Source organism: Novosphingobium sp. HR1a, assembly GCF_015594425.1.
In the GTDB taxonomy this organism is placed as follows: domain Bacteria; phylum Pseudomonadota; class Alphaproteobacteria; order Sphingomonadales; family Sphingomonadaceae; genus Novosphingobium; species Novosphingobium resinovorum_A.
This window is the reverse complement of the sequence record NZ_JABXWS010000046.1, coordinates 1-54,964: the sequence shown is the minus strand read 5'-3', so window position 1 is coordinate 54,964 and position 54,964 is coordinate 1. Positions and strand designations below refer to the sequence as shown.

The window sequence follows — 54,964 nt, the reverse complement described above, 5'->3', positions numbered from 1 at the left end:
CGCGGACATCGTCGTCTCGGCGTAACCTTGTTCGAGGAACATGCCCGAGGCGACCTGCACGATCTCCGCGCGTTTGCGGGCCTTGTTCGCCTCGCGCTTTGAAATTCCGGTCTTTTCCATCATGGTGTACTCTCTAGTACAGTTTTTTATTGACAGAAACAAGCCGGCAAACGATTTGGACCGTACCGATGAGTACAAAATTCTCCCCCCGAGTCGCGACGGCCGCGCTGCTGATCGCCTCCAGTTCGCTCGCCGGGTGCGGTGCGCCCGACCTTGGGCCACGTCCCGAGCTGCGCCCGCCGTCGACCCTCGACAGCGCCGCCTCGATCCAGGGCACCGCTGCCGAATGGCCGCAGGAGCGCTGGTGGACCGCTTACGGCGATCCCCAGCTCGACGGTCTGGTGGATGAGGCGATCAAGGGTTCGCCCGACGTCGCCACCGCGCTGGCCCGCATCCGCCAGGCGCAGGGCGCGCTAGAATCCTCGCGTGCCGCGCTGCTGCCCAGCATCGGCGGGCAGGGCTCGGCCTCGGTCGAGAAGCAGAGCTACAACAACGGCACTCCGGTCGCCGCGCTGCCCAAGGGCTGGAAGGACTATGGCATGCTTGCCCTGTCCGCCAACCTCAACCTAGACATCTGGGGCAAGAACCGCGCACTGCTTGCGGCCGCGACTTCGGCTGCCGAGGCCGCCGTCGCCGACGAGCGGCAGGCCGAACTGGTGCTCGCCTCGGAAGTCGTGTCGTCCTACTTCGACCTCGGCCGCCTGCTCGAACGCCAGAAGGTGCTCGACGAGACGCTGGCCGCGCGCGAAGGTTCGGCCAAGCTGGTCGGCCAGCGCGTGACGCAGGGCCTCGACAACCAGAGCCCGCTGCGCCAGTCCAACGCCGAAGCCGCCCGCGCGCGCATCGACGTCGCCGCCAACCGCGAGCAGATCGAGAAGCGCCGCCACGCGCTCGCCGCGCTGCTCGGCGCCGGTCCCGATCGCACCCTGACGCTCACCCCCCCGTCCATCGCGACCATCGCCGCGACGCCGGTGCCGGCCGATGCGGGCATCGCGCTCGCCGGTCGTCGCCCCGACATCGTCATGTCGCGCAAGCTGGTGCAAGCGGCCGACAAGGGCGTCGAGTATGCGAAGAAGTCGTTCCTTCCCGACATCTCGCTGAGCGGCCTCATCGGCCTCAGCTCGCTGGGCATCTCGCACTTGTTCGACGGCGGTTCGGACTATGGCAGCGCGGGTGCGGCGGTGAGCCTGCCGATCTTCCAGGGCGGCGCGCTTTCGGGTCGCTATCGCCTGGCACGCGGCGGCTACGACACGATGGTCGCCAGCTACAACAAGTCGGTGATCGGTGCGCTGCAGGAAGTCGCCGACGCGCTTTCCACCCGCACTTCGGCCGGTGAGCAGGAGCGCCACGCGCTCGAAGCCCGGACCGAGGCGAACGCCGCCTACGGCCTCGCGCTCCAGCGCTACAAGGGCGGTTTGAGCACCTATATCGACGTGCTCAGCGCCGAAACCACCGCGCTCGACACCCGCCTCGGCGCGGTCGACGCCCACTTCGCCACGCTCGCCAGCGAAGTCGCGCTCAAGCGCGCCCTGGGCGGCGGATATGCAGACGATTCAGCCAAGAAGGCCACCCCCGATGAGTGACGAAACCCCCAACGACGCCGGTTCGAACACCGTCGTGGACAAGAGCAAGCGCAAGAACCTCCTGCTCGGCCTTGGCGGCGCGGTGGTCGTGATCGGCGGCCTGTGGTTCCTCTACGCGGAGTTCATCGGCAGCCGCACGGTCTCGACCGACAATGCCTATGTCGCCGGTGAGAACGCGCAGGTCACCCCGCTGACTTCGGGCCGCGTGGTCGAGGTGCTCGTCACCGACACGCAGCCGGTGCGCAAGGGCCAGCTGCTGTTCCGCATCGAGGACTCCGACCAGAAGATCGCGGTCCAGCAGGCCGAAGCCAACCTTGCGATGATGCAGCGCCGTTACGGCCAGTCGATCGCCAACAACGCCGCGCTGGGCGCCGCCGCCGGGGCGAGCGACGCGCAGATCAACACCGCGCGCGCCGGGCTCGCCTCCGCGCAGGCGACGCTGACCAAGACCCAGGAAGACTACAAGCGCCGTGCGGCCCTTTCGGGCACCGGCGCGGTGTCCAACGAGGAACTGACGACCGCGCGCCAGGCGCTGGACTCGGCCAAGGCATCCTACCAGCAGGCCCAGGCGGCCGTCGCGCAGGCGCAGGAAAACGCCCGCAGCGCCCGCCGCCAGGAAGAGGCCGCCGTCGCGCTCACCAAGGGCACGACCCTGCAGACCGCGCCGGAGATCCTGCAGGCGCAAGCCCAACTGGAGCAGGCGAAGCTCGACCTCGAACGCACCATCGTGCGCGCGCCGATCGACGGCGTCGTGTCCCGGCGCAGCATCCAGGTCGGCCAGCGCATCCAGAGCGGGCAGGCGGCGATGACCGTCGTGCCGGTGGGTGAACTCTACGTCGACGCGAACTTCAAGGAAGACCAGCTCGGCAAGGTCCGCTCGGGCCAGAAGGCTACGCTGACTTCCGACTTCTACGGCGGCAAGGTGGAATACCACGGCAAGGTCGTCGGCTTCTCGGGCGGCACCGGCGCGGCGTTCTCGCTGATCCCGGCGCAGAACGCGACCGGCAACTGGATCAAGGTGGTGCAGCGCCTGCCGGTGCGCATCCAGCTCGATCCCAAGGAGCTGAAGGAGCACCCGCTGCGCATCGGCCTGTCGATGGAAGCCGAGATCGACCTGACGGACAACGACTGATGGCCGGCGGCGCTCCGGCTGCAGCGGCGCAGGAAGGCGGACCACCGCTGACCGGCGCCAAGCTGATCCTGGCGGGCTTCGTGCTCGCCATGGCCAACTTCATCGTCGTGCTCGACACCACGATCGCCAACGTTTCGGTGCCGCACATCGCGGGCGGCCTTGCCGTCTCGGTGTCGAGCGGCACCTGGGTCATCACGTCCTACGCGGTCGCCGAGGCGATCTGCGTGCCGTTGACGGGCTGGCTCGCCAACCGCTTCGGCGCCTTGCGGGTGTTCATGTTCTCGCTGATCGGCTTCGGGATATTCTCGACGCTGTGCGGGCTTTCGGGGACGCTCTCGGCACTGGTCATCTTCCGTCTCGGGCAGGGCTTCTGCGGCGGGCCGCTGATGCCGCTGACGCAGACGCTGATGCTGAAGATCTTCCCCAAGGAGATGCAGCCCAAGGCGATGGCGATGTGGGCGATGACGGTCGTGACCGCGCCGATCGCCGGTCCGATCCTGGGCGGCTACATCTCCGACAACTGGTCGTGGGAGTGGATCTTCTTCATCAACGTGCCGATCGTGGCGCTGATCTTCTTCGGCGTGGCGGTGCTGCTGCGTGGACAGGAAACGCCGACCCAGAAGCTGCCGATCGACAAGATCGGGCTGGCGCTGATGGTGATCTTCATCGGCGCGTTCCAGATGATGCTCGACCTCGGGCGCGACGAGGACTGGTTCTCGTCCACCAAGATCGTCGCGCTGGCGTGCATCGCGGGCGTGTTCTTCATCGCCTTCCTGATATGGGAGCTGACCGAGGAACACCCGATCGTGAACCTCAGCGTGTTCCGCTATCGAGGGTTCTCTGCGTCCACGGCCTCGCTGACGATCGCTTTCGGTACGTACTTCGCCTCGATCGTGGTCATCCCGCAGTGGCTTCAGACCTCGATGGGTTATACCGCCACGGAGGCGGGGCGGGCGATGGCCTTCTCGGGCGTATTGGCGGTGGTCGCATCGCCCTTCGTGCCGGCGCTGATGAAGCGGTTCGACCCGCGCCTGCTGGTGTTTATCGGCGTCTCGTGGATCGGTGTCTGCGCGCTGATGCGCATGACATGGTCTACCGACATCACGTTCTGGACGATTGCCATCCCGCAGCTGCTGCAGGGTGTCGGCGTCTCGCTGATGATCGTGCCGCTCACCACCATCAGCCTCAGTTCGGTGCAGCCGCACGAGACCGCCTCGGCCGCCGGTATCGCCAACTTCGGGCGAACCCTGGCAGGCGCGGTGGCGACGGCGATCATCACCACTGTGTGGAGCGACATGTCGCGTTCGCGCAGCGCCGACCTGTCGGGCGTGCTCAACGGGGCGGACGCGACCTCGCAGGCGCTCCAGCAGCAGGGCTTCAGTGCCGAGCAGGCGCGCGTGGCGATCGCGCAGATGGTGGAGAATCAGGGCACCGCGGTGGCCACGGGCGAGCTGTTCGTGATCAGCGCCATCGCCCTGTTCCTTGCCGCGATGACCATCTGGCTGGCTCCGCGCCCGCCCAAGAACGTGAAGCCCGCCGCAGGGCACTGAGTTACCAGACAGCCGGTGTCGCCGCCCCCGAAACAGGCGGCACCGGCGCGTCGGCCGGACCGAAAGCACAGACAGCCCCCCAGTCCCCCCGCTTTCCATCCGGCCGACGCACCCTCCGGGCGCAGGGCGCTCTTGCCGAACCGGGTCGGCGATCCCATTGCAAGGCAATGGAAAACGACGCCCGCCGAGAGGCTCCCGCCACTGCCCGCAACCGTGACCCGATCCTGTCGGTCCTGCGCGACGTGCTGCCGGTATCCGGCCACGTGCTGGAGATCGCCAGCGGCACCGGCGAGCATGCCATCCACTTCGCCGCCGCCTTGCCCGACCTCGTCTGGCAGCCGACCGATCCCGATGCCAACGCGCGCGCCTCGATCGCGGCATGGGGGGAGCAGGCAGAGCTGGCGAACTTGCGCGCGCCGCTGGAACTGGACGCGGCCTCGCATGAATGGCCGATCACGGAAGCACAGGCGGTCGTCTGCATCAACATGATCCACATCAGCCCCTGGACCGCGACCGAGGGCCTCATGGCCGGCGCCGCGCGGGTGCTGGAGTCGGGCTATCCGCTGGTGCTCTACGGCCCCTATCGGCGAGAGGGGCTGACGCTCGAGCCCAGCAACGCGGCCTTCGACGAGGACCTCAAGCGGCGCAACCCGGAATGGGGCCTGCGCAGCGTGGAAACCGTGCGCGCCTGTGCGCTGGACAATGGCCTGGCGTTCGACAGTCTTGTCGAGATGCCTGCCAACAACCTGATGCTGGTCTTCAGGAAGCGCTGAAGCTGCGCCGGGTCAGGCGCGGCAGGACCAGCGCCTGCCCCACCGCGCGGCCGCCGAACAACACCGCGAAAGCCGCCCAGAGCCCATGGTTGCCGAGCGGCTGGAGCGCCCACAGCAGGGCGAGGTAGGCCGCCATCGCCGCCGCCATCGTCCCCAGCATCGCCCGGGTCCAACCGGCGCCGACGAACACCCCGTCGAACACGAAGGACGACACGCCCAGCACCGGCAATAGTGCCAGCCAAGGCGCATATTGTGCGGTCGCGGCAACTACGGCAGGGTCGGTGCTGAACGCCGCCGCGAGCCGGGCGCCCGCCAGCGCGTAAAGCGCCGCGACGGCAAGCCCGGTCACGCCGCCCCATACCAGAGCGGAGCGCACGGCGGCGGTGAAACGCGCTCGCGACTGTGCGCCGAGCGCCTCGCCGCAGAGCACTTGCGCGCCGCTCTCGAACCCGTCGAGCAGGAGTGTCGCCAGCATGAAGATCTGGAACAGCACGCCGTTGGCAGCCAGCGTGACTGGCCCGGCGCGCGCACCGACGCGGGCGAACAGCAGGATCGAGCCGGTCAGCAGCAGGGTGCGCACGAACAGGTCGCGGTTGAGCGCGAAGAGCCGCGCGAGTTCGCTCTGTGCCCACGTCCCCTTGCGGCCGAGGGCCGCCAGCGCATCGCGCGCCGCGCCCTCGCGCACGACGATCGCGGCCAGCAGGATGAACTTGAGGGCTTCGGAACTCACCGTCGCCGTCGCTACCCCGGCCACGCCCCAGCGCACGACGAGCACCAGCAGCAGGTCGAGGGCGATGTGGACGAGGTTCGCGATGATCTCGACCACCAGGGCATGGCGAACCTTGCGTCGTCCGATCAGCCAGCCCACCAGCACGCAGTTCGCCAGCCACACCGGCCCCGCCCAGTAGCGCACCGCGACGTAGGTGCGGGCCGCCTCGCGCACCGGCCCCTCGGCGCCCAGCACGTCGAGGCCCAGCGGGATCGCGAGCGGCATGGCCATGAGCAGCACCGCGCCGATGCCGAGCGCCACCGCCATCGCGCGTGCCAGCGTCTCGCCCGCGTCGCCATCACCGCGTCCGCTACTTTGCGCGGTCAGCGCGACGGTGCTGGTGCGCAGGAAATTGAAGACGTTGAGCAGGCCCAGCATGAACTTGGCCCCCAGTTCGACTGCGCCTTGCGCGGGGGCGTCGCCGAGCCGTCCTATCGCCCACATGTCGGCAAGGCCGAACAGAGCGGTGGCCACGTTGGTCAGCATTGCGGGCAGGGCGATGGCCCAGAGCTGGCGGGCGGGAGAGGGCGGGGAGACGGTCACGGAACCGGGGTCTAGCCAAGCGCACCCGCAGGGGCAAACGAACCGGAGAATCGCCGCTGCGATCAGGACATATTGTCCCACCTTCGCGAATCACTCCAGGCGCAGGATCGGCGGTTTTCCTAAGGGCACGCCATGTTGCAGTGCGATACCCGGCTGAAGGTGCAAGGAAAGCGCACGCAATGAGGGCTTGCCAAACCCGCGTAAATCAGGGAGATTGTTGAAAGTTGGTGGATCAGGCAGCTTCTGCTGCATCTGCGAAGAAATCGGCGCGCCGGAGTGATTTCTCATCCCCGGCGCGCTCTCTCCCAACACCGGTAAGGTTACATGAACCTTTCACCGACCACATTGCACAAGAATCCGGCTTTGGCAAAGCGGGAAATGCATTTCATGCTGCGCAGCATGCAATTTTTCCTTCGCCCATTTCCCGCGCGTTTCTGCGGTGTTGCATGTCCTGCGCTGTCATCCCGGCGATGATTGCGGGGTGCCTGTTGCGCATCGTCTCCTGCGATGATCCGATGGGGATCGAAGGAGAGAGGCATGACCCGAATGGGCACCGACACCGGCAAATTCGAGCAGAATGCCGGCCCGGCCATCTATCTTGATTCGCTCGAGTCGCAGGCGAGGCGGGTCGAAACTCCGTGCGGCGACGGGACGATGGCATGGCGAATCTGGGGCGAAGGGGCGCCGCTTGTCCTTGCACATGGCGCGCAAGGGTCCTGGACGCACTGGGTCCGCAACATAGAGCGACTGTCTCACCACCGGCGGCTGATCGTGCCCGACCTGCCGGGCCACGGGGATTCGGCCATGCCCGCGAGCAACGACCATGCAGGCATCTCGGCCGCGCTTGCCCGGGGATTGTCTGCGATCCTCGGCGCGGAAAAGATGCCTGCCGATTTGTGCGGCTTCTCGTTCGGCGGCGTCGCGCTGGCGCATCTGGCGGCGCTGCATCCGGGCACGGCGCGCAGGCTGGTGATCGTCGGCTGCGGCGGGCTGGGAACGCCGATGGGTCACCCGCGCCTCGGCCGGATCAGCGGTCTGGTTGGGGAGGAGCGCCGCGCCGCTCTCAAGGCCAATCTGCTCGGGCTTATGCTCCATCACCCCGAGAGCGCCGACGACCTTGCGATTCACATGCTGCTGCCGACTGCCAAGGCTGCGCGGCTTCATGCACCGCCGCTGGTGCTTCCCGACAGATTGGTCAAAGTGCTTCCGGAGGTCCGCGTCGCTGTAGACGCGATCTGGGGCGCGTTCGACCTGCCGCATCCCGACCCGGCCACGCAGGAGGCGGCGCTGCGTACCGTCCAGCCCGACGCCGAGTTCCGCGTCGTCGAGGACGCCGGGCACTGGGCGATGTACGAGCGCCCCCAAGCGTTCGAGGCGGCCTTGCTGGATATTCTCGCAAGGCCGCCTCGCAAGGTGGGCTGACGGGCTACCAGACCAGCGGCAGGTGCTCCGGCCCGATGACGCCGCCGGGGCGGTACTCGATCCGCGTGCCCGGCTTCACCGAGAACGCCGGGATGCGCTTCAGCCACTCTTGCAGCGCGATCTTCACTTCCAGCCGGGCGAGGTGTGCGCCCATGCAACTGTGGACGCCCACGGTGAAGGCCAGGATCGTCTTGCGCGGGCGGTCGAAGTCCACCTCCTTGGGGTTCGGGAACACTTCGGGGTCGAAGTTGCAGGCGGGCAGGACAAAGGTGACGCGGTCCCCCTTTTTCATCTGGACGCCGCGCATCTCGTAGTCCTTGTCGAGGACCCGACCCGAGAACGTCACCGACCAGCGGCGCAGCAGTTCCTCGACGATCTTGTCGATGTCCTGCGGGCGGCTGTGGATTTCAGCGAGCTTGTCCGGATTCTCGGCAAGGTAGAGCCAGATATTGTTCAGCGTCGCGAACACGGTGTCGAGCCCGGCGATGAACAGGAAGCAGACGAAGCCGAAGATCTCCTTGTCCGACAGCGGCACGCCGTCCGGCGCGGAGTGTGCGATGCGGCTGACGACGCCGTCGTCGGGGTTCGCCCTCTTCTCCTCGATCGCCTGGCGCAGATAGGCGGTGATCTTGCCCATCGTCTCGCCCATCACCGCGCGGTCGTTCGAATGGAGGAGTTTCATCGCCCAGTCCACGAACTCGTCGCGCATGTCCTGTGGCAGGCCCATGATGTCGAGGAACACCGTGACCGGCAGCGGGCGGCCGTAGTCCTCGGTGAACTCGCAAATCCCTCCGGCCGCGACCTTGGCCTCGATCTCGTCGATCAACCCGTTGGCGCGCTGGCGGATCTGCTCCTCCAGCTTGAGCACGCCCTGGGGGCTGAACACCGGATCGACGATGTTACGGTACTTGCGGTGATGCGGCGGGTCGATCTCGATCGGGATGAAGTAGAAATAGTCGTCCGGATCGCGCGGGAAGGGCGTGGCGCCCTCGTTCGAGAAGATGTCCGGGTGGCGCAGGCCGAACAGCGCGTCCTCATGCTTGATGAGGTGCCACATGTTCCCCATCGGGCTGACGTCGTAGTAGATCGGCGGCTGCTTTTCATGCAGCGCGGCCATGAAGTCGTGCGGGTTCGCAAGGAAGTCCGGCCCGACGGTGAGGCCCGACTGGCGGATCAGTTCGGGCGGAACGTGGGCGGGCACCTGGTCCATCCCGACATTGCGCGGGAAGCTGGGGGGCACGGGATTGGCGGCGTCGATAGGCATGGCGTCCTCTCCCTTCAGAACTGCGTTTCGGGCAGATGGATGATCAGCCCGTCCAGCGCGGAGGTGATCTCGATCTGGCATGAGAGGCGGCTGGTCGGTCGCAGTTCGGTGGCTACCGCTTCGAGCAGTTCGGCCTCGGTGTCGGACGAGGGACCGCCCACCGTGTCGACCCAGTCCTCGTCCACGTAGCAATGGCAGGTCGCGCAGGAGAGGCCGCCGCCGCATTCGCCGACGATGCCCTCGATGCCGTTGTACAGCGCCCCGCGCATGACGTTTTCGCCCAGCGGTACGTCAACGCGCGTCTGGTGCCCGTCGTGATCGACGTAAGTGATCTGCGGCATGGTTTCCTCTCTCGTTGTCCTGTGAGAACATTGTTCTCATTCTTGTACGCGCTTGAGGGCGGCCAAGTCAATCGCATCGACGCAGGGCTGGACCGGGGCCCCCCGCGGGCGTAGCGCTTCAAGGATGACGACCGCCTATCCGCCGCTGTTCACCGCGCCCGAAGCACCCGAAGGCGACCGCGCGTTGCTGCTCATCCGTGCCGCCTACGACCTGCTCGACGAATCGGGGCTGGAGGGCCTGACGATCCGCGCGGTGCTGGCGCGGGCAGGGTTGGCGCGGCGGGCGTTCTATGAACGGTTCCAGGGCAAGGACGACCTCGTGCTGGCGGTGTTCGACAGCTCGCTGCGGACGGCGGCACTGCAGTTCCGGGACATTACTGCGCGCTGCGAGGGGCCGGTGGAGGCGCTGCGGGCGATCGTGACGGGAATCGTGGTCGGCCAGCTCGGACAGGACCGGTTGGGCGCGAACCGGCGCGGGGCGGCGCTCAGCCGCGAGCACTTGCGGCTCGCCCAGACACGGCAGGGGGAATTGAACTCGGCGCTGGAGCCGCTGCTCGACCTGATCGCCGGGCATGTCGCGGACGGCATCGCCGTCGGGGCCTTCCGGCGGGCCGATCCGCAACTGCAGGCACGGCTTGTCTACAACCTCGTATCGACCACCGTGCATACGGTGCTGCTGGCGGAGGAGGAAGGTATTCCCGACCGCACCGGGCGCGAGGAACTGGCGGGCGAATTGTGGGAGTTCTGCCGCCGGGCCTTGGCGGCGTGAAGTTCACCCAACCTTCGTCATTGCGAGCGTAGCGAAGCAATCCAGAGCGGTGTGAAACTGCCCCGGATTGCTTCGCTGCGCTCGCAATGACGAAATGTGGGAGACGAAGGGAGGCGGGATTACCTTAATTGGTCATCGCCGGCATCGCCTTGCCGAACAGATAGCCCTGTCCCTGCGTGCAGCCTTCATCGCGCAGGTATTCCCGCTCCATGTCGCTTTCGATACCCTCGGCCGTCACGATCAGGCCAAGACTACGGCCGAGGCCGATCACGGCGCGGATGACGGCGCGTGAATTGGCTTCATGGTGCAGGTTCAGGATGAACGACTTGTCGATCTTGATCTTGGTGAAGGGGTAGTTGAGCAGGTAGCTCAGCGAGGAATAGCCGGTCCCGAAATCGTCGAGCGAGATGCCGATGCCGAAGGCGCGCAAGTTGCGGATGATCGCGGAAGGGCGCGGGCCTTTCTCCATCAGCACCGCCTCGGTGATCTCCAGTTCCAGACGCTCGGCGGCGAGGCCGGATGTGGAGAGCGCGTTGATCACCGTGCTCAGCAGGTTGCCGTTGCGGAACTGCAGCGGCGAGACGTTGACCGCGACCTTGACGTGGTCCGGCCACTGCATCGCCGCGCTGCAGGCGCTGCCGAGCACGAAGCGGCCGATCTGGTCGATCAGGCCGATCTCCTCGGCGAGCGGCACGAAGACGTCGGGCGGCACCGCGCCGCGCTCGGGATGGTTCCAGCGCAGCAGCGCTTCGTAGCACTCGATCTGCCCGCTCTGGAGATCGACGATCGGCTGGTAGTGGACCGCCAGCCCCCCCTCGCGCACGGCGGCGCGCAAGTCGATCTCGAGGCGGTTCTTCTCCTGCGCGGCGGCGTCCATCCCGGCTTCGAAGCTGCGGCATGTGCCGCGCCGCTCGCCCTTGGCGGCGTAGAGCGCAAGGTCGGCGTAGCGCAGCAACGTCTCGGGATCGCGGGTATCGTAAGGTGCGGAGGCGAAGCCGATTGTTGCACCGATGTGGATCATGTGGCCCTGCACGAAGAAGGGCTCGGACAAGGTTGTGATGATCGACTTGGCGACCAGTTCCGCCTGCGTCAGACTCGAGCGGCGGAAGATCAGCGCGAACTCGTCGCCGCCGATGCGGCACAGCAGGGCTTCGGGCGGGATCAGTTCGCGCATGCGGCGCGCGGCCTCGGTCAGCACGATGTCGCCGAAGTGGTGGCCGTAGGTGTCGTTGACCGGCTTGAAATGATCGAGATCGACCATCGCCAGCGTCACCGTTTCTTGCGCGCCTGCGTCAGTCAGCAGGTCGTTGAGGTACGTGCGGCAATGGGCGCGGTTGGCGAGGCCGGTCAGTTCGTCGTGGCGGGCCATGTGCGCCATGCGCTGCTCGATGCGGCGTCGTTCGGTGACGTCGAAGATCGAGACGATGGTGCCGGAAAATCCTTCGAGGTCGGAGACGCGCGTGGCGATCACGGTCTCGATCGCGGTGCCGTCGCGCCGCAGCATCTTCCAGCTGTCGCCGGTGTCGGCGCGGTCGGTGACCAGCAGCTGCGCTGCGTGGGCGCGCGAAGTCGCGGGAAACAGGTCTCCGGCGGGCAGGTCCGCCATTTCTTGTGGGGTATAACCGAACAGGGCGCAGGCGGCCTCGTTGGCGGTGCGGATGCAGCCGCTTTCGGGGTCGTAGACGAACATCGCCAGCGGGTTGCGTTCGAACAGCAGGCGGAAGGCATCTTCCTTCTGCTTGAGGTCGGTGATGTCGACGCGCACGCCGATCGAGCCGCCGCTTTCGAGACGGCGTTCCTCGATCATGATGCAGCGGCCGTTCGACAGCCACTGCTCGTGGCGGTGCGAAGGCTGGCGCAGCAGTGCGAGGCGGCTGGCGAGCCATTCCTCCTCGCGCCCGGCTGCTTCGGGGTAGTCGCCCCGCGCGATGCCGATGCGCAGCGCGTCGCCCAGCTTGGCGCCGGGCACCAGCAGGTCGGCCGACTTCTCGTAGATCTGGGCGTACTGCTCGTTCCAGAGGATGTAGCGATCCTCCTCGTCAAGGAAGACGATGCCTTGCGGAATTGCCTCGATCACCTCGCGCAGCCGCGTCTCGGCGAGCGAGGCCGCCTGAAGCGCGGTGTCGAGCGAAGGCAGGTCTCCGCGCTCCGCGATGGCGAGCGCGAGTTCCTCGCCGGTTACGTCCTGTTTAAGCCCCAAATACAACGCAGATCCCCATCTGGTTTGGAGCAGGCTATGAGGCAGGTGGTTAATTTTCTGCCCTATGGCGACAAAGGTATGACGAAGCGGGGCGCGCAATTTCAAGGGTCTGGAGCATGAACTTTTGGTAACCGCGGGGCGCCGATCGCCCGGAATTCGGGCAGTCGGCTAACGCTGGAAGCGAACTTTCGCACTTCGTTGCATCCTTGATTCCGGTGACGTCGCAAGGCGCAGGTTAGGCCGATATGATTGACGCAAGCTGACCGGGCGCGTTCGCAGTTGCGCGAAGACGGCCGTTCATGTCCCCCCTCTTCGCTCCAATGCAAATGGCCCGCCGCACACGGGTGCGACGGGCCAAGCTTTCCTCCCCAGGAAAACTCTTGAGCTGCCTCAGCGGCGGATCGCGCTGCCGAGACGGTGATAGAGGTTGGAGTACTTGGACGAGATCGGATCGTCCTCGTGTGCCTTGAGATAGAAGACGACGGCTTCCTGAAGAAGCTTGAAATCCTCGTTCGAGAGCACCGCGCGAGCGCGGGTCGGTTCTGCGGTCATGGTGGTCATGCTATGTCCTTTCCTTGCTTGCTTATCGGGTTGCTGCCCCAAGTTGCCGGGGGACTGTCCCCCGGCTTCCTTCAAGTGTGGTGCGGCTCAGGCCGCGAACTGGTTCATCGTGTTGTGCGCGCCGCCGGCCTTCAGGGCGGCCTCGCCGGCGAAGTATTCCTTGTGGTCGTCGCCGAGGTCCGAGCCGGCCATGTTCTGGTGTTTCACGCAGGCGATGCCCTGGCGGATCTCCTCGCGCTGCACGCCCTTTACGTAGCCGAGCATCCCGGCGTCACCGAAGTATTCCTTGGCCAGATTGTCGGTCGACAGCGCGGCGGTGTGGTACGTCGGCAGGGTGATGAGGTGGTGGAAGATGCCCGCCTCGCGTGCCGCGTCCTTCTGGAAGGTGCGGATGCGCTCGTCGGCCTCTGCCGCCAGCTCGGTGGCGTCGTAGTCGATGCTCATCAGGCGCGCCCGGTCGAAGGCCGAGACGTCCTTGCCCGCCGCCTGCCAGGCATCGAAGACCTGCTGGCGGAAGTTGAGCGTCCAGTTGAAGCTGGGCGAGTTGTTGTAGACCAGCTTGGCGTTCGGGATCACCTCGCGGATGCGGCTGACCATCCCGCCGATCTGGCCGATGTGCGGCTTCTCGGTCTCGATCCACAGCAGGTCCGCGCCGTTCTGCAGGGCGTGGATACTGTCGAGCACGCAGCGGTCCTCGCCGGTTCCCGAACGGAACTGGTAGAGGTTGCTGGGCAGGCGCTTGGGACGAAGCAGCTTGCCGTCGCGGCTGATGAGAACGTCGCCGTGGCCCACCGTCTCGACTTCCTCGCAATCGAGGAAGGCGTTGTACTGGTCGCCGATGTCGCCCGCTTCACGGGTGAAGGCGATCTGCTTGGTGAGGCCGGCGCCGAGCGAGTCGGTGCGCGCCACGATCAGACCCTCGTCGACGCCCAGTTCCATGAAGGCGTAGCGGACCGCCCGGATCTTCGCGATGAAGTCCTCGTGCGGCACGGTGACCTTGCCGTCCTGGTGGCCGCACTGCTTTTCGTCCGAAACCTGGTTCTCGATCTGGATGCAGCAGGCGCCCGCCTCGATGAACTTCTTGGCGAGGAGGTAAGTCGCCTCCGCATTGCCGAAGCCCGCGTCGATGTCGGCGACGATCGGCACCACATGCGTCTCGTAGGCGTCGATGGCGTGCTCGATGCGCTTGGCCTCGACCTCGTCACCGCCCTCGCGGGCCTTGTCGAGATCGCGGAACAGGCCGCCCAGTTCGCGTGCGTCAGCCTGACGCAGGAAAGTGTACAGTTCCTCGATCAGCGCCGGAACGCTGGTCTTTTCGTGCATCGACTGGTCGGGCAGGGGGCCGAACTCACTGCGAAGCGCCGCGACCATCCAGCCCGAGAGGTACAGGTAGCGCCCCTTGGTGGTGCCGAAGTGCTTCTTGATGGAGATCATCTTCTGCTGGCCGATGAAGCCATGCCAGCAGCCCAGCGACTGCGTGTAGTTGGCGGGGTCGAGATCGTAGGCCGCCATGTCCTCGCGCATGATGCGCGCGGTGTAGCGGGCGATGTCGAGGCCGGTCTGGAAGCGGTTCTGCAGGCGCATGCGGGCGACCGATTCGGCCTCGATCCCGTTCCAGTGGGGCTCGGTGCCGATCGTATTACCGGCTTCGATGATCTTGCTCTGGTAGGTCACGCTTCAGTTCCTCTTCGCGGATGCGATTGCTTTCGATGGAGCCGAGGTAGTCGCGGTGACGGCGCGGCGGAATGCCTTGCGAGGTGCTGTTGTCAAACTTTACAGATGTTCCTTGTAAAGTTGTGTGGTAGTTACAAAACGGTTGTAAAGGCCACCCGTCATCCCAGCGAAGGCTGGGACCGCTGGCCTGTTACGACCAACTATCGTCCGGGCGCTCTTCCGAGGGTTGGGCTTTGCGCGGCCAGCGGTCCCAGCCTTCGCTGGGATGACGGGCGCGTGTTGGATAGGGAGTGCAATGGCAGAGAATCGTCCCCTGTACCTCGGCCCGCGCCTGCGCCGTCTGCGCCGTGAACTCGGCCTGACGCAGCTGGCGATGGCCGATGATCTGGAAATCTCGCCCAGCTACGTCGCCCTGCTGGAGCGCAACCAGCGGCCGGTCACCGCCGACATGCTGCTGCGCCTCGCGAAGACCTACCGCCTCGACATCGCCGACATCGCCGGTGACGACGGGGAGGGCTACGCGCGCCGCCTGACCGACGTGCTGCGCGACCCGATCTTCGCCGATATCGACCTGCCCAAGCTGGAGGTCGCCGACCTCGCCACCAGCTTTCCGGGTGTCTCCGAAGCGCTCTTGCGGCTCCATCAGGCCTATACCCGCGAGGCGCAGGCGCTGGCCGAGCAGCGCGCCGCCGGGCCGATGGCGGACGAGAACGAACCCGTGCGCGAAGCGCAGCGCTTCCTCGCCGCCAACCGCAATTACTTCCATGCGCTCGACACCCGCGCCGAGGAACTGGCGGGCGAGATCGAAAAAGCGGGCGGGGCGACCGAGTGGCTCGCCGCCAAGGCCGTGCGCGTGCGATTCCTGCCGCCTGACGTGCTCATGGATTCGCTGCGCCGCTTCGACCGGCACAACCAGCAATTGCTGATCGCCGACACGCTCGACCATGCCAGCCGCGCGTTCCAGATCGCCACGCACATCGCCCACACCGCGCTGCGATCCGAGATCAAGCAGACGATCCGGGCCGACAGCTTCTCCAGCCGCACCACCGCGACGCTGCTGCTGCGCGCGCTGGCGGGCTATGCGGCGGCGGCAATCGTCATGCCTTATGGCCGCTTCGCCCGCGCGGCGGACCAGCGGCGCTATGACATCGATGCCCTGTGCGCGCTGTTCGGCGCCAGTTTCGAGCAGGTGGCGCATCGCCTCACCACCCTGCAGCGGCCGGGGGAGGAGCGCGTCGGCTTCTTCTTCATCCGCGTGGACGAGGCGGGCAATGTCTCCAAGCGGCTCGACGGCGCGGGCTTCCCCTTCGCCGCGCATGGCGGCGGGTGTCCCTTGTGGAGCGTGCATCAGGTGTTTCGCCGTCCGGGCGAAATCGTGCCGCAATGGCTCGAACTGCCGGGCGGGGAGCGCTTCTTCTCGATCGCGCGCACGGTGACTGGCGGGGCGGCAGGTTACGGCGGTGCGCGGGTCGTGCGCGCGGTGGCGCTCGCCTGCGCGGCGGAGCAGGCGGGGCGGCTGGTCTATGCAGGCGGTACGGACCCGACGAGCGCGCCGACGACGCCGATCGGCGTCACCTGCCGTCTGTGTCAGCGTGCGGAATGCACCGCCCGCTCGGTCCCGCCGATCGGGCGCGACGTGCTGGCGGACGACTACCGCCGTGCCGCGCAGCCCTATACGTTCGCGGAGAGTTGAAACCCTTTCCCGTCATCCCAGCGAAAGCTGGGACCGCTGGCCTGTTACGGCCAACTATCGTTCAAACGCCCTGCCGAGGGTTGGGTTTTACACGGCCAGCGGTCCCAGCCTTCGCTGGGATGACGGGGTAAGGTTACCGCAGCAACACCGGTAGTCCCGACACGCCCTGCTGCTCCAGCCCGCCGGTCATGAACGGCGCGGGCGCTTCGGGATCGAGCCGCAGGTTCGGGAAGTGATCGAGCAGCGCGTTGATGCCGCGATTGATCTCCACCCGCGCCACGTTCATGCCGAGGCATCGGTGCGTACCGAACCCGAAGGCAAGGTTGGTCTTCTTCGGCCGGAACAGGTCGTATTCGTCCGGGCGGTCCCAGCGCGCGGGGTCGCGGTTGGCCGGGCCGAGGCCGAGTTCCAGCACCGCACCCTTGTGGATCGCGTGGCCGTAGAGTTCGGTGTCCTCCATCACCATGCGGTAGAAGTAAGGCGCCGTCGGATACCAGCGCAGGCTTTCCTCCACCGCATCGTCCACCAGCGAGCGGTCGGCGCGCACCGCTGCCAGTTGCTCGGGATGGGTGAGCAGGGCGTAGAGCGCGATGCCCATCTGCCGCCACGAGGTGCCGCCGCCCGCGACCATCACCAGCTTGACGTGCGCCATGATCTCGCGGTCGGTGAGGGCACGCGGTTCCTCGCCCGGCATCTGCAGTTGCATCGTGATGAGGAAGCTGACGAGATCGTCCTTCGGCTCCTGACGGCGGCGCGCGATCAGGCCCAGCACGGTGCTCTCGACGATCTTCGCGTTGGCCTGCCGCTGCTCCATCGTCACCGTCCGGCTCGAACTGGTGGAGTTGAGGTAGGCGTGACGGAAACGCAGCGCCTCGTCGCCGTCGAGGCCGATGGCGGTGGTGATCGTGTAGACCGGGATGCGCGCGCAGTAGTCGAGGTTGAGGTCGGCGCGATCTGCCCGGCTCATGCGGGCGATCAGGCGTTCGATGATGGTGTCGATGGTATGCTCGCGCCACCAGCCCATCGCCTCGGGCATGTTGAAGCGCGGCTGGATGGTGCGGCGATAGGCGCGGTGGACCGGCGGGTCCATTTCGAGAATGCCCATAGTCTTCTCGCCGGCCGGGTTGTCGTGGCCCTGCACCGAGTTGGAGAACACCGCGGCATTGCGCAGCGCGGCTTCCACCGCCTCGAACGACAGCACCGTCCAGTGCGGACGTCCGGCCGCGCGCGCATGGCGCTCGTGCAGCGGCAGGCCGAGCAGTTCGCGCAGGCGTCCTTTCAGCACCGGGCCTTCATCGCGCAACGCGTGGATGCGCGGCATTATCTCGGCCACTTCCACGAGGTTGCCGATCGCCTCAGCCTCGCGGCGCACGTCGTAGAGTTCCTCGTAGAGCGGGTCGTCGGCGGTAAGAACGTCGTCGTTCTCGGGCGCGGTGGGGGTGTCCAGCATCAGGCGATCCCCAGCAGCTTGCAGGCGTTGTCGTGGATGATCGCGCGCACGTCCGCCTCGGGCACGCCTTCGAAGTCGCGCAGGATGACCTCGCGCGATTTGGGGAAGGTCGTCTCCGAGTGCGGATAGTCCGAGGACCACATGATGTTCCGCGCGCCCGGCAAGTCGCGGTTCAGGATGCCGGTGCGATCCTGGATGAACGAGCCGTAGACGTTGCGGTCCATGTAGTAACTGGGCGGATGCTTGAGCTGGCTCTCGGTCCAGAAGCGCTGCCGTTCCCAGGTGCGGGTGATGTATTCGGTGTACCACGCGAACCAGCCCACGCCGCTCTCCATGCTGCCGATGCGCAAGTCCGGGAAGCGGTCGAAGATGCAGTTGAAGATGAAGATGCCGATCGGTTCGGCCATCGCCATCTTGCTCATCGGCATGTCGGGCAGGAAGAACTCCTTCTGCCCGAAGCGCGGCACCCGCGCGCCGAGGTGGAAGGTGATGACGAGGCCGTGGTCGCACACCGTCTTCCACAGCGTGTCGAACGCCGGGTCGGAATATTGCAGCGCGCCCTTGCTGTCGCCGGTCAGCGCCGAGACCTGGCCATCCTTCATCGCGGCGATGCCGGACGAGGTCTTCCAGGCGTCGGGGTTCTGCGGGAAGGCGGGCAGGTTGATGGCGCGAAAGCCCTTCTTCGCGAGCCGGGTGACATGCGCGCAAGTCTCGTCGATGTCGCGCATCGGCACGTAGCCGACGGGATAGAGCCGGTCAGGCGCCACCGAGGCGAAGTCCATCACCCAGTTCTGGTACGCCTCGTAGCTGGCGACGTAGAGTTCGTTGTCGAACGAACCCAGCGGCCCGCCGCCGAACAGCAGCGCGGCATCCATGCCGTCGGCGTCCATGTCGGCGAGGCGGGTGGCGGGCTCCCAGACCGTGCGCTGGTCGGCGAGGCGGCCCTTCATCTTGAAGTTCTTGCCCTCTCGCCCGGCCTGGTTGTTGATCATCATGAAGGGGCGGCGGTTGCCCTCGAAGCAGATGTAGTCCCCGTCCTCGGCGTGGTCGATGAAGGGCGCGCGGTCCTTGAGGTGGGCGGGGAGGTAGTCCTTCCACATGTCGTGCGGCGGATCGATGTGCGCGTCGGCGTCGAAGATCGGGCCGTACTGCCAATCGGTGGCCGCATTCGTGCGGATCGCGGGATCTGCTTCGCTCATGTCCGGTTCCTCTCGTCCCGTCCTATTATTCTAAATTGCGAATTGATTATCGCATTAGTGAATGATTCGGTCAAGGTGTGGTGGCGGTAGCGTCGTCCCGGACTTGATCCGGGACCGCTGGGTACTTTTGAGGTGAGAGCTTGCGATGGGCCACTGCGACGCTGCGGCTTGACGCGAGTTAGGCGTCGCCTCGCCAGCGGTCCCGGATCAAGTCCGGGACGACGTGCCAGTTCAATCCCGCCGCAGGATCATCGCGCCGTAGCCATAGCCGCCGTTGGAGACGATGCAGGTCCGCGCGTCCCGCACCTGCCGCCCGCCGCCGCGGCCCCAGAGCTGGACGGTCGCCTCATGGATGTGCCCATAGCCGTGGAACCTCCCGGCGGAGAGCTGGCCGCCGCCGGTGTTGAGCGGCAGTTCGCCGTCCAGTGCGATCCGCTGCCCGCCCTCGGTAAAGCGGCAGGCCTCTCCCTTCGGCACGAGGCCGAGCGCCTCCAGCCACATCCACACGTGGATCGAGAACCCGTCGTAGATCTGCGCGCAGTCCATATCGGCGGGCGTGAGGTCGGTGCGCTCCCACAGCATCGCTCCGGCGCGGTGGGCGGCGGGTAGTTCGGTGAAGTCGCCCTCGTGGCGGCCAACCCACAGCCCGCCCACGGCCATGCCCATTGCCTCGATATGGAGCGGCGGATTGCGCAAGTCCTTCGCCGCATCCCGGTGCGACAGGACGATCGCGGTCGAGCCGTCGATATGGCTGTCGCAGTCGAACAGCCTCAGCGGCGAGGAGATCACCCGCGCCGCAAGATAATCGTCGAGGGTGAGCGGCTTGCGGTAGATCGCATTGGGATTGTGCGCAGCGTTGGCGCGGTTGTTGACGGCGATGGCGCCCAGTTGCGCCTCGTCGGCGCCGTACTTGTCGAAATAGGCCTGCGCATAGAGCGCGAAAGTGTTGATCGGCGAAAGCGCGTTGTAGGGCACCGTCCAGGCGTTGTTGCCGTCCACCCGGTCACGCGCGCCGGACATCAGCGTGGATGCGCGCGACACCAGCCGTGCCTGCGCCTGCGCCACGCTGCGAAACACCACGACATGACGGGCGAGGCCGCAGGCGATCGCGGTCACCGCGTTGAAGATCGGCGCCATGTGGCTGAACCCCTCGGCGGAGGCGAGAATCCAGCGTGGCTCGATGCCGAGCACGGCGGCCGCTTCGGAGGGGCTGACGGGCGCGATCCCCCCGCCTTCGCTGCTCTTGCCGGGATATGTGGCGATCCCGTCGATGTCCGAGGGAGAGAGCCCCGCGTCGGCAATGGCGGCGAGGCAGGCGTCGGCGGTCAGTTGCAGCGCGGCGCGGGGGGAGGGACGGCCGACCTCGGACTGCGCGGCGCCGGTGATGCACACCTGCTTTTCGGGGAGGAGGGTCATTCCCTGTCCTCCCGGAACATTGGCAGCCAGACATCGTCGTGGTGCTCGAACTCGACCGTCAGCGGCATGCCGATGCGCACCTCTTTCCCAAGGACATTGGTGAAGACGTAAAGCTGTGCCTGCTCCGCCAGCTCGACGACGCCGAACACGAAGGGCACGTCCAGCCCCGGCACCCACGCCTCATGGTTCACCGTGTAGCTGGCGAGGCGGCCCTTGCCGGAAACCGGCGCGGGGGCGACGGCCTCGCTGCCGCAACCCGAGCAGCGCGGGAAGGGCGGGTGCTGGTAGGTTCCGCATTGTCCGCAGCGCTGGATGCGCAAGCGCCCGTCCGCTCCGCAAGTCCAGTAGAAGGCGGTTTCCGGCTCCAGCTTCGGCAGCTTGCGCATCAGAACACCACACCCTGCACCTTGAGGTCGATGATCTCGTCCTCGGAGTAGCCCAGGCTCTCCAGCACCGCGTCGCTGTGCGCCCCGAGGTCGGGCGAGCGGGTGGAGGACAGCGGCGTGCCGTCGAACACCATCGGCAGGCCGATCATCGGGATCTGCGTGCCGTCGCCGTAGTCCACGCGCTTGAGGTAGCCGTTGACCTGCGCCTGCGGATCGTCCTTCATTTCGCCGACGTCCTGCACGACGTCCCACTGGCCCGACTGGCGCGAGAGGATCACCTTCCATTCGGCGAGCGTCTTGCCGGCGAACAGCGCCTTCACTTCGGCATAGCAGGCATCGATGTTCGCCTTGCGTGCGGCGGCGTCGGCGAAGCGCGGGTCGGCGGCGAGGTCGGGCCGTCCGGCGGCTTCGCAGAAGGGCGCCCAGTACTTGTCGGCCTGCAGCATGCAGAGCGCGAGGAAACGCCCGTCGGCCGTGCGGTAGTTGCTGACGAGCACGTTGTTGGGCTTGTCGGCGGGCGGCTTGGGGAACTTCTGCACCCCGTCCGCCGTCGCCTGGCAGACGTAGCGCTGCATCGACCACAGGGCGGTGCCCAGCAGCGAGACGTCCACAGCCGAAGCCTCGCCGGTCAGCGCCCGCTTGGCGATGGCGGCGCAGATCGCGCCCGACAGCATCGCGCCCGATATCGTATCGCCGAATGCCGGTCCCGGCGGACCTACCGGATGCGGCGCCTCGGGCTCGGTCAGCGAGGACGAGATGCCCCCGCGCGCCCAGAAGGTGATGGCATCGTAGCCGCCTTTCTCATGGTCGGGGCCATTGGGGCCGAGCGCGCTGCCGCTGGCGTATATAAGGCCAGGATACTCCGCCCGGATCGTCTCCTCGTCGATCCGCATCGTCCGCCGCGCCGGGGGCAGCAGATTGGTGAGGAACACGTCGGCGTCCTCCAGCAACCGGTCCAGCACCGCGCGCCCGGCCGCCTGCTTGAGATCGAGCGTCACCGAGCGCTTGCCCCGGTTGTAGCTCTCCCACGAATAGTCGATTTTCCCGCCGCCAAGACCGCCGATCGAAAGCCCCCGCAGCGGATCGCCGGTCGGCGGCTCGATCTTGATCACGTCGGCGCCAAGGTCCGCCAGCATCCCGCCGCAAGCCGGCACGAAGGCCCACATCGCGACTTCCACGACCTTGATGCCTTCCAGCGGCTTGCCCATCGGCCTCTCCCGTTCTGTTACCATCGCTTGACCGATGAAATTCTATATTGCGAAGGATGGACCGAAATGGCGAATTAGGTCAAGCCGAAGGAATAGATATCGGGAAAGGGAAAAGGCATGTCTCAAGTCCTCGAAAGGCCGCGCCCGGCGCAGCCGCAAGTCACGGTTCCGGCGACGCTGGAACAGGCGCTCGATCCGCAGTGGCTGGCGGGAGCGCTGGGCAAAATCGCGGCCGGGCGCGCCATCGCGCAGGTCGAACAGGTCGAAGTGATCCGCACCGTCGCCACCAAAGTGCGCTTCGCCGTCACCTTCGAAGACGGCGAGCGGCTGGGGTTCTGTCTCAAGGGCCTGCTCGACGTGGACGCGATGACCGCGCGCGGCGGGCCGACCTGCGTGCTCGAGTCGGACTTCTACAACAAGGTCGCGCCCGTGATCGCCGTGCGTGTGCCCGATTGCGTCGCCACCGTGATCGACCGCGAGGCGCAGCAGGCCGTGACGATCATGCGCGACCTCATCGTCGATGGCGCGCGGTTCTGCTCGGCGCTCGATCCCTTCACGGCGGACGACGCGCTGGAGAGCCTGAAGCAACTCGCCCTGCTCCATGCGCGCAGCGATTTCCTCGATGGCGCCGACTGGATTCGCCCGCGCGCGGCGGACCTAGCGAAGATGAGCTACGTCACGCCCGAGGCCTTGCAAGACCTGCTCGACGGACCGCGCGGCGACAACCTATCGCCCCGCGTGCGCAGCGCCGCCAATCTTGCGGCGGCGATCAGGGAACTCGCCGCGCGCGACGGCGGGCGGCCGCAGTTCATGATCCATGGCGACGCCCATGCGGGCAACGTCTTCCGTACGCCCGAGGGCATGGGCGTGATCGACTGGCAACTGCTCCAGCGCGGGGGCTGGGCGCTCGACGTGGCCTATCACCTGAACGCGGTGCTGCCGACCGAAGTGGCCGAGGTCGAGGAGCGCCGCCTGCTGGGCGAGTACCTCTCGATGATGCGCGGGCACGGAATGGACATGCCGTCCGAAGCGGACGCCTGGATGCAGTACCGTGAAGGCGTGACCTACGGCTATTACCTATGGTCGATCACCCGCCGCGTCGATCCACCGATCATTGTCCAATTCGTCGATCGGCTCGGCAAGGCGGTGATGCGGCACGACAGCTTCGGATTGCTGGGCGCCGCCTAGCTTCCCATGAAAAGGGCCACGCCGGCGACGGCGTGGCCCAAGGTCCGGCCGCGAAGGGCCGTAACGAAACCCCGCGCACTCGGTAGCGCGGGGTTCGTGTCGTGCAAGATCAGCGCCCGAAGGCGTACTTGAGGCGCACCCCGTACATGCGCGGCGGGCCGTACATGAAGTCGCCGATACCCGAAGAATCGTAGCCGCCGCCCGACGTGGTGCGATAGTGCTTGTTGGTGACGTTCTGCGCGAAGACGACCACGTCGAAGCCCGAGCCGCCCACGTCGGTGATGCCGGCATTGAGGTTCAGCAGGCTGTAGCCGGGGATCTGCAGGTTCCCATCGACGAACTGTCTGGCCGTATACGTGAAGACCACCCCGAAGTTCAGCTCACCGATGTTGTCGCCCAGCGGAACCGAGTAATCGCCCGAGAGCGTCAGCTTGTGCTTGGGCGAGTAGGTCAGCGGACCTCCGATCCGCCCGCGCGGGATGATCTGCAGGAAGGGGCTGTCCGCCGAGAGCGTGGGCGTGACGAGGTCCTTGAGCTTGGTGTCGAGGTAGGCATATCCCGCCGAGAGCCGCAGCCCCTGGAACGGGGTCACGCCTGCATCCACCTCGACGCCTCTGATGACGGATTTACCCGCGTTGATGATCGCCGAGCCGCCGACCAATCCGCTTTCGGGCTTGGGAATGAGCGCGCCGAATACCTGCTGGTTCGAGAAATCGTTCCAGAACCCGGCGACGTTGAGATAGCCGGGCAGGGCTCCGCGGAATGTCAGCTTGGCGCCGACCTCGTAGGCATCGACTTTCTCGGGAAGGGCGGTCTCCAGCCCCGGATTGGTGAAGTTCACCGTACCCTGGCGATAGCCGCGCGCGTACTTGGCATAGATCAGGGTATCGGGCGTCGGCTTGAAGTCGAGGTCGATCAGCCACGTCGGCTTGTTCGACTTGACGGTGATCCGCGTGCCGCATGCCGTCAGGTCGCCGCCGTTGGCGATCAGATTGACGGTCGCATGGTTCAGGTTGTCGTTGCACACCCAGTTCGAAAGCACGTAGCCGACACCGGGCACGCTGGCGAACACGCGGCGATTGCTTTCGGAATAGCCCGCGATCTTGTCGAACGTCCAGCGCCCGCCAAGGGTCAGTGCCAGCTGGTCCGTGAAGCGATAGGTGCCTTGCGCGAAGACACCGTGGTTGTCGAACGCCAGTTGCGTGCGCGATTCCGAGATGATGGTGCCCGGGATCGGGGCGCTGTCGGACAGTGGCAGGCCGCCCGAGCAGTTCAGGACCCCCGGATCAACGCAGTTGCCGTAGATTCCGGTACGTTGCTGGTTGTAGCCGAGCGGCCGGCTGAATTCGAGATAGCCGCCGACCACGAAGTTGAACTTGCCGTCGGCCGAGCGCCCCTGGATCTGCAGTTCCTCGGTGGTGGTGGATTCTGCGGCCGCATCGTGGCCGGGCTGGGTGCCGAGCTGGATGTAGTCGAACGGCTGGCCGATCTGCGGGCCTCTGCGCGCCGCGTAATAACGGGTGATCGCCGTGTCCGGCACCGTGAAGTTGTCGCTGTAGAGCTGGAACTGGCTCTGCTCGCGGTATTCGCCGTAACTGACGATGTTCTTGATCGTGATCGTGTCGCTGGCTTGCCAGGTCGTCGTGTTGATCGCCTGCCAGGTGCGCAGGAACATGCGCGGGTCGGGATCGCTCACATCGACGTCGAGAGGGCCGTCGCCGCGCGCGGTCTGACGGGCGATCTGGTCGCAGGCGGCCAGCGAGGTGTAGTAGCGGCTGATGCTGTACTTGCTGCCGTTCGGGTTGATGGGTGAGATCGTCGCCGGGTTGATCTGACGCGGATCGCCGGGGTTGGAATCGCAGAACTCGTAGTGCGAAGCATAGCCGTTGGTGTCCGAACGGCTGTAGTGGAAGATCGTGTAGTTCTCGAGGTTCGGGGTCAGGTCCGCAACGACGCTGAGACGGCCGTAGAAGTAATTGACGTCGTTGAAGTCCTTCGGGCCGACGCCAGAATGGTTTTTCATATAGCCGTCGCGCTCGTTGCGGTCGATCGCGACGCGGACCTTGAAGGTATCGGCCAGCGGTGCGTTGAACATCGCCTGGACGCGCTTCTGGTCGTAGTTGCCGTAAGTCCCCTCGATCGAGGCTTCGAGCAGGTCGGTGGGCTTGGCCGGCACCAGCAGCACGGCGCCGCCGGTGGTGTTGCGGCCCTGCAGGGTGCCTTGCGGGCCTTTCAGCACCTGCACGTTCTGGAGGTCGGTGAAAGCGCCCGCGCCGACGGTGTTGCCGCCTGCCGTGCCACCCTGCGCGCGCACGCCCACGACGTCGGCGAAGTATACGCCCACGGTCGGCGCGGTCGAGGCGTCCTGGTTGAAGCCGCGGATGGAGAACGTCGATTTCTCAGGCCCGTAACGCGTGTTGACCGAGAGCGAAGGGGTGAAGACCGCAAGGTCGGAGGCGACCGCGATGTTGCGCTTCTGGATCTGGTCGCCGCTGAACACGGTGATCGAGATCGGCACGTCCTGCAGGCGTTCTTCGGTACGACGGGCGGTGACGATGATCTCGTCCGGGTTGATGCCCTGCGCCATTAGCGGCGTCGCCGTCAGCCCCGCAAAGGCGATTGCCGGGACCGCGACGCTGCTGGTGAGCCGGCTCCTGAAATTCCTTGCACTCATGATTTCTCCTCTCCTCCGGAAACATTGTTCTCGTTATCGGCAGACGGTTCTGCGGGACGGCCGGCTCTTGCCGGTCCGCGCGGGAGTTTGGGGATAATCGAAATGGGGAAGCGTCCGGATCCGGCATGGCCGGCCAGCGATCGACGCCCCCGTCAGCGCCTGTTCTCTCTCCCTGGTGCCGATGCCCGGCAGACCTTCTTGCTTGAGGGAAACACTACGAATCCCTCGTCTGTTTGCAAGGATAACTGTGAGACATTCAGTTCACAAATGGGAATTATACATCGAAAATACGAATTAATCCGAGAGCGTGGCGCAATTGTAACACCTGTTCAGCAAATCATGCCGAAAGGATCACTTCGAGCAGGGCGAGAGTGCCGCTCCAGGCAATTCGATGTGCCGCCGCGTCATATTCTATCCCCTCGGCGATACCGTCGTGATCGGGGTCGGTGAAGGCGTGGCGGGCGCGTGCGAACTCGGTCGCGGAGTAGTTCGCACCGGCCAGATCGAGTTCTGCGCGCACCGCATCGAAGTCGGCGCGCGGCACGTAAGGGTCGCGGCCGCCGGTCCAGATGGCTATGTGCGGCCTGACGGTGCCGGGCGCAGCCGGTGCATGCGTGGCGAGGAGGCCATGAAAGCTCGAAACCGCCCGGACCGGTGCGCCGCTGCGGGCGAGTTCGAGGACGCACTTGCCGCCGAAGCAATAGCCCACCGCTGCGACCCGCTCGGGATCGACGCCGGGCAGGGCGCACACTGCCTCGAACCATGTGACGACGCGCGCGCGCAGGGCTTCTGGCCGTTCCATGAGATCGGCGAAGTGTCGGCCTGCCGCCTGCGGCGTCGAGATGTCGGCGCCGCGCGCGTACATGCTGGCAGCGACCGCGACGTAGCCGGCCTTGGCAACCGCCTGCACCGCCGCTTCGAAGCTGGGGCCAGGGCCAGTGGCTCCCGGGATCATCAGCACCGCCGCATGGGGGCCGTCGCTTTGCGGCCGGGCCACGAAACCTTCCAGTGCGATCCCTTCGTGGTTGCAGGCAACCGGTTCGAATCTGTCGTCCATCGCCATGGCTGCTCCTCATTATCGCATATGTGAATGATGTGTCGCAGAAAGGAATGATTGGTGGCCCGGGCCTTGTCAAAGCCGGACTTTGTCAAAGGTTGCGCCGGCTTGCACGCCCGTGCGATCACCGGCCGATGATGCGCAGCGGATATCGGCAGGAGCACAAACCGCGCTGGAAGATCGCGGCGGTCGTGCTGCTGATCCACGTCGTCGTGATTGCCGGGCTGGTGCGGGCGTTCACTCCGGACCTCGCCGCGCAAGTGGCGCGATCGGTGACGCGGGCCTTCACGATTGCGGCCGAACCTCCGTCGCCGCCCGCGCCTGTCCCCTCTTCCGCACCGAGCAGCGCAGCCCCGCGCGAAGAGGGCGCAGCCGCCGCTGCGGGTCGCAAGGCGGACCCGCGCCCGGTCCCGGCGCCCAGGACGCCCGTGGTCGTCCGCCCCGCGCAAGCTCCTCCGGTGGCGGGCAAAGGCGCGGAAAACGCTGCCGGAGCCACTGCGCAGGGCGAGGGCACGGGGGCGTCGGGCTTCGGTTCGGGCACCGGCGCGGGCGCAGGCGGGGATGGCACCGGCGGCGGCGCATCGCCGACGGTGAAGGTGGCGGGAGACATCAATTCGGCGAAGGACTACCCCCGCGCCACCCGGGACTTGCGGGTCGGGGCATCGGTGACCATCGACCTCAGGGTAGGAACCGATGGCCGCGTCGCCGCCTGCCGAATCGTGCAGCCCAGCCCGGACCCGGAGGCGGATCGCATCACCTGCGACCTCGCGATGCGCCGTTTTCGCTTTCGCCCGGCAAAAGATACTGGCGGAAAAACAGTAGAAGCGATTTATCGCTGGCGTCAGCGCTGGTTTTATTGACGTAGTATACAAGCGCGACGTTGCATTGCAGCATTGGGCGGCTATGACCATCGAACTGGTATCCGTCACCGGACGAGCGAAACTTTACCCTATGTCGATCCTTGTTCCCGTCATTCTCTGCGGTGGCAGCGGCACGCGCCTGTGGCCGCGCAGCCGGGCTGCCATGCCCAAGCCGTTCCTGCCGCTGGTCGGTGACAGCACCCTGTTCGAAGCGGCGCTGGCCCGTTGTCCCGGCTCGGGAGGCTTCGCGGCCCCGGTCGTGGTGACCGGCCACAAGCACCTCGCCCACGTCGAGGCGCAATTGGGCGCGGTCGAGGGGGCGCAGGTGATCGTCGAGCCTTCGGCGCGCAACACCGCCGCCGCCATCGCGCTCGCTGCCTGCCGCCTGCCCGAGGACGCGGTGATGCTCGTGTGTCCGAGCGATCACCACATCGGCAATACCGAGGCTTTCGCGGTCGCCGCAGCCGCTGCGGCGGGGTTGGCGCAGCAGGGCTGGCTGGTGTCCTTCGGCATCGAGGCGACGGCGCCCGAAACCGGCTTCGGCTACCTCAAGCGCGGCGAGGCAATTCCCGAGCACGGCGGTTTCCGCACTGCGCAGTTCGTCGAGAAGCCGGACCTTGAACGCGCCAAGGCATTCCTTGCCGAAGGGATCTACGCCTGGAACGGCGGCATCTTCGCGTTCCGGGTGAAGGACTTCCTTGCCGAACTGACCGCGCACCGGCCCGACGTGGCCGCAAGCGTGGCCGAGGCGGTGGCGAAGGGCGCCGAGGACGGCCAGCGCTTCCACCCGGACGCGGCGACCTTTGCCGAAGTGCCCAGCGTCTCTGTCGACTACGCGGTGATGGAGAACACCACCCGCGCGGCGATGGTGCCCGCCGACATGGACTGGTCCGACATCGGCAACTGGCAGGCGCTGCACGAGGCGCTGGAAAGCGATGAGCACGGCAATGCGGTGCGCGGTTCGGGCACGGTCGAGATGGTCGATTGCCGGGGTGTGCTGGTCGACAGCGACGGTCCGCGAGTCTCTGTGATCGGGCTGGAGGACGTGATTGTCGTCGTCGATGGCGATGACATCATGATCACTACGGTTGCCGGCGTGCAGAAGGTGGGCAATCTTTCGGGCGCTAGGAATCAGTGAGTATTCGTCGATGACCAACGCCCGCGCTTCCTCCTCGCTGCCGATCCGACAGGTCGAGAAGCCCTGGGGCCTGGACGTCCTGCCTGCGCCGTTCGAGGCGCCCGAGGGCCAGCGCATCGGCGAAATCTGGTTTGAGCCGCCCGCCGCTCTGCCCGAGCTTCTGGTCAAGTACATCTTCGCCAGCGAGGCGCTGTCGGTGCAGGTCCACCCCTCCGATGCGCAGACGCTGGCCAAGGGCATCGGGCGGCAGGGCAAGGAGGAATGCTGGCTGATCGTCGCTGCCGAGCCGGGCGGCAAGCTGGGCATCGGCTTCGACCGGGAGATCGGCGAGGACGCGATGCGCGCCGCCGCGCTCGACGGGTCGATCGAACACCTGATGACCTGGCACGAGGTCGTGCCGGGCGACTTCTTCTACATCCCGGCCAATACCGTCCATGCCATCGGCGCAGGCGTTAGCCTGATCGAGGTGCAGCAGAACAGCGACATTACCTATCGCCTCTACGACTACGGCCGCCCGCGCGAGCTGCATCTGGAGGACGGGATGGCGGTATCGCACGGCGAGCCCTATTCGCGCGAGAAATGGTTCAAGCACGTGCCGCTGGACGGCTCGCAGGTGCTGGTCGATGGCCCGCTCTTCGTGCTGGACCAGATCGCGGGCGTGCCGTCGCAGGAGATCGCGATGCGCTATCCCGATACACTGCTGGTGATCCCGCGCGAGGGCGCGGTCGAAGTCGCGGGCGAGTTCATCGCGCCCGGCAGCTGTGCGCTGGCGATGAGCGTCGCCGACGTACGATTTGCGGAAAACGGCGTTTGCCTGCTGACGAGGCCCTGTAAAATCGCGTCCTGACGGTGCATGAAGGGGGACATGATCGTCCAGACCATCCAGTTGGCACTGACGCCGGTTTTCGTGCTCGTGGCCATCGGCAATATCCTCAACATCCTCTCGACGCGGCTCGGGCGCGTGGTCGATCGCGCGCGGCTCCTGCAGGAGCGGCACGGCACCACGCAGGGCATGGAGCACGACATCGTCGTTAGCGAACTGCGGCTGGTGAACCGGCGCATGACGCTGATCACCCAGGCGGTGCGCTTCATGGTGCTCTCGGCGCTGGCGATCGGCGTGACGGTGGCGGTGCTGTTCCTGTCCGGCCTTGGCGGGATGGACTGGCATGCGGCGGCGGCGGTGACCTTCCTTGCGGCGATCGTGCTGCTGCTCGTCGCGCTCGTGCTGTTCCTGCGCGAAACGCAAGTGGCGGCCGACGCACTGCGCATCCCCAGCGACTATCTGGAACTTCATCGCCACATCTGAGAATCCGTTTGAAAATTCGTCGCAGGCGAATTTCGCGGCACCGGCCCACGCCCCCACCCGGCCTCCCATCAAGTATACTTCCGTGGGAGGCCGGGTGGAGGCGTGGGCCGGTGCCGCTAAGAAAATGCCCTCTTGGGCATTTTCCAAACAGACTCTGAAACGCTATCGCCGCCGCGATTGGAGTTCACGCGCTTTGCCCTAGTCTCTCCGGCGGGAGAGACAATCATGGGCGACGGCAGGGCACTACAGGAATGGAAGCGCGGCTGGCCGGTGGTCGTCGCGGCGATGGCGGGGTTCTCGTTCTTCTCGGTGCTGATCTCGGCGACCGGGCTGTTCATCGAGCCGCTGGAACGGGCTTTCGGATGGGACCGGGCGACGCTGTCGATGGGACCGGCGATCGCGACCGCAGTGACGGCGCTCCTGTCGCCTTTCTACGGTGCGCTGATCGACCGCTTCGGCTCGCGGCGGCTGGGACTGCCGGGGGTCGTCGTGACGATGGCGGGCACTTGCATGTTCGCCTTCGCCAGCGGATCGAAGCTGCAGTGGGTGGTGATGTGGATCGCCTTCGGGCTGATCCTGACCTCCATCAAGTCGACGATCTGGACGACGGCGGTAGCAGGCACGTTCGACAAGGGCAGGGGCCTTGCGCTCGGCCTTGCCGTGACCGGCCCGGCCATCGCGCAGACGCTGGTGCCGCCGCTCGGCAACTTCCTGATCGAGAGTTTCGGCTGGCGCGCCGCCTATGTGTGGTTCGGGCTCGGCTGGGGCGGGGTGACGCTGCTGGTATGCTGGCTGTTCCTGCGCGATGCCCACGATCGGCGGCCGAAAGCGGACGGGGCCGCGCGCGCCGTGCTGCCGGGCCTGCACAAGCGTGAGGCACTGCGAAGCCGGGCCTTGCTTCAGGTGGCGGTGTCGTCCTTCGTGGTGATGGCGATGACCATCGGGCTGGGCATCCACCTTTTTCCGATCCTCACCGAAGCGGGCGTAGCGCGCAGCGAGGCAGCTTGGTTGCTGTCGCTGGGCGGCATAGCGGGCATCGTCGGCAAGCTGGTGACCGGGGCGCTGCTCGACCGGTTCAGGCCGAACTGGACCGGCAGCCTGACGATGGGGGTGACGGCGGTGACGTTCGTGGTGCTGATCCGCTTCCTCGATTCGATGCCCGCGCTGATCGCGGCGCTCGTGATCAACGGCTATGCGGCGGGCTCCAAGACGCAGATCACTGCGTTCCTGACCGCCGGATATGCGGGGATGCGCAATTTCGGGATGATCTACGGCGTCATGTCGGCGCTGGTGGCGCTGGCTTCCGGGCTTGGCCCGTGGATCGCGGGGAAGGTCTACGATACCTCGGGCGGGTACGAGCCGTTCCTCTGGGCGGGTGCGGTTGGCTGCGTTGTGGGCGGGGCGCTGCTGCTGGCGCTGCCGCCGATGCCGAAATGGGATCAGGCAGACGCTGAGTCCTCCCCGGAACGCGGACAATAAAAAAGCGGGGCGCCTTTCGACGCCCCGCCTTCTGTTCCATTGTACCGGAACGATCAGGCCGCCAGCTTGAACGGCTCGATCTCGCCCGAAAGGTACAGCTTCTTGGCCTTTGCGCGGCTGAGCTTGCCCGAGCTGGTGCGCGGCAGGCTCTTGGGCGGCACCAGTTCGACCACGCAGTTCATGCCGGTGATCGAGCGCACCTTGTCACGGATCAGGTCGCGCAGTTCGACGCGCTTGACCGGATCGGAGACGCGGCAGTGGACGAGCACGGCGGGGGCTTCCTCGCCGTTGTCCGTCTCCACCGAGAACGCCGCGATGTCGCCGTGGTTGAAGCCGGGAAGCTGCTCCACGGCCCACTCGATGTCCTGCGGCCAGTGGTTCTTGCCGTTGATGATGATCATGTCCTTGGCGCGGCCGACGATGAACAGGTAACCGTCCGTCATGTAGCCCATGTCGCCGGTGTCCAGCCATCCGTCGACGAGGCACGCGGCGGTCGCCTCGGGGTCGCGGAAGTAGGAATGCATCACCGACGTGCCGCGGCACCAGACCTTGCCGATCTTGTGGTCGCCCAGCGTGTCGCCGTTTTCGCCGCGGATCACCACTTCCATGTCGCGCACGGCCTTGCCGCAGTTGACGATGGCGCGGTAGCGGGCCGGGCGGTTGAGATCGCGCGGGGCGCCCGAGAGGCGCTCCTCCTCGACGAGTTCGACGCGGATGCCTTCGCCCGGCGGCATGACGGTGACCGCCAGCGTGGCTTCGGCCAGGCCGTAGCTGGGCAGGAAGGCGGATGCCTTGAAGCCCGCATCGGCGAAGGCGTTGACGAAGCTCTGCATCACGTCCGGGCGGATCATGTCCGCGCCGTTACCGGCGATACGCCAGCGCGACAGGTCGAAGCGATCGCTGACGGGGCTCTGGCTGGAGATGCGACGTGCGCAGATGTCGTAGCCGAAGGTCGGCGAATAGGACGCCGAGGTGCCCTTGTTGCGGGTGATGAGGTCCAGCCATGCCAGCGGACGACGCGCGAAATCCTCGGTCTTGAGGTAATCGGCCGAGACCTGGTTGGCGATCAGCGACAGGAAGCAGCCGACGAGGCCCATGTCGTGATACCACGGCAGCCACGAGATGCAGCGGTCGCTGTCCTGGAACTGCATGCCGTGCGCGTGGCTGGCAAGGTTCGACAACAGCGAGCGGTGAGTCACCGCGACGCCGTGCGGGAAGCGGGTGGAGCCCGACGAATACTGCAGGTAGCAGATATCGTCCGGATCGGCCTTGGGCAGCGCGACTTCGGGCGCATCTTTCGCAGCGAAATCGGCCCAGGTGGCATGGGCACAGCCCTGACGCTCGGCCGCAGCGGCGGTCATCGTGGCGATCTCGTCCGGACCGATCAGCAGGATCGGGTCGGAGCTGGAGAGCTGCACGGCCAGCTGGTCGATGTAGTTGTCCTTGCCGCCGAAGCTGGTGGGCAGCGGCAGCGGCACCGGCCAGGCGCCCGCGTAGACCGCGCCGCAGAACAGCGCCGCGAAGTCCACGCCGGTTTCGGCGATGAGGGCGATGCGATCGTCCTTCTTCACGCCGCGCGCGATCAGCGCATAAGCGACCTTGAGCGCGTCTTCACGCAGCTCCGAGAAGGGGTAGACGCGCGTGAGCGTGCCGCGCGGATCGTGGAAATTGAACCCGCGTTTGCCTGTGGCGGCATAGTCCAGGGCGTCGCCAAAAGTGGCGAAATCGGCGAAAATGCGCGGCAGCGCATCCTCGTTGGGGGTGGGGATAAGTGCCTGCCCCGTATTCGGCACCAGTTCGATGGTGTCGGCCATATGATCTAACCCGTTGTAGTTATACCGTTACTCTCGCGAGACCGGCGCTTCTATCCGGTCCAATCTGAACCGGAGGTAGCTGTGTTGCGTCCCAGTACGGTCTCACGCACTCTCCCCAATCCAAGCCGACTGTGGCACGAATAGGGCAGCATGTCGGACAAGCGTCGCAATCCACAGCGTGGACCACACCCACTCGACCCATCCCGTCTGGAGGAACTGGCGCTGGCCTATGTCGCGCGTTTCGCCACGACGCAAGCCAAGTTGCGCGGTTATCTGCAGCGCAAGCTGAGGGAGCGGGGCTGGTCGGAAGAGGCCCAGGCGGAAGGACGGGGCCCCGATGTTGAGGCGCTGGTCGAGCGCTATGCACAGAAGGGCTACGTCGACGATGCCTCGTGGTCGCGGATGAAGGCGGGCAGCCTGCTGCGGCGTGGCTATGGCGCGCGCCGGGTGGGCGAGGCGCTGGGGCAGGCAGGCGTGGACGAAACCCTGCGCGCCGAGGCGCGGCCCGGCATTGCCGAGCAGCGCCGCGCGGCGCTGGTGCTTGCGCGGCGGCGCCGGTTCGGTCCTTTCGCCGTTCAGGTTGCGGAAGACCCCAAGGTGCAAGATCGGCAACTCGCCGCGATGCTGCGCGCCGGGCACCCGCTCGACATCGCGCGCCGGATCGTCGAGAGCGAGGACGCCGACGCGCTCGAGGAATGGTGCGAGTCGGAATTCGGAGACTATTGAATGCGCCTTACCCGCTCCACGCTTGCCGTTTCGCTGCTGCTGGCCTTCGCCGCGTGCTCGCAAGGGGGGCAGGAGGCCACGGCCAAGGCGTCACAGGCACAAGCTGCGGTGCATCCGATTTCCGGGCTGCCGGTCAAGGACCTCAAGGTGAAGTCGGCGAACGGCACCCACGCGTTCCGGGTGGAGGTCGCCTCGACGTTCAAGGAGCAGGAGCACGGGTTGATGTTCCGCTCCGAGATGGGCGCGGACGAGGGCATGATCTTCCCCAACAAGCCGCCGCGCCGCTCTGCTTTCTGGATGCGCAACACGGTGATCCCGCTCGACATCATCTTCATCGGCACCGACCACCGCATCCTCAACATCGCGGCGAATGCGGTGCCTTATGATGAGACGCCGCTGCCTTCGGATGGCATCGCTGCGGGCGTGCTGGAACTGAACGGCGGCCGCGCGGCGCAGCTCGGCATCAAGGCGGGCGACAAGGTCAGCTGGTAAAGGGTCAGCTGGTAAGCGGGCGTCATCCCACCTCCTTCGTCATTGCGAGCGTAGCGAAGCAATCCAGGGCAGTTTTGAACCGCCCTGGATTGCTTCGCTACGCTCGCAATGACGGGGATTGAGACGCTGCCCAATATACGAGGTGCCTCCCGCGTCCCGTCTGCCCTAGCTTGCCTCCCGAACGACATGGGGAGAGACGAATGGGTTCGCTGACGGGAAAGACGGCGCTGGTGACCGGCGGTTCGCGCGGGATCGGCCGGGAGGTGGCGCTGAGGCTCGCGGCGGACGGCGCGCGGGTCTGCATCAACTACAACAACAATGCGGCCGCTGCCGAAGAGGTCGTCTCGGCGATCCGCGATGCCGGGGGCGACGCCTTCGCCCTGCAGGCCGACGTCGGTTCGGCCGAGGCCATCGCGGCGATGTTCGCGGCCTTCGATAAAGAGGCGGACGGCCTCGACATCCTCGTCAATAACGCGGGCATCGGCGAGATGGCGACGATCGCCGAGACGGACGAGGCGCTCTACGACGCGATGATGCGGGTGAACGCCAAGGGGCCGTTCTTCGTCACGCAGGCGGCGCTGTCCCGGCTGCGGGACGGTGGGCGGATCGTGAACCTTTCGTCCATGGTGGCGCGTGCGGCTTATGCCTCGTGCGTCGCCTATGCCATGAGCAAGGCGGCGGTGGAGCATTTCACCCGCTCGCTGGGGCAGGAGCTGGGCGCGCGCGGTATCACCGTCAACGCGGTGGCGCCGGGCGCGACGATCACGGATTTCGCGCCCGCGCTGTTCAACGATCCGGCGACGGTGGACTATCTCGCCTCGGTCGCGGCGCTCGGGCGGGTGGGGCAACCGGGCGACGTCGCGCGGGTGATTGGCTTCCTGTGCGGGCCCGATGGCGCATGGGTGACGGGTCAGGTGATCGAGGCGAGCGGCGGGATGCATTTGTAGCACCCGAAGGTGCCTCTTCGCGCTTGCGTTGGGGGGCGCTTCGGGGCTAGTGCGCGGCACATGGGAATCCTGTCCAAGATCTTCACCTGGTGGGACGGCGCCACCATCGGCACCTCGCTCTGGAGCTCGCGCAATGGCGAGCATGTCGGCACTGACGCGCAGGGGAACAAGTACTATCGTTCCAAGAACGCGAAGGTGAAGACCACCGAGGGCTGGGATCGCCGCTGGGTGATCTACGCCGGCGCCAACGACGCCAGCAACGTCCCCGCCGAATGGCACGGCTGGCTGCACCACTCGTACGATGGCGTGCCCGAAAGCCATCTGCCCGCGCCGCGCATCTGGGAAGTGGACTACACCCCCAACGCCACCGGCACCGCGACCGCGTATCGCCCGCAGGGCGCGCTGGAGCGTGGCGGCCGCCGCGCTGCCGCCACCGGCGACTACGAAGCCTGGTCGCCGGAAGCCTGAGGGCTCACGCGTGATTCGCTGGAGGGCTTTGACGGCACTCTCGTTGCTGTCGGTCCTGACGGCCTGCGGTGGTGAGCCTGCGCCCGAGGCGCAGGACACCAGCGTCCCGGATGCCATCGCCGGAATGCAGGCCGGTCCTGCACAGGCCGCGAAAGGCCAGCAGATCGGCACGCCCAACAAGGACCGCGTGGTCACGCTGGGCGTCCTCAACAAGCGCAACAACCTGACGCAGGACCTGGTGATGAAGCCGGGCGAATCGCGCCGCCTCGGCAATCTCGTCGTGAAGGTCGCCACCTGCGAGAAGACGCTTCCCTGGGAAAAACCGCAGGAAGAGGGCGCCTTCGTCCAGGTCTTCGTCGAGCAACGCCGCACGACCGAGGAAAAGCTGGCCTGGAACAAGGTGTTCTCCGGCTGGCTGTTCAAGAACAACCCCGGCGCCAACGTGGTCGAGCACCCGGTCTACGACGTCTGGGTCAAGAGCTGCGCGATGAGCTTCCCGGGCGAAGAGGCCAGTCCGCAGGACGACGCGTCGCCGAGCAGGGCCTCGAACGCCTCGGGCAGTGAGAGCACTCCGGCCCCTACCGCGTCGCCGAGCGCTTCTCCGACGGCGGCCGATCCCGAGCCGGTCGAGGAACCCGCTGTCGAGCAATAGCCCGACTGGGCTGCCTGCAGCAGCGCCAGATATGTCTTCTGCGGCATCTCCACCGCGCCCAGCGAGGCGAGGTGGGAGGTCATGAACTGGCAGTCGAGCAGGGTGATGCCGCCCCGTCGCAGCGCCGCCACCAGCCAGCACAGCGCCACCTTCGACGAATCGCTGACGCGCGAGAACATCGATTCGCCGCAGAACACCCGGTCGAAGCCGACGCCGTAGAGCCCGCCGACCAGTTCGCCCTCGCGCCAGACCTCGATCGAATGCGCGTGGCCGAGGAAATGCAGGTTCTCGTAGCTGGCCTGGATGCGGTGGCTGATCCAGCTATCTCCCCCGTCATCATTGGCATCCCCGTCGCGCGCCTGTCTCGGCGCTGCGCATTCGTCCATGACTTGCGAGAAGGCGCGGTTGCAGGTCACCTCGAACCGCCCGCGCTTGAGCGTGCGGGCGAGGGAGGAGGATACGCGAAGCCCATCGAGCGGCAGCGTCGCGCGCAGGCGCGGTTCGATCCAGAAGATCTCCGGATCGTCGCGCGCGTCGGACATGGGAAATATCCCGCTGCGATAGGCGAGCATCAGGAGTTCAGGCTCGATGATCGGATTTGAGCGGGGCGCGTGCACGAAAACGTCCTAGCAGATGGGGATAACGAGCGCGAATCGACATATTCGCTCCGCCGGTCCACAATCGCCGCTTGCCATCACGCAAGTCCTTCATTAGAGGCCCCCGAGCCCGCAGGAGTGTAGCTCAGTTGGTAGAGCATCGGTCTCCAAAACCGAGGGCCGTGGGTTCGAGTCCCTCCACTCCTGCCAGCATCTTCCCAAGATCGCGATAATCTTCCCTTCGGGGAGATCCGGATGCGGGGCGCCGAAGTGTGCCTTGCACGCGGGTGCTTCGGCAAGCTCAGCATGAGCGGAAACGGGAAGACGGCTTCTTCATTCCGCTCATGCTGAGCTTGTCGAAGCACCATCGTCGGGTCACGACGTTCAATTGCGGGCCAAGTTGCTTTACGAGAGCCCGTTCGCCGATTCGGGCTACTAGCGGGAAGACACAGTCGTACATGCACGCCAGCGCGCATCCTGACGCCGTGGAGGCCGAAGCGGCCACCTCCAACTCCGGCACCGACACTTACAAGCGCACGCGCCACGAAGCCTTGTGGATGGGCATCGTCCTGTCGCTGCTGGCGATGCTCCCCGCGATCGTCGCCTGGGCGCCGCAGATGACCGACTATCCTTCGCACCTGGCCGGGTTCAAGGTCATGCTCGATCACGGGCACGACCCGTTCCTGACGCGCTATTTCCTGTTCAAGTGGGAGTGGACCGGCAATCTCGGCGCCGAGCTGCTGATGGTGCCGCTGACGAAGATCATGGGGCTGGAAGCTGCGGGCCGCTTCATCGTCGCGGCCATTCCGTTCCTTACCGGCATGGCGATCATGGCGGTGGAATGGAGCCTCAGGAAGCGCATCGGTGTTGGCGCGATCCTGGCCTTCGCGATGATCTGGTCACCCTCGTTCCTGATGGGCTTCCTCAACTATTCGCTGTCGATCGCCTTCGCGCTGTTCGTGCTGGCGGGCTGGGTGCGGCTGGAGAACTGGCGCTGGCGCTGGGCGGTGATGATCCCGGCCAGTTTCGTGGTGTGGCTGTGCCACGTCTCGGGCTGGGGCGTGATGGGCGTGCTGATCTTCGGCTATGAATGGTCGAAGCGTGCAAGCTGGCGGGACTGGCGGCCGTTCCTCAGGCCCTGGCCGCTGATCTTCCCGCTGCTGCCAATGCTGCTGGGCGTGGGTTCGAACTCCAAGGTGTCCTACGGGCGCTTCGGCGTGCTCGAATACAAGTGGCAGATCCTCTACCGCGCGATGCGCAGCTACGACATGACCTTCGACATCGCCAGCCTGTGCGTGGTGGTGGCGGTGATCGTGGCGGCGCTGGCGATCCGCCGCTTCGACGGGCGCGTCGGCTGGGCGGCGCTGATCCTGCTGATCCTGACGCTGGTGGTGCCGCGCCAGATCTTCGGCGGCGACTATGCCGACTATCGCCTGAGCACCGCCGCGCTGCTGGTCGCGTGCCTCGCGATCGACTGGCCGGTGCCGCGCTGGGGCCTCGCGCTGGCGGGCCTGCTGTTCACCGCGCGCATCGCCGTCACCACGGTGGTCTGGTACGAGGATGCGCAGACCGCGCGCCAGCTCGTCACCGCGCTCGATTACGTTCCCGAAGGCTCGCGCGTGGCGACGGCGATCGCGATTCCGCGCCGCCAGTGGTTCTTCGGCCCGTTCGAGCACTTCGGCAGTTACGCCGTGGTTCGCCGCAGTTCGATGGAGAATTCCAACTTCGCGTTGCCCGACGTCCACATGCTGTCGATGCGCGAAACTCGCTACCGTTTCAACGATCCGACGCAGCGCATTCTCTACAGCGACAGCCAGCGGATCGACTTGCGCAAGTTCAAGCCCGCGCGCCATGCCGACTACCTCTGGTACATCGGCACGAAGGCGCCGGTGGCGATCCCGGACGGGGCGCGGATCGTCTTCGCGACGCCCAACTCGTTCCTTGCACGCCTGCCGGACTCGGTGGACCTTGCAAATCCGGACAGTGGAAGCTAAATCCCCGTTTCCTCCCGACAGGCGGACTTCATCAGCCCCTCCCGGCCTCGGCCGGGGTGGCGATGGCCCCTAGGCGGAAGAATCGCAGAATTTTCCGTGACCAAAGCGGCATAGCTAAGAGAGCGACGTTAAGATGGCCAAGATCACCCCCGGCGAATTCATGCGCCAGGTTCAGGCGGAAACGCGCAAGATCCACTGGCCTTCGCGCCAGGAGACGGTCACGACCGCGATCTTCGTCGGCCTGATGACGGTGCTGCTGGCGGTGTTCTTCCTGGGCATCGACGCGCTGTTCGGCTGGGTCGTCAGCGCTCTGCTGAACGCCCTTTGATCGCCAGAATACAGGACTGAGAGAACACATGGCCCGCTGGTACATCATCCACGCCTACTCCGGCTTCGAGAGCAAGGTTAAGGAAGCCATCATCACCGAGGCCGAGCGCATCGGTCTTTCGCAGCTCGTCGAGGACGTGCAGGTTCCTTCGGAAACCGTCACCGAAGTGAAGCGCGGCAAGAAGGTCCAGACCGAGCGCAAGACGATGCCCGGCTACGTCCTCGCCAAGCTGACGCTGAACGACGACGTCTACCACCTCATCAAGAACACCCCGAAGGTCACCGGCTTCCTGGGTGCCAACAACAAGCCGCAGGCGATCAGCGAGAGCGAGGCCTCGCGCTACTTCGGCGCCGCCGAAGCCGCTGCCGCCGCGCCGCGCAAGACCGTCTCGATCGATTACGAGATCGGCGATTCGGTCAAGGTGCTCGACGGCCCGTTCGCGAGCTTCAACGGCATCGTCGAGGAACTCGACTTCGAGAAGAGCCGCGTCAAGGTGGCGGTCTCGATCTTCGGCCGCGCCACCCCGGTGGAGCTGGAATTCGAGCACGTCGAACTCAGCAAGTAAGGCGCGGGCGGGGGGCTCCCCGGATCCTTCGACACGCTCGCAGATGAGCGGTGTTGGGGGAAGGGGCGCTCTCAGTCCCGCTCATGCTGAGCGTGTCGAAGCACCATGGCCCTCGGTGGCCGGTGCAGGATAACGCAGACGCCCCGCCCGAGTGCGGGGCGTTTCGCGTTTCGGGAAACGGCGAATTAACCACTCCGGGTGCATGGATGCCCCATGCACAGGGGGCGCCTCGACGGACTGGATGGCTTGCGCGGGATCGCCGCGCTGTGCGTGTTCCTCTCGCACGTCTTCCCCGATTATCGGACCAGCGCCTATCTCGCGGTCGATTTCTTCTTCATGCTCAGCGGCTATGTCATGGCCCGCAGCTACGAGGCTCGGCTCGGCTCGGGCGGTGGGCGCGCCTTCATGCTGGCGCGCATCCGCCGCCTGTGCCCGACGATCCTGCTGGCCGGCCTTTTCGCGCTGCCCTGGCTGCTGAGCCAGCCGGACACGAGCGCGACTTTCGTGCTGGTCTGCCTTGCGCTGCCCTTGCTCATCAACTTCCCGGCGTGGTCGATCGGCGCGGAGCTTTTCGCCAACCTCGTCCACGCGCTCGGCCTAGCGCGGCTCGGTACGCCGCGGCTGGCGCTGCTCGGCATGGTGTCGTTCGCGGCACTGGTGGTTATCGCCTGGGGGCATGGCCTCGATTTCGTACCCGGCCGGGCGGTCTGGTGGGCGATCGGCCTGCGCGCACTGGTGCCTTACATTGCGGGCATCGTCCTCCATCGCCTGTGGCGGGACCAGCCGCCTTTCGCGCCCGGTGCCTTCTTCACCTTCGCGGCGATGCCCGTCGCCCTTGCGCTCGCCACCCTGTTTCTGGCCACGCGCGGCTGGGCAGACCTGGCGTTCATGGCGCTGATCTGCCCATTGCTGATCGCCGGAGGGCTGTGCCACGGGCAGGGGAGCCGCCTCGCGCAAGCGGCAGGCGCCTTTTCGTTCCCGCTCTACGCCGCGCAGGCCCCGGCGATTCTCGCGGTGCAGGCATTCGGGCTCGGCTGGCCATGGCGCCTTGCCGCTGGCCTCGCGGCGGGCGCGCTCGTCATGATCGTGATGGAGCGCATGCACACTCCCTCGACCGGCTCGCCGGTACTGAAAGCTGCGTGAAGACATGATCACGGAACCCGTCCCAGCGAAATCCGGCACGCGGCTTGCGGCGCTCGACGGCCTGCGGGGCATCGCCGCAGCCGGGGTCGCGTTCCTCTATCACCCGCTGCTGGAACTGGACCCGGCGGTCATGGCGAAGGCGCCCGCGCCGATCGTCTGGCTGCGCGACTGGGGCTGGAGCTTCGTCGATCTGTTCTTCCTGATCTCGGGCTTCATCTTCGCCCATGTCTACTTGCGTGAGCGGCGGCTCGACCGCGCGGGCCTTGCGGACTTCGCGGTCGCGCGCATCGCCCGGCTCTATCCGCTGCATCTGCTGACCTTCGCGATCTGCGTCGTGCTGTTCCTCGGCGCGCCCGAGAACACCTGGTACGCCTTTCTCGCGCACCTGTTGATGATGCAGGCGTTCGTCGAGCCGCTGGGCCACACCTTCAACGGCCCGAGCTGGTCGATTTCGGTCGAACTGGCCTGCTACACCCTGTTTGCGCTGGGTGCGGTCAGCGGAGAGCGGACGCTGCGCTGGGTAACGGCGGCGGCGATCCTTGTGCCGGTCGGCTATCTCGTATTCTTCGCCAGCGCAGGCGGCCCGTGGATCGCCGACTGCATTCCGCGCGGCCCCTTGGGCTTCTTCCTCGGGCAAGTGCTGTGGCGCTGCCGGGAGCGGATCGCGCGCGTTCCCGCTATTGTGCTGGTCGCGCTCATGGCGACGGGCCTGCTGCTCGACATGGGCCGCTTTTCGCCCTTGCTGCCGCTATGCCTGCTGGCCTGGCCTGCCGCGCTGTGCCTGTCGCTGCGCATTCCGGCATTGGCGAGCCGTCCGCTGCTGTGGCTGGGAGATCGCAGCTATTCGATCTACCTCGTCCACTTCCCGCTGCTTCTCGTCTGCATCCCCACGATCGAGAGCACCACCAGCGACTGGATCGCGGCGGCCATGTTGCTTGGTTTTGCCGCCGTGGTGCTGGTGCTTGGCGATATGGCCTATCGCCGCCTCGAAGTGCCTTCGCGCCGCGCGATTCGCGGGCTATGGCAGCGCCGCCGCAACGTTGTGGCGCAAGGCGCGGTTGCCGCCTGAAACGGGCTCTTTCCTTTCCTGCGCTTTTCCTATAGGGGCGCCCCCTTCGGACATGGCCTTGCCGTGCCCGATTCCCTGCGGGAGGGGCGCTGATCACACGGCGGCCCGCCAAAACCGCTAGACATGAGCCTCGGGAAACCGGGGCGACAGTGTGAAAAGGAGCGGCCCCATGGCCAAGAAGATTACCGGTTACATCAAGCTGCAGGTTCCTGCAGGCAAGGCCAACCCGTCGCCGCCGATCGGTCCGGCTCTGGGTCAGCGCGGTGTGAACATCATGGAATTCTGCAAGGCGTTCAATGCCGCCACGCAGGAACTCGAGAACGGCATGCCGATCCCGACCATCATCACCGTCTACGCCGACCGCAGCTTCACCTTCGTCACGAAGACGCCGCCTGCCACCTTCCTCATCAAGAAGGCCGCCGGTCTGAAGTCGGGCTCGAAGGAGCCGGGCAAGATTTCCGCCGGTAAGATCGCGCGTTCGAAGCTGTCCGAGATCGCCCAGGTCAAGATGGCCGACCTCAATGCCAATGACATCGAGGCCGCAACGAAGATCATCGAAGGTTCCGCTCGCGCGATGGGCCTCGAAGTGGTGGAGGGCTGAGCCCATGAAGCAGACCAAGAACCAGAAGGCTCTCGCAGCCAAGCTCGGCGACAACATGAAGCTCTACGGCGTTGACGAAGCGCTGCAGACCCTGCGTGACGTCAAGGCCACCAAGTTCGACGAGACCATCGAAGTCGCGATGAACCTGGGCGTCGATCCCCGCCACGCCGACCAGATGGTCCGCGGCATGGTTTCGCTGCCCGCAGGCACCGGCAAGACCGTTCGCGTCGCCGTGTTCGCCAAGGGTGACAAGGCTGCCGAGGCTCTCGCCGCCGGTGCCGACAAGGTTGGCGCCGAAGACCTCATGGAAGACATGCAGGCCGGCAACCTCGACTACGACCGCGTCATCGCCACCCCGGACATGATGGGCGTCGTCGGCCGTCTCGGTAAGCTGCTGGGCCCCAAGGGCCTGATGCCGAACCCGAAGCTGGGCACCGTCACCCCGAACGTGACACAGGCCGTGAAGGACGCCAAGGGCGGCCAGATCGAGTTCCGCGTCGAGAAGCAGGGCATCATCCACGCCGGCATCGGCAAGATGTCGTTCTCGGACGCCGATCTGAAGACCAACTTCTCGGCTTTCGTGGACGCCATCGTCAAGGCGAAGCCCTCGGGCGCCAAGGGCAAATACGTCCGCAAGATCTCGCTCTCGTCCTCGATGGGCCCGGGCCTCAAGATCGACACCACCGAGATCGCCGGCGCCTGATTTCAGCGCTGACGTAAACGGACTTGAAGGGCCGGGAGGGAAACCTCCCGGCCCTTTTCGTTTGTGTCCCATTGGCGGGCTCGGTCGCGACCCTTCGACAAGCTCAGGGTGAGCGGGGTTCGTGATATGTCGCGTTAGCCCCATGCCCCCGTTCCCCACGCCCACTCAGGCTGAGCTTGTCGAAGCCCGCCCCGGCGGTGTGTTCTCCGCCCCGTTTACGCTCGCCGCGATCGGGTGTATTGGCGTGCTGTACATATGTTCAGCATAACGCCGGGAGAGACGGCCAGATGGCTATCCGTTTCGAAGACATCAAGGAATTCATCGGTTCGCGCGTGCTCTGGGACGACCGCGCCGACTTGTTCACGCCCGAGGCTGCCGCAGCGATTCGCGCCAAGGTGGAGGAGCGCACCGTTGTGGTGTTCCCGCAGGCGAACCTCACCGACCAGGAGCAACTCGCCATCACCGAGGCGATGGGCGAGAAGATCCGCCTGACCGCGCGCAACAACGTGCAGAGCAACGATCAGGACGTCTACCAGGTCACGCTGGACGAGAAGATCAACCCGCAGCCCGAATATGTGCTGGGCACTTTCTTCTGGCACATGGACGGCATCACCGTGGACATGCCGCCGCCCTTCGCGACGCTGCTGTCCTGCCGCATCGCGCCCGACAAGGGCGGCGAGACCGAGTTCGCCAGCACTTATGCCGCTTACGAGGGCCTTCCCGAAGAGGAGAAGCAGGCGCTCGAGGGCCTGAAGGCGGTGCATTCGGTGCGCGCGAGCCTCTCGCCGATCGCCGACGCCATCCCGGAAAAGCACCGCGAGAAGGTGCTCGGCATTGGCCTGATCAAGGAGCATCCGCTGGTGTGGACGCACGAGTCGGGGCGCAAGTCGATGGTCATCGGCACCACGGCGGACCACATCGTCGGCATGGAAGTCCCGGCGGGCCGCGCCATGCTGATCCGCCTGCAGGAATGGGCGGCGCAGCCCGCGTTCTCGCTGCGGCACAAGTGGACCAAGGGCGATTTCGTGATCTGGGATAACACCGGCGCGATGCACCGGGCGATCCCCTACGACAAATCGACCGGGCGCATGATGCACCGCACCTCGATCGCCGGGACCGAGGCGGTCGCGGCGTAACGTTACGTCGTCCCGGACTTGATCCGGGACCGCTGGCGGTGAACGGCCCACAGAGCCGCGTGGGATGCGGGGGCTTCGACAAGCTCAGCCTGAGCGGGATTGATAGGGCATTACACTAACTCCGCTCACCCTGAGCTTGTCGAAGGGTCGCAGCTGAGCTTGTCGAAGCCCCCGCCGACGATCAGCGCAGGTTGGCCGCCGTGTAGCACTCGACAAGGTAAGCCAGTGGGCGTCCGTCGGGCAGGACCAGCATTGCCTGATGCGTCGAGATCGTGTCCGCCGGGCAATTCTCCGCCGGTCCCGCCACCGTCGCGAGCGGACGCCGCTTGAACCCGAGCGGGGCGACGACTTTGCCGAACGGTGTATCCGTTGCGCGCAGAGCCTCGTTCATCGCGGGCGTCAGCCGTGCCGGGACGTACCAGTTCCACGCGACCGAAAGCACCGTGCCGCCGCAGCTCAGGCGCACATTGCGCAAGGCGAAAGTTTCGCCGTCCGCAAGCCGGAGATGCTCGCGCATCGCTGCGGGAGGAGCCTCGCCGCCGGTGGCCAGCGTCTGCGCGGTGATCCGCGGATCGGTGACGCCGCGCATGCCGCACCACTCCTCCAGCGCCAGGGTTGCGCTGTCGTGGCGGCGCAGGACCGTCTCGAACTGTTCCAGCGTGGCGGCGGGCATCGCAGGCGAAGTCGCGGAAGCCATCACGGCCATGATCGCAGCTGGCGCCGCAAGCTCAAATGCCACCGGGCACCGCCGGGCGGCCCATCGCCGCCAGTCCTTCGACGAGCGCGCGGGTGCAGGCGGAGAGATCCTCGGCGCTGACCGAACGGATCACGAAATTTGCGCCAGTGCGCCCTTCGCCCCAGAACGGGTAGGAGCCGATCTGGCAGGTCTCGAACGTCTTTTCGGTTTCGCGCAGCAGTTCGGCCACTTCGCTTTCGCCCACCCAGCACCCGACCGTCTCGGACAGCAACGGCGCGCCGCCCTCAAGCTGGCCGGAAAGTGCGTCGAGCATGCCTGCGGTGATGCTGGGCACGCCGGCCATGATGAACACGTTGCCGCAGCGGATGCCCGGCGCGCCGGTGTAGCGATTGGGGATCAGGCTGGCACCGTCCGGCGTGCGCGCCATCCGTAGGCGTGCTTCGGTCAGGCCGCCGCGCGTGGTGTAGTATTCTTCCAGGATCGCGCGGGCTTCGGGATGGACGATGACCGGCACGCCCAGCGCCTCGGCGATGGCGTCCACGGTGATGTCGTCATGCGTGGGGCCGATGCCGCCGGTGGTGAAGCAGTAGTCGTTGCGCGCGCGCAGGGTGTTCACCGCCTCGACGATGGACGGCGTCTCGTCGGCGACGACGCGCACTTCCTTCAGACGGATACCCTGGATCTGCAGCCAGGTGGCGACCTGGGCGATGTTCTTGTCGTGCGTGCGGCCCGAGAGGATTTCGTCGCCGATGACGACGAGGGCGGCGGTGAAGATTCGCTGCTGGGAAGCCATGGCGGTATCGCTAGGGCAAATGGGCGCGCGGGGCTAGGGGGCTCGCAAATCTGCTCGCGGGTGCAAAAAGAAAGGGCCGGTCCGAAGACCAGCCCTGTAGAAGTTTTGGGAGAGGATGCCTGAAAGGCGAGTTCCTTATGTTCGGAATCGCGCTTTGCTGCAAATGCGAAAAGATTGAGCAAAGTTGCAAGGAATGCAACTTGAAGCGTGTACGTGGGAAACCGTGGTTTTGTGCGGTTGCGCGTCAGATCGGCCAGATTGCGCGATAATAGGCGGAATCCCAGAACATCCATTCGAAGCGCGTTGCATTGCGGAACGCGGTGACCATGGCTGCGCGCGTCGCGGCCGTGGCGTTTTGCGCGGCTTCATCGACAAGGGCGCGGACGCGGTCGGTCGCTTCGCCGAACGCGGGCGCGGCGTACGTGTCGATCCAGGCGGCATAGGGATTGGGCGAGGCGGCGCGCGGCTTCACGTCGCAGCCGACCTCCCAGTAGACCCAGAAGCACGGGAGGATGCCCGCGATCAGTTCCTCGTAGCTCCGCGTTGCGGCCAGTGCGGACAGGTAGCTGGTGTAGCCGAGGCATGCGGGCGTCGGCTCGCTGGCCGCCGCGATCTCGGCGGTGACGCCGAACTGGGCGAAGAATGCCTGGTGCAACGCTTCCTCGACCTGCACGGCGACTTTGGCTCCGTCGGAGAATTCGAGGCGGCCGCTCGCGGTCGGTGCGCGCGCCGCGGCGAGAGCGAGGGCGCGGGAATACTCGGCGAGGTAGAGGCTGTCCTGCACGATGTAATGCCGGAAACTTTCGGGCGCGAGCGTTCCGGCGGCCAGTTCGTTCAGGAAGGGGTGATCGAGGATCGCCCGGCGCAGCGGTGCGACGTCTTCCCAGACCGTTTGGCAAAAGCTCATGCGCGAAGTTCCCTCGGATGCGAAAGTCGGGCGCGCTTAAAGCAGGATCAATTGCGAATGACCATCTTCGTCGCTGCGATCGCAATGACGAAAGTGCCGGGGGACCATGCCTCGCGGCGCGGAACGCAGGCAAAAAGAAAGGGCCGGTCCGAAGACCAGCCCTGTAGAAGTTTTGGGAGAGGATGCCTGAAAGGCACCCCCCATATGCTTTCGGAGGGTGATTCCCGCAAACGCGAAAACCATTACATAAGTTGCATGTCTTGCAACGGTCGCCCTCTGTGCGCTGAGCGTCAACTTTGCAAAACGGCCCCATAGAGGTCGTGCTCGTCCGCATCTTCGACGAGAACTTCAACGATATCACCGACTTGCAGCCCACCAGCGTCGCGCAGGAAGACGTTTCCGTCGATCTCGGGAGCGTCCGCCTGCGAGCGGCCGGTTGCACCGACGTCACCGTCTTCGTCCGCTTCGCCCACTTCGTCGATGATGACGGGCAGCACGCGGCCGACCTTGGCGGCGAGCTTCGCGGCGCTGATCGCGGCGGTCTTTTCCATGATCCGCTGGTAGCGCTCTTCCTTGACCTCTTCCGGCACCGGATCGGGCAGGTGGTTCGCCGAGGCACCCTCGACCGGTTCGAAGCGGAAGGCGCCGACGCGGTCGAGCTGCGCTTCGTCGAGCCAGTCGAGCAGGTACTGGAAGTCCGCCTCGGTCTCGCCGGGGAAGCCGACGACGAAGCTGGAGCGGATCGCGATATCCGGGCAGATCTCGCGCCACTTGTGGATGCGGTCGAGCACCTTGGCCTCGTTCGCCGGGCGCTTCATCGCCTTGAGCACCGACGGCGCCGCGTGCTGGAACGGGATGTCGAGGTAGGGCGTGATCAGCCCTTCGGCCATCAGCGGGATGACGTTGTCGACGTGCGGGTAGGGGTAGACGTAGTGCAGGCGCACCCACGGCTTGCGGCCCTGTGCGTCCTTCAGGCCGCCGAGTTCGCGGGCAAGGTCGGTCATGTGGGTGCGGACCGCGTGGTCCTTCCACATGCGTTCCTCGTGGCGCACGTCGACGCCGTAGGCCGAAGTGTCCTGGCTGATGACGAGCAGTTCGCGCGTCCCGGCCTGCACCAGCTTTTCCGCTTCGCGCAGCACCGCGTCGATGCGGCGGCTTGCCAGCTTGCCGCGCAAGGACGGGATGATGCAGAACGAGCAGGCGTGGTTGCAGCCCTCGGAGATCTTGAGGTAGCCGTAGTGGCGCGGCGTCAGCTTCACGCCGGCGTCGTCGTAGGCCTGCGGGATCAGGTCGAGGTAGGGCGAGAGTTCGGGCGGGGCTGCCTCGTGCACCGCCTCGACGACCGCCTCGTACTGATGCGCGCCGGTCACCGCGAGGACTTGCGGGAACTTGGCGCGGATCGCTTCCGCCTCGTTGCCCATGCAGCCGGTCACGATCACGCGGCCGTTCTCGGCGATCGCCTCGCCGATGGCGGCAAGGCTTTCTTCCTTGGCAGAGTCGAGGAAGCCGCAGGTGTTGACGAGCACGACATCGGCGCCGGAATAGTCCGGGCTCATGTCGTAGCCGTCCGCGCGCAGGCGGGTGAGGATGCGCTCTGAATCGACGAGCGCTTTCGGGCAGCCGAGGCTGACCATGCCGACTTTCGGCGGGGAGGGGAGTTCGATAGCCATGGGATTGGCGCGCCCGATACCCGCAAATGGCGTCCGAGTCACGAAAAACGAATTTTGCGGGTGATTCGCAAAACTTGCACAAGTGCACGGAGCCTGCAAGACAGGGCGCCGCACTTAGGGAAGGATTGGAAATGGGTCCGGTGAACTGGCTGGCGGTCGTGCTGGCTGCAGCGCTCGCGGTAGCGGCGGGCGTCGTGTGGAACACCGTGCTGTTCCGTGACGGACGCCAGATCGTCCCCGGCAGTTCCGAACGTGCGGGCGGTTACATCACTATGGCCGTGGTGTTCCTCATCAGCGCGGCGATGCTGGGCCATGCGCTCGCCCGGATCGGCGCCGAGACGCTGGCGGCGAAGCCCTGGCTCTACTTCATGCAGAGCGGCGGACTGGCGATCGCCTTCGTCATGCCTGCGGTGTGGCTGACGCACTCACGCAGCCGCACCGAGCCCGCGCGCCGGGTGATCGACTGCGCGTTCTGGCTGGTCGCCTACCTGGCGATGGGGCTGGTGTTCTGGGTATTCGGGTAAGGTTGCTGCAAACACTGTCGTCATCCCAGCGCAGGCTGGGACCGCTGGCGGCTGTGCGCCCAACTCTCGTCAGAGTGCCTCGATGCTATGTGGGTTCTTGCGGCAAGCGATCCCAGCCTGCGCTGGGATGACGAGATTTGCTGCGATAACTTTGGAATAGACTTCAAGGCGTGACCGCGATCTCCACGATCATATCGCCGGCCTCCAGCACTTTCGCGCCGGGCTCCCAGAAGCCGATGCACTGCTCGCCGCGATAGATGCGCACGCCTTTGCCGGTGGCCAGTTGATCCAGAGACTTGCCGACTTCCTCCGGGCGCACCGGCCGTTCGACCAGCTGCACCCGCCCATCCACCGAGGCGAGGTCGGACATGTACTCGGCGATATGCTGCCCCTCCGCCGAGCCTGCCAGCAGCAGGCCGGTGAAGCGCACGGGATTGATGACGTTGTCCGCGCCCGCCTGCCGCGCCAGCAGTTCGTTGTCGTCGGCGCGGACCACCACGGTGATCGGCACGCCGGGCGCGAGGTGGCGCGCGGTCAGCACGATCAGGATCGAGGTGTCATCGCGCCCCGCCGAGACGAGGATCGTGCGCGCAGCGTCGATCCTCACGGCGGCCAGCGTCTCGTCGCGGGTGGCGTCGCCTTCGAGCACGTTGCAGCCCTGCTGCTCGGCATGGCGCAGCCGTCCCGCAGACGGATCGACGACGACGATGCAGGCCGGGTCGGTGCCGCGCGCGATCAGTTCCTGTACCGCCTGCGAGCCGCTGACCCCGAAGCCCAGCACGACGACATGGTCGGACAGGCGTTCCTGAATGCGCTTCATGCGCCAGCTCTCCCAGCTATGCTTGATGAAGTAATTGTAGGCGGTGCCCACGAAGATGAAGATCACCGCGAAGCGGATCGGCGTGACGATCACCGCCTCGATCAACCGCGACTTGTCGCTGACCGGCGCGATGTCGCCGAAACCGGTCGTGGTGATCGAGATCATCGTGAAATAGAACACGTCGAGGAAGCTGACGGTCCCGTCGTGCGTGTCCTTGAGGCCGTCGCGGTCGATCCAGTGCAGCAGCACCACAAGCATCACCAGCGCGAAGGCGCCGCCCAGCCTGAGGCCAAGGTCCGCCCATACCGGCAGGTCCACCGCGCGCTTGAGCGGTTTCGCCAGCTTGGGAGGCAGTTTCGGCTTCTTCATGCCGGTGATCAGGGGGCCTTGGGTAACTGGCCCAGAGGATCGACGGGCTGACCGTCCTGCCGCACTTCGAAGTGCAGTTCGCTGCCCTTGGCACGCCCGGTGTCACCGACCAGGCCCACGCGTTCCCCGGCGGCGACTTTCGCGCCTTCCTTCACCGTGACGCGGCTGAGGAAGCCGTAGGCGGTGAACCAGCCGTCGCCGTGGTCGAGCACGACGAGGTTGCCGAACTGGTTCTTCTCTGCCCCCGCGAACTTGACGGTTCCGGCAGCGGCCGCACGGACCATCGTGCCCTTGGCGGCAGGAATATCGATGCCGTCGTGGTAGTCGGAACCCGTCGTGTACCCGCGCCGCACGGTGCCTGCCAGCGGCCACGCGAACCGCGCGGAGCGAGGTGCCGGGGCCGCAACCACCGGCTTGGGTGCGGGCACGATGGTCTTCGCCGCACCCTTGGGTGGTTCGATCAGCGTCGGGATCAGCAGGTTCTGGCCCGGCTTCACCGGCGCGGCCGGATCGAGGTTGTTGGCGAGCGCGATCTGCTCCCACGGAACGGCGGTGTCCATCGAGATCGAGAAGCCGGTTTCCCCGGTCTTCACCAGATGGCGGCCGGTGCGCGGAATCCGCAGCTTCTGGCCGACGCGCACGTCATAGGGCGGCTGCAGGCCGTTGGCTTCGGCGATGAGGATGCGGGGCACCTTGGCGCGCGCGGCGATACCGCCGAGCGTTTCGCCGGTGGCGACGAGGTGTTCGGTCTCATACTCGGGCGCACCTGCGGCGGCCGGGGTGCGAGCCTCGATCACGCGGGCGGCGGTGGCGACCTTCTTCGCGGCAGGCGCTGCGGTGTCGGCAGCGCGGGCTACTTGCGCGGCTTTGCCGTCACGCGGGATTGCCAGCTTCTGGCCGACGCGGACCACGTAAGGTTCCTTAAGCGCGTTGGCCTTGACGATGGCGCTGGTCGAAACGCCCGCGCGGTTGGCGATGCCGTTCAGGGTTTCGCCGGACGCGACGACGTGGACCGTCTCTTCCTCTTTGGGAGCGGCGGCATAAGCGGGCGTGCTCGCAAGGGCGGCAGCGAGGAAGAGGGCGCGCTTCATCAGGCGAAACGCTCCGCCAGCGCCTGCAGCGAGGCGTCGTGGGTAAGGTCGAGGTGCAGCGGCGTCACCGCAATGTAGCCCTCCGAGATCGCCTCGAGGTCGGTGTTGTGGCCCAGCGTGTGCTCGATGCCGTGGAGGCCGAACCAGTAATACGGGAAACCACGCGGATCGCGGCCCTCGACGACCGATCCGCGCGCGTAGTCGTGGAAGCCCTGACGCACGACGCGGATGCCCTTGATCGCATCGGCGGGCAGCGCCGGGAAGTTGACGTTGACCAGCGTGCGCGGCGCGAAAGGCTGGTCGAGCAGCGGTCGCAGCACTTTGGCGCCCCATGCTTCGGCGGCGGCGAAGTCCACGCCGTCGCCCATGTCCTCGCGCGAGGGGACCTGGCTGAGCGCGATCGAACGGATGCCCGCCAGCGCGCCTTCCAGCGCGGCCGAGACGGTGCCCGAATACGTCACGTCATCGCCGAGGTTGGCGCCGCGATTGACGCCCGAGAGGATCAGGTCGGGCGGCCCGGGCAGCGCCTTGCGCAGGCCCATCGTCACCGAATCGGTCGGCGTGCCGGTCACCGAGAAGCGCTTTTCCGCGTGCTGGCGCATCCGCACCGGGCGGGTGAGCGTCAGCGAGTGCCCCGCGCCGGACTGTTCCTCGCTCGGCGCGCAGATCCAGATGTCGTCGGAAAGCTGCGCGGCGATCTTCTCCAGCACATAGAGGCCGGGGGCGTTGATGCCGTCATCATTGGTGAGGAGAATGCGCATATTCATGCCTTTAACCATAGTTGCGCGTAGGCGTCGCGCTAAAATCCCATCCTTCGACAGGCTCAGGATGAGCGGAGGAGGGAAAGTCGCTCTCCTCCCGCTCGGCCTGAGCTTGCCGAAGGCCCTGCGGGCTGGGTGCTACGCCAGCACCTCAAGCTTCTCGATCCCGCCCATCCACGGCTTTAGAGCCTCGGGAACAAGAACCGAGCCGTCTTCCTGCTGATAGTTCTCCAGCACCGCGACGAGCGTGCGGCCGACCGCGAGGCCCGAACCGTTGAGCGTGTGCACGAACTCGGTCTTCTTCGAGCCTTCCGGCTTGTAGCGCGCGTTCATGCGGCGGGCCTGATAGTCGCCGCAGTTCGAGATCGAGCTAATCTCGCGGTAAGCGGCCTGACCCGGCAGCCAGACTTCGAGGTCGAAGGTCTTGCGCGCCGTCGCGCCCATGTCGCCCGCGCAGAGCAGCACCTTGCGGTAGGGCAGGCCGAGTGCTTCGAGAATGCCCTCGGCGGCCTTGACCATGCGCTCGTGCTCCGCCTCGCTCTCTTCCAGCTTGGCGATGGTGACGAGTTCGACCTTCTCGAACTGGTGCTGGCGGATGAACCCGCGCGTGTCACGCCCGGCCGCGCCCGCTTCCGAGCGGAAGCAGGGGGTGAGGGCGGTCATGCGCAGGGGCAGTGTCTCGGGGTTCAGGATGTCGCCCGAAACCGCGTTGGTCAGCGAGACTTCGGCCGTCGGGATCAGCCAGCGGCCGTCGGTGGTCCTGAACAGATCCTCGGAGAACTTGGGCAACTGGCCGGTGCCGTAGACGGCCTCGTCCTTGACCAGCAGCGGCACGGCGCATTCCATGTAGCCGTTGGTCGCCGTCTGCGTGTCGAGCATGAACTGCGCGAGCGCGCGGTGCAGGCGCGCCATCTGGCCCTTGAGGAAGGTGAAGCGCGCGCCCGACAGCTTCGCGCCCGTCTCGAAATCGAGGCCGAGTGCGGGGCCGAGGTCGGCATGTTCCCTGGGCGTGAAGGCGAATTCGCGCGGCGTGCCCCAGCGCGAGACTTCGACGTTCTGCGATTCGTCCTCGCCGTCCGGCACTTCGGCGACGGGAATGTTGGGCAGGCCCGCCAGCGCGTCCTGAAGCTGCGCGGAAAGTGCCTTCTCCTCGGCTTCGAGCGCGGGGAGGGTATCCTTGAGCGTCGCGACTTCGGCCTTGAGTGCCTCGGCCGTGGCGGTGTCGCCCGAACCCATGGCCTTGCCGATCGCCTTGGAGGCTTCGTTGCGGCGGTTCTGCCCTTCCTGCATGCGCGTCGCGACGGCGCGGCGCTGCTCGTCGAGGGCGACGAGGCTGGCGGCAACGGGCGCTACGCCCCGGCGGGCGAGGCCGGCGTCGAAGGCTTCGGGATTTTCGCGGATCTGGCGGATGTCGTGCATAGTGCCGCTGCCTATGCCGCGCGGGCGTTGCGCCCGCAAGACGCCGCGCCGGTTTATGACGCCGATCGGCCGTTGAAACGTGCTTATGGCCCGACATTGCAATCGGCAACAACGCGGCAAGGGGATCGTTGCACCGGTGACAGCCGCCGCAGGGCTGTCGGACCCGGAGTGCGTGAATTGCTCGAAGAAGACCCGAACGATCCGATGAACGAACGCCACGCCTCGCCCGGCACGCGCAAGGGCGTGCGAAAGATCGTCTGGATGGCGGCGGGGCTTGCCGTGATGTTCGTGATCGCGGCGGGAATCGCCGCCACCTCGATCGGTGTGCTGCAGCGTCCCGGTGCCGATCCGGGCGCCGTGCAGAAGGCACCGGCCGATTAGGACGCAGCCGCAATGCGGTTGGATGCAAGATCAGTTTCAGGAAGATCGCCGGAGGCGAAGTCACCATCCTTGGAGAAGGATGGTGGGCGCGACAGGGATTGAACCTGTGACCCCACCCGTGTGAAGGGTGTGCTCTACCGCTGAGCTACGCGCCCGCTCCGTTAGCGGAAGCGCGCCTTTAGACAGGCCGGATCGAATTGACAAGCGGGGAATGCAAGATAAATCGCTGCCACATGACTGAAGATAACACCACGCCCGAATCCGCCCCCGTCACCTCCGGTACGCCCAATGCCGGTTCCGACGTGCCGCCCGATCACCTCGCGATCAATCCGCGCAGCCCCTTCTTCGATCAGGATAAGCTGCAGCGCGGCGTCGGCATCCGTTTCAAGGGCACCGTGCGCACCAATGTCGAGGAATATTCCATTTCCGAAGGCTGGGTACGCGTGCAGGCGGGCAAGACGCTCGACCGCAAGGGCAATCCGCTTACCGTCAAGCTGATGGGGCCGGTCGAGGCATGGTACGAAGACCTCGGAGAGAACCCGCCGGTCGCGAAGAAAGACTGAACTCCCGGAACGAAAAGCGCGCCGTCGCATGGGCGAGTGC

53 protein-coding genes, 2 tRNA genes and 1 pseudogene (1 of these 56 cut by a window edge) are annotated in these 54,964 nt (G+C 66.2%); 30 read left to right on the top strand and 26 right to left on the bottom strand.

The window, feature by feature from the left end:
- Positions 1–123, bottom strand: the 5' portion of a protein-coding gene (locus HWN72_RS11790) for a TetR/AcrR family transcriptional regulator (protein ID WP_008833094.1). It extends 495 nt beyond the left edge of the window; 123 of the gene's 618 nt are visible here — the first part of the coding sequence; its start codon is at positions 121–123; its stop codon lies off the left edge, out of view.
- A gap of 65 nt (positions 124–188) precedes the next feature.
- Between HWN72_RS11790 and HWN72_RS11785 the strand changes: the two genes are divergently transcribed.
- From HWN72_RS11785 to HWN72_RS11770, 4 genes are all read left to right on the top strand, one after another.
- A complete protein-coding gene (locus tag HWN72_RS11785; RefSeq protein ID WP_211150362.1) occupies positions 189–1,643 on the top strand; it encodes an efflux transporter outer membrane subunit in 1,455 nt (484 codons plus the stop codon).
- Positions 1,636–2,775: an HlyD family efflux transporter periplasmic adaptor subunit gene (locus HWN72_RS11780; RefSeq protein ID WP_211150361.1), complete on the top strand. Its 1,140-nt coding sequence runs from the start codon at positions 1,636–1,638 to the stop codon at positions 2,773–2,775. Before HWN72_RS11785 ends, HWN72_RS11780 begins: the two co-directional genes overlap by 8 nt.
- Complete coding sequence (locus HWN72_RS11775; protein ID WP_211150360.1) at positions 2,775–4,325, top strand: DHA2 family efflux MFS transporter permease subunit; 1,551 nt, start codon at positions 2,775–2,777, stop codon at positions 4,323–4,325. The genes HWN72_RS11780 and HWN72_RS11775 overlap by 1 nt, the downstream gene beginning before the upstream one ends.
- A gap of 167 nt (positions 4,326–4,492) precedes the next feature.
- A complete protein-coding gene (locus HWN72_RS11770; protein ID WP_008833089.1) occupies positions 4,493–5,098 on the top strand; it encodes a DUF938 domain-containing protein in 606 nt (201 codons plus the stop codon).
- Here HWN72_RS11770 and HWN72_RS11765 read toward each other — a convergent pair.
- The gene (locus HWN72_RS11765; protein ID WP_037521792.1) at positions 5,085–6,410 is read right to left on the bottom strand and encodes an MATE family efflux transporter; all 1,326 of its coding nucleotides are present in this window, start codon (positions 6,408–6,410) and stop codon (positions 5,085–5,087) included. The genes HWN72_RS11770 and HWN72_RS11765 overlap by 14 nt on opposite strands.
- Positions 6,411–6,500: 90 nt before the next feature.
- Positions 6,501–6,662 (bottom strand): hypothetical protein, encoded by a 162-nt coding sequence (locus HWN72_RS11760; protein WP_211150359.1) that lies wholly within the window; start codon positions 6,660–6,662, stop codon positions 6,501–6,503.
- 285 nt (positions 6,663–6,947) lie between these two features.
- Between HWN72_RS11760 and HWN72_RS11755 the strand changes: the two genes are divergently transcribed.
- Positions 6,948–7,832 carry an alpha/beta fold hydrolase gene (locus HWN72_RS11755; RefSeq protein WP_248005967.1) on the top strand — a complete coding sequence of 295 codons (885 nt, stop codon included), beginning with the start codon at positions 6,948–6,950 and terminating at the stop codon, positions 7,830–7,832.
- Between the two features lie 4 nt (positions 7,833–7,836).
- On the opposite strand, the gene HWN72_RS11750 is transcribed toward HWN72_RS11755, so the two are convergent.
- Entirely contained in the window at positions 7,837–9,096 is a 1,260-nt protein-coding gene (locus HWN72_RS11750) for a cytochrome P450 (protein WP_211150358.1), read from the bottom strand.
- Between the two features lie 14 nt (positions 9,097–9,110).
- Entirely contained in the window at positions 9,111–9,437 is a 327-nt protein-coding gene (locus HWN72_RS11745; protein WP_211150357.1) for a 2Fe-2S iron-sulfur cluster-binding protein, read from the bottom strand.
- Positions 9,438–9,561: 124 nt separating this feature from the next.
- Here HWN72_RS11745 and HWN72_RS11740 point away from each other — a divergent pair, with 124 nt between their 5' ends.
- Entirely contained in the window at positions 9,562–10,206 is a 645-nt protein-coding gene (locus tag HWN72_RS11740; protein WP_202902821.1) for a TetR/AcrR family transcriptional regulator, read from the top strand.
- A 124-nt stretch (positions 10,207–10,330) separates the two neighbouring features.
- On the opposite strand, the gene HWN72_RS11735 is transcribed toward HWN72_RS11740, so the two are convergent.
- The 3 genes from HWN72_RS11735 to HWN72_RS11725 all read right to left on the bottom strand — a co-directional run bounded on the left by HWN72_RS11735 (position 10,331) and on the right by HWN72_RS11725 (position 14,641).
- Entirely contained in the window at positions 10,331–12,406 is a 2,076-nt protein-coding gene (locus HWN72_RS11735; RefSeq protein WP_248005966.1) for a bifunctional diguanylate cyclase/phosphodiesterase, read from the bottom strand.
- Between the two features lie 390 nt (positions 12,407–12,796).
- Positions 12,797–12,967, bottom strand: coding sequence for a hypothetical protein (locus tag HWN72_RS11730; RefSeq protein WP_008833082.1), 171 nt, complete (start codon positions 12,965–12,967; stop codon positions 12,797–12,799).
- Between the two features lie 87 nt (positions 12,968–13,054).
- Positions 13,055–14,641 (bottom strand): isocitrate lyase, encoded by a 1,587-nt coding sequence (locus tag HWN72_RS11725; RefSeq protein ID WP_211150355.1) that lies wholly within the window; start codon positions 14,639–14,641, stop codon positions 13,055–13,057.
- Between the two features lie 295 nt (positions 14,642–14,936).
- Here HWN72_RS11725 and HWN72_RS11720 point away from each other — a divergent pair, with 295 nt between their 5' ends.
- On the top strand, positions 14,937–16,334 hold the full coding sequence (locus tag HWN72_RS11720; protein WP_008831427.1) for a short-chain fatty acyl-CoA regulator family protein: 1,398 nt from the start codon (positions 14,937–14,939) through the stop codon (positions 16,332–16,334).
- 133 nt (positions 16,335–16,467) lie between these two features.
- On the opposite strand, the gene HWN72_RS11715 is transcribed toward HWN72_RS11720, so the two are convergent.
- The 5 genes from HWN72_RS11715 to HWN72_RS11695 all read right to left on the bottom strand — a co-directional run bounded on the left by HWN72_RS11715 (position 16,468) and on the right by HWN72_RS11695 (position 22,017).
- Positions 16,468–17,784, bottom strand: coding sequence for a cytochrome P450 (locus HWN72_RS11715; protein ID WP_008831426.1), 1,317 nt, complete (start codon positions 17,782–17,784; stop codon positions 16,468–16,470).
- Positions 17,784–18,983: an amidohydrolase family protein gene (locus tag HWN72_RS11710; RefSeq protein WP_008831425.1), complete on the bottom strand. Its 1,200-nt coding sequence runs from the start codon at positions 18,981–18,983 to the stop codon at positions 17,784–17,786. The genes HWN72_RS11715 and HWN72_RS11710 overlap by 1 nt, the downstream gene beginning before the upstream one ends.
- A 231-nt stretch (positions 18,984–19,214) precedes the next feature.
- The gene (locus HWN72_RS11705; protein WP_036523542.1) at positions 19,215–20,399 is read right to left on the bottom strand and encodes a thiolase family protein; all 1,185 of its coding nucleotides are present in this window, start codon (positions 20,397–20,399) and stop codon (positions 19,215–19,217) included.
- Positions 20,396–20,785: a Zn-ribbon domain-containing OB-fold protein gene (locus tag HWN72_RS11700; protein WP_008831634.1), complete on the bottom strand. Its 390-nt coding sequence runs from the start codon at positions 20,783–20,785 to the stop codon at positions 20,396–20,398. Before HWN72_RS11700 ends, HWN72_RS11705 begins: the two co-directional genes overlap by 4 nt.
- Positions 20,785–22,017 carry a CaiB/BaiF CoA-transferase family protein gene (locus HWN72_RS11695; protein ID WP_248005965.1) on the bottom strand — a complete coding sequence of 411 codons (1,233 nt, stop codon included), beginning with the start codon at positions 22,015–22,017 and terminating at the stop codon, positions 20,785–20,787. Before HWN72_RS11695 ends, HWN72_RS11700 begins: the two co-directional genes overlap by 1 nt.
- Before the next feature lie 93 nt (positions 22,018–22,110).
- On the opposite strand from HWN72_RS11695, the gene HWN72_RS11690 reads away from it, so the two are divergent.
- Positions 22,111–23,181 carry an aminoglycoside phosphotransferase family protein gene (locus HWN72_RS11690; protein ID WP_211150354.1) on the top strand — a complete coding sequence of 357 codons (1,071 nt, stop codon included), beginning with the start codon at positions 22,111–22,113 and terminating at the stop codon, positions 23,179–23,181.
- A 109-nt stretch (positions 23,182–23,290) separates the two neighbouring features.
- Here HWN72_RS11690 and HWN72_RS11685 read toward each other — a convergent pair whose 3' ends face one another.
- Entirely contained in the window at positions 23,291–25,855 is a 2,565-nt protein-coding gene (locus HWN72_RS11685) for a TonB-dependent receptor (protein ID WP_008831637.1), read from the bottom strand.
- Positions 25,856–26,192: 337 nt separating this feature from the next.
- A complete protein-coding gene (locus tag HWN72_RS11680) occupies positions 26,193–26,912 on the bottom strand; it encodes a dienelactone hydrolase family protein (RefSeq protein WP_172705128.1) in 720 nt (239 codons plus the stop codon).
- Positions 26,913–27,049: 137 nt separating this feature from the next.
- Between HWN72_RS11680 and HWN72_RS31710 the strand changes: the two genes are divergently transcribed.
- The 5 genes from HWN72_RS31710 to HWN72_RS11655 all read left to right on the top strand — a co-directional run bounded on the left by HWN72_RS31710 (position 27,050) and on the right by HWN72_RS11655 (position 31,695).
- On the top strand, positions 27,050–27,772 hold the full coding sequence (locus tag HWN72_RS31710) for a TonB family protein (RefSeq protein WP_305798387.1): 723 nt from the start codon (positions 27,050–27,052) through the stop codon (positions 27,770–27,772).
- 91 nt (positions 27,773–27,863) lie between these two features.
- The gene (locus HWN72_RS11670) at positions 27,864–28,910 is read left to right on the top strand and encodes a mannose-1-phosphate guanylyltransferase (protein WP_211150368.1); all 1,047 of its coding nucleotides are present in this window, start codon (positions 27,864–27,866) and stop codon (positions 28,908–28,910) included.
- 10 nt (positions 28,911–28,920) lie between these two features.
- The gene (locus tag HWN72_RS11665; protein ID WP_008831256.1) at positions 28,921–29,757 is read left to right on the top strand and encodes a class I mannose-6-phosphate isomerase; all 837 of its coding nucleotides are present in this window, start codon (positions 28,921–28,923) and stop codon (positions 29,755–29,757) included.
- A gap of 6 nt (positions 29,758–29,763) precedes the next feature.
- A complete protein-coding gene (locus tag HWN72_RS11660; protein WP_248005964.1) occupies positions 29,764–30,216 on the top strand; it encodes a DUF2721 domain-containing protein in 453 nt (150 codons plus the stop codon).
- Between the two features lie 225 nt (positions 30,217–30,441).
- A complete protein-coding gene (locus tag HWN72_RS11655; RefSeq protein WP_211150352.1) occupies positions 30,442–31,695 on the top strand; it encodes an MFS transporter in 1,254 nt (417 codons plus the stop codon).
- A 53-nt stretch (positions 31,696–31,748) separates the two neighbouring features.
- On the opposite strand, the gene HWN72_RS11650 is transcribed toward HWN72_RS11655, so the two are convergent.
- On the bottom strand, positions 31,749–33,509 hold the full coding sequence (locus HWN72_RS11650) for a fatty acyl-AMP ligase (protein WP_211150351.1): 1,761 nt from the start codon (positions 33,507–33,509) through the stop codon (positions 31,749–31,751).
- Between the two features lie 150 nt (positions 33,510–33,659).
- On the opposite strand from HWN72_RS11650, the gene HWN72_RS11645 reads away from it, so the two are divergent.
- The 5 genes and pseudogenes from HWN72_RS11645 to HWN72_RS31815 all read left to right on the top strand — a co-directional run.
- On the top strand, positions 33,660–34,235 hold the full coding sequence (locus tag HWN72_RS11645; RefSeq protein WP_036523562.1) for a regulatory protein RecX: 576 nt from the start codon (positions 33,660–33,662) through the stop codon (positions 34,233–34,235).
- Entirely contained in the window at positions 34,236–34,727 is a 492-nt protein-coding gene (locus HWN72_RS11640; protein ID WP_036523565.1) for a DUF192 domain-containing protein, read from the top strand.
- Positions 34,728–34,927: 200 nt separating this feature from the next.
- Positions 34,928–35,674 (top strand): SDR family oxidoreductase, encoded by a 747-nt coding sequence (locus HWN72_RS11635; protein ID WP_008830825.1) that lies wholly within the window; start codon positions 34,928–34,930, stop codon positions 35,672–35,674.
- 60 nt (positions 35,675–35,734) lie between these two features.
- Positions 35,735–36,142: an NADH:ubiquinone oxidoreductase subunit NDUFA12 gene (locus HWN72_RS11630; RefSeq protein WP_008830824.1), complete on the top strand. Its 408-nt coding sequence runs from the start codon at positions 35,735–35,737 to the stop codon at positions 36,140–36,142.
- Positions 36,143–36,266: 124 nt separating this feature from the next.
- Positions 36,267–36,566 (top strand): annotated as a pseudogene (locus tag HWN72_RS31815) (DUF2155 domain-containing protein); the annotation flags it as partial.
- Between the two features lie 35 nt (positions 36,567–36,601).
- Here the strand turns inward: HWN72_RS31815 and aat are convergent.
- Entirely contained in the window at positions 36,602–37,411 is an 810-nt protein-coding gene (gene aat / locus HWN72_RS11620) for a leucyl/phenylalanyl-tRNA--protein transferase (protein WP_289357395.1), read from the bottom strand.
- Between the two features lie 113 nt (positions 37,412–37,524).
- Here aat and HWN72_RS11615 point away from each other — a divergent pair.
- The 9 genes from HWN72_RS11615 (at position 37,525) to HWN72_RS11575 (ending at position 44,929) form a co-directional block, all read left to right on the top strand.
- Positions 37,525–37,600 (top strand) — tRNA-Trp (locus tag HWN72_RS11615).
- A gap of 248 nt (positions 37,601–37,848) precedes the next feature.
- Positions 37,849–39,384 (top strand): hypothetical protein, encoded by a 1,536-nt coding sequence (locus tag HWN72_RS11610; protein ID WP_008830821.1) that lies wholly within the window; start codon positions 37,849–37,851, stop codon positions 39,382–39,384.
- A 133-nt stretch (positions 39,385–39,517) separates the two neighbouring features.
- Positions 39,518–39,712: a preprotein translocase subunit SecE gene (secE, locus tag HWN72_RS11605; RefSeq protein ID WP_008830820.1), complete on the top strand. Its 195-nt coding sequence runs from the start codon at positions 39,518–39,520 to the stop codon at positions 39,710–39,712.
- Between the two features lie 28 nt (positions 39,713–39,740).
- Positions 39,741–40,277 carry a transcription termination/antitermination protein NusG gene (gene nusG / locus HWN72_RS11600; protein ID WP_008830819.1) on the top strand — a complete coding sequence of 179 codons (537 nt, stop codon included), beginning with the start codon at positions 39,741–39,743 and terminating at the stop codon, positions 40,275–40,277.
- Positions 40,278–40,490: 213 nt separating this feature from the next.
- Positions 40,491–41,420: an acyltransferase gene (locus HWN72_RS11595; RefSeq protein ID WP_211150350.1), complete on the top strand. Its 930-nt coding sequence runs from the start codon at positions 40,491–40,493 to the stop codon at positions 41,418–41,420.
- A 4-nt stretch (positions 41,421–41,424) separates the two neighbouring features.
- Complete coding sequence (locus tag HWN72_RS11590; protein ID WP_211150349.1) at positions 41,425–42,489, top strand: acyltransferase; 1,065 nt, start codon at positions 41,425–41,427, stop codon at positions 42,487–42,489.
- Positions 42,490–42,658: 169 nt separating this feature from the next.
- Positions 42,659–43,090 (top strand): 50S ribosomal protein L11, encoded by a 432-nt coding sequence (gene rplK, locus HWN72_RS11585; protein WP_008830816.1) that lies wholly within the window; start codon positions 42,659–42,661, stop codon positions 43,088–43,090.
- 4 nt (positions 43,091–43,094) lie between these two features.
- Complete coding sequence (gene rplA, locus HWN72_RS11580) at positions 43,095–43,793, top strand: 50S ribosomal protein L1 (protein ID WP_008830815.1); 699 nt, start codon at positions 43,095–43,097, stop codon at positions 43,791–43,793.
- Positions 43,794–44,080: 287 nt separating this feature from the next.
- The gene (locus HWN72_RS11575; protein ID WP_211150348.1) at positions 44,081–44,929 is read left to right on the top strand and encodes a TauD/TfdA family dioxygenase; all 849 of its coding nucleotides are present in this window, start codon (positions 44,081–44,083) and stop codon (positions 44,927–44,929) included.
- A 181-nt stretch (positions 44,930–45,110) separates the two neighbouring features.
- On the opposite strand, the gene HWN72_RS11570 is transcribed toward HWN72_RS11575, so the two are convergent.
- The 4 genes from HWN72_RS11570 to rimO all read right to left on the bottom strand — a co-directional run bounded on the left by HWN72_RS11570 (position 45,111) and on the right by rimO (position 48,996).
- Positions 45,111–45,635, bottom strand: a complete 525-nt coding sequence (locus tag HWN72_RS11570; RefSeq protein WP_248005963.1) for a hypothetical protein — start codon at positions 45,633–45,635, stop codon at positions 45,111–45,113.
- Between the two features lie 22 nt (positions 45,636–45,657).
- Positions 45,658–46,419, bottom strand: a complete 762-nt coding sequence (locus HWN72_RS11565) for a molybdopterin-binding protein (RefSeq protein ID WP_008830812.1) — start codon at positions 46,417–46,419, stop codon at positions 45,658–45,660.
- Between the two features lie 244 nt (positions 46,420–46,663).
- On the bottom strand, positions 46,664–47,326 hold the full coding sequence (gene tenA, locus HWN72_RS11560) for a thiaminase II (RefSeq protein WP_008833007.1): 663 nt from the start codon (positions 47,324–47,326) through the stop codon (positions 46,664–46,666).
- Between the two features lie 290 nt (positions 47,327–47,616).
- Positions 47,617–48,996, bottom strand: coding sequence for a 30S ribosomal protein S12 methylthiotransferase RimO (rimO, locus tag HWN72_RS11555; RefSeq protein ID WP_008833529.1), 1,380 nt, complete (start codon positions 48,994–48,996; stop codon positions 47,617–47,619).
- A 131-nt stretch (positions 48,997–49,127) separates the two neighbouring features.
- Between rimO and HWN72_RS11550 the strand changes: the two genes are divergently transcribed.
- Positions 49,128–49,520 carry a DUF1761 domain-containing protein gene (locus HWN72_RS11550; RefSeq protein WP_008833528.1) on the top strand — a complete coding sequence of 131 codons (393 nt, stop codon included), beginning with the start codon at positions 49,128–49,130 and terminating at the stop codon, positions 49,518–49,520.
- Positions 49,521–49,683: 163 nt separating this feature from the next.
- Here the strand turns inward: HWN72_RS11550 and HWN72_RS11545 are convergent, their stop codons facing one another.
- The 4 genes from HWN72_RS11545 to serS form a co-directional block, all read right to left on the bottom strand.
- Complete coding sequence (locus HWN72_RS11545) at positions 49,684–50,709, bottom strand: TrkA family potassium uptake protein (protein ID WP_211150346.1); 1,026 nt, start codon at positions 50,707–50,709, stop codon at positions 49,684–49,686.
- Positions 50,710–50,717: 8 nt separating this feature from the next.
- Entirely contained in the window at positions 50,718–51,800 is a 1,083-nt protein-coding gene (locus HWN72_RS11540; protein WP_211150345.1) for a LysM peptidoglycan-binding domain-containing M23 family metallopeptidase, read from the bottom strand.
- Positions 51,800–52,561 carry a 5'/3'-nucleotidase SurE gene (surE, locus tag HWN72_RS11535; protein WP_211150366.1) on the bottom strand — a complete coding sequence of 254 codons (762 nt, stop codon included), beginning with the start codon at positions 52,559–52,561 and terminating at the stop codon, positions 51,800–51,802. The genes HWN72_RS11540 and surE overlap by 1 nt, the downstream gene beginning before the upstream one ends.
- A gap of 138 nt (positions 52,562–52,699) precedes the next feature.
- Entirely contained in the window at positions 52,700–53,980 is a 1,281-nt protein-coding gene (gene serS, locus HWN72_RS11530; protein ID WP_211150344.1) for a serine--tRNA ligase, read from the bottom strand.
- 204 nt (positions 53,981–54,184) lie between these two features.
- Between serS and HWN72_RS11525 the strand changes: the two genes are divergently transcribed.
- Positions 54,185–54,361, top strand: coding sequence for a hypothetical protein (locus HWN72_RS11525; RefSeq protein ID WP_211150343.1), 177 nt, complete (start codon positions 54,185–54,187; stop codon positions 54,359–54,361).
- 80 nt (positions 54,362–54,441) lie between these two features.
- Here the strand turns inward: HWN72_RS11525 and HWN72_RS11520 are convergent.
- Positions 54,442–54,516: transfer RNA gene (locus tag HWN72_RS11520), tRNA-Val, on the bottom strand.
- A gap of 78 nt (positions 54,517–54,594) precedes the next feature.
- Between HWN72_RS11520 and HWN72_RS11515 the strand changes: the two genes are divergently transcribed.
- Positions 54,595–54,924 carry a DUF3297 family protein gene (locus tag HWN72_RS11515; protein WP_211150342.1) on the top strand — a complete coding sequence of 110 codons (330 nt, stop codon included), beginning with the start codon at positions 54,595–54,597 and terminating at the stop codon, positions 54,922–54,924.
- The last annotated feature ends 40 nt before the right edge of the window (positions 54,925–54,964 follow it).

Coding starts and splice junctions, on each gene's coding strand:
- HWN72_RS11730 (WP_008833082.1), bottom strand. CDS start 12,967: ATGACCACCATGACCGCAGAACCGACCCGCGCTCGCGCGGTGCTCTCG.
- HWN72_RS11525 (WP_211150343.1), top strand. CDS start 54,185: ATGAACGAACGCCACGCCTCGCCCGGCACGCGCAAGGGCGTGCGAAAG.
- nusG (WP_008830819.1), top strand. CDS start 39,741: ATGGCCCGCTGGTACATCATCCACGCCTACTCCGGCTTCGAGAGCAAG.
- HWN72_RS11595 (WP_211150350.1), top strand. CDS start 40,491: ATGCACAGGGGGCGCCTCGACGGACTGGATGGCTTGCGCGGGATCGCC.
- HWN72_RS11655 (WP_211150352.1), top strand. CDS start 30,442: ATGGGCGACGGCAGGGCACTACAGGAATGGAAGCGCGGCTGGCCGGTG.
- HWN72_RS11700 (WP_008831634.1), bottom strand. CDS start 20,785: ATGCGCAAGCTGCCGAAGCTGGAGCCGGAAACCGCCTTCTACTGGACT.
- HWN72_RS11630 (WP_008830824.1), top strand. CDS start 35,735: ATGGGAATCCTGTCCAAGATCTTCACCTGGTGGGACGGCGCCACCATC.
- HWN72_RS11745 (WP_211150357.1), bottom strand. CDS start 9,437: ATGCCGCAGATCACTTACGTCGATCACGACGGGCACCAGACGCGCGTT.
- rplA (WP_008830815.1), top strand. CDS start 43,095: ATGAAGCAGACCAAGAACCAGAAGGCTCTCGCAGCCAAGCTCGGCGAC.
- HWN72_RS11755 (WP_248005967.1), top strand. CDS start 6,948: ATGACCCGAATGGGCACCGACACCGGCAAATTCGAGCAGAATGCCGGC.
- HWN72_RS11750 (WP_211150358.1), bottom strand. CDS start 9,096: ATGCCTATCGACGCCGCCAATCCCGTGCCCCCCAGCTTCCCGCGCAAT.
- HWN72_RS11785 (WP_211150362.1), top strand. CDS start 189: ATGAGTACAAAATTCTCCCCCCGAGTCGCGACGGCCGCGCTGCTGATC.
- HWN72_RS11540 (WP_211150345.1), bottom strand. CDS start 51,800: ATGAAGCGCGCCCTCTTCCTCGCTGCCGCCCTTGCGAGCACGCCCGCT.
- HWN72_RS11670 (WP_211150368.1), top strand. CDS start 27,864: ATGTCGATCCTTGTTCCCGTCATTCTCTGCGGTGGCAGCGGCACGCGC.
- HWN72_RS11680 (WP_172705128.1), bottom strand. CDS start 26,912: ATGGACGACAGATTCGAACCGGTTGCCTGCAACCACGAAGGGATCGCA.
- serS (WP_211150344.1), bottom strand. CDS start 53,980: ATGCACGACATCCGCCAGATCCGCGAAAATCCCGAAGCCTTCGACGCC.
- HWN72_RS11710 (WP_008831425.1), bottom strand. CDS start 18,983: ATGAGCGAAGCAGATCCCGCGATCCGCACGAATGCGGCCACCGATTGG.
- HWN72_RS11740 (WP_202902821.1), top strand. CDS start 9,562: ATGACGACCGCCTATCCGCCGCTGTTCACCGCGCCCGAAGCACCCGAA.
- HWN72_RS11760 (WP_211150359.1), bottom strand. CDS start 6,662: ATGCAGCAGAAGCTGCCTGATCCACCAACTTTCAACAATCTCCCTGAT.
- secE (WP_008830820.1), top strand. CDS start 39,518: ATGGCCAAGATCACCCCCGGCGAATTCATGCGCCAGGTTCAGGCGGAA.
- HWN72_RS11720 (WP_008831427.1), top strand. CDS start 14,937: ATGGCAGAGAATCGTCCCCTGTACCTCGGCCCGCGCCTGCGCCGTCTG.
- HWN72_RS11660 (WP_248005964.1), top strand. CDS start 29,764: ATGAAGGGGGACATGATCGTCCAGACCATCCAGTTGGCACTGACGCCG.
- surE (WP_211150366.1), bottom strand. CDS start 52,561: ATGCGCATTCTCCTCACCAATGATGACGGCATCAACGCCCCCGGCCTC.
- HWN72_RS11575 (WP_211150348.1), top strand. CDS start 44,081: ATGGCTATCCGTTTCGAAGACATCAAGGAATTCATCGGTTCGCGCGTG.
- HWN72_RS31710 (WP_305798387.1), top strand. CDS start 27,050: ATGCGCAGCGGATATCGGCAGGAGCACAAACCGCGCTGGAAGATCGCG.
- HWN72_RS11775 (WP_211150360.1), top strand. CDS start 2,775: ATGGCCGGCGGCGCTCCGGCTGCAGCGGCGCAGGAAGGCGGACCACCG.
- HWN72_RS11645 (WP_036523562.1), top strand. CDS start 33,660: ATGTCGGACAAGCGTCGCAATCCACAGCGTGGACCACACCCACTCGAC.
- HWN72_RS11695 (WP_248005965.1), bottom strand. CDS start 22,017: ATGGTAACAGAACGGGAGAGGCCGATGGGCAAGCCGCTGGAAGGCATC.
- HWN72_RS11545 (WP_211150346.1), bottom strand. CDS start 50,709: ATGAAGAAGCCGAAACTGCCTCCCAAGCTGGCGAAACCGCTCAAGCGC.
- HWN72_RS11590 (WP_211150349.1), top strand. CDS start 41,425: ATGATCACGGAACCCGTCCCAGCGAAATCCGGCACGCGGCTTGCGGCG.
- HWN72_RS11665 (WP_008831256.1), top strand. CDS start 28,921: ATGACCAACGCCCGCGCTTCCTCCTCGCTGCCGATCCGACAGGTCGAG.
- rimO (WP_008833529.1), bottom strand. CDS start 48,996: ATGGCTATCGAACTCCCCTCCCCGCCGAAAGTCGGCATGGTCAGCCTC.
- HWN72_RS11640 (WP_036523565.1), top strand. CDS start 34,236: ATGCGCCTTACCCGCTCCACGCTTGCCGTTTCGCTGCTGCTGGCCTTC.
- HWN72_RS11610 (WP_008830821.1), top strand. CDS start 37,849: ATGCACGCCAGCGCGCATCCTGACGCCGTGGAGGCCGAAGCGGCCACC.
- HWN72_RS11770 (WP_008833089.1), top strand. CDS start 4,493: ATGGAAAACGACGCCCGCCGAGAGGCTCCCGCCACTGCCCGCAACCGT.
- HWN72_RS11515 (WP_211150342.1), top strand. CDS start 54,595: ATGACTGAAGATAACACCACGCCCGAATCCGCCCCCGTCACCTCCGGT.
- HWN72_RS11570 (WP_248005963.1), bottom strand. CDS start 45,635: ATGGCCGTGATGGCTTCCGCGACTTCGCCTGCGATGCCCGCCGCCACG.
- HWN72_RS11715 (WP_008831426.1), bottom strand. CDS start 17,784: ATGCTGGACACCCCCACCGCGCCCGAGAACGACGACGTTCTTACCGCC.
- HWN72_RS11690 (WP_211150354.1), top strand. CDS start 22,111: ATGTCTCAAGTCCTCGAAAGGCCGCGCCCGGCGCAGCCGCAAGTCACG.
- HWN72_RS11565 (WP_008830812.1), bottom strand. CDS start 46,419: ATGGCTTCCCAGCAGCGAATCTTCACCGCCGCCCTCGTCGTCATCGGC.
- rplK (WP_008830816.1), top strand. CDS start 42,659: ATGGCCAAGAAGATTACCGGTTACATCAAGCTGCAGGTTCCTGCAGGC.
- HWN72_RS11705 (WP_036523542.1), bottom strand. CDS start 20,399: ATGACCCTCCTCCCCGAAAAGCAGGTGTGCATCACCGGCGCCGCGCAG.
- HWN72_RS11780 (WP_211150361.1), top strand. CDS start 1,636: ATGAGTGACGAAACCCCCAACGACGCCGGTTCGAACACCGTCGTGGAC.
- tenA (WP_008833007.1), bottom strand. CDS start 47,326: ATGAGCTTTTGCCAAACGGTCTGGGAAGACGTCGCACCGCTGCGCCGG.
- HWN72_RS11635 (WP_008830825.1), top strand. CDS start 34,928: ATGGGTTCGCTGACGGGAAAGACGGCGCTGGTGACCGGCGGTTCGCGC.
- HWN72_RS11650 (WP_211150351.1), bottom strand. CDS start 33,509: ATGGCCGACACCATCGAACTGGTGCCGAATACGGGGCAGGCACTTATC.
- HWN72_RS11550 (WP_008833528.1), top strand. CDS start 49,128: ATGGGTCCGGTGAACTGGCTGGCGGTCGTGCTGGCTGCAGCGCTCGCG.
- HWN72_RS11685 (WP_008831637.1), bottom strand. CDS start 25,855: ATGAGTGCAAGGAATTTCAGGAGCCGGCTCACCAGCAGCGTCGCGGTC.